Genomic DNA, 56,349 nt, shown 5'->3' on the forward strand with positions numbered 1-56,349 from the left:
TCGCTATCTGATCGACGCCAATCGCGACCCTTCCGGCGAGAGCCTTTATCCGGGGCAGAACACGACCGGCCTCGTGCCGCTGACGGACTTCGACAATCGCCCGATCTGGCGCGAGGGAGAGGGGCCGACTGCAAAGGATGTCGCCGAGCGGCTTGAAGCCTTTCACGCGCCCTATCATGCCGCGCTGGAGGCCGAGATCGCACGGGTGAAGGCGCTGCATGGCGTGGCGATCCTCTATGACTGCCATTCCATCCGCTCGCATTGCCCGTTCCTGTTCGAAGGGCAGCTTCCCGATTTCAACATCGGCACCAATCGCGGCAAGACCTGCGCAGCGGAAATCGAGCGGTTGACGGCGGAGATTTGTGCTGCGGCGGACGGCTATACGAGCGTGCTCAATGGACGTTTTGTCGGCGGCTGGACCACACGGCACTACGGCAAACCGGAACGCGGAGAACATGCGATCCAGATGGAACTGGCGCAGGCGACACATCTGACGAGCGAGGCCGTTCCGTTTGACTATGACGAAGAAAAGGCGGCGCGCCTGCGGCCGCATCTCAAAGCCATTCTGACGCGTCTTTCCGAGATCGCGCCATCCTTGAAGGGGAACTGAACCATGACCAATCCGCGTCACAACATTCGCGAGGTGAGGGCGCCGCGCGGGACGGAGCTGAACGCCAGGGGCTGGATGACGGAAGCGCCGCTCAGGATGCTGATGAACAATCTCGATCCCGACGTCGCCGAAAACCCGAACGAGCTGGTCGTTTATGGCGGCATTGGCCGGGCCGCGCGGACCTGGGACGATTTCGACCGCATTGCCGCGACGCTGAAGACGCTTGAGGAAGACGAGACGCTGCTTGTTCAGTCGGGCAAGCCGGTGGGCGTGTTCCGCACCCACAAGGATGCGCCGCGCGTTCTGATCGCCAATTCCAATCTGGTGCCGCACTGGGCCAACTGGGACCATTTCAACGAGCTCGATAAGAAGGGTCTGATGATGTACGGCCAGATGACGGCCGGCTCGTGGATCTATATTGGCTCGCAGGGCATCGTGCAGGGCACGTACGAGACCTTCGTGGAGGCTGGCCGGCAGCATTATGGCGGCGACCTTACGGGCAAGTGGATCCTGACTGCAGGGCTTGGCGGCATGGGTGGCGCGCAGCCGCTGGCGGCCGTGATGGCCGGCGCCTGCTGTCTCGCCATCGAGTGCGATGAGACGCGCATCGATTTCCGCATCCGCACCCGCTATGTGGACGAGAAGGCGACCACGCTGGACGAGGCGCTGGAGATGATCGACCGCTGGACGAAGGCGGGCGAGGCGAAATCCGTCGGCCTTGTGGGCAATGCGGCGGAGATCGTGCCCGAGCTGGTGCGGCGCGGCGTGAAGCCGGACATGGTGACGGACCAGACTTCTGCGCACGATCCGGTGAACGGCTATCTGCCCAAGGGCTGGACCGTGGCCGAGTGGCGCGAGAAGCGTGAAAGCGATCCGAAGGCCGTGGAGAAAGCGGCCCGTGCCTCGATGCGCGAGCATGTGGAGGCGATGGTCGAATTCTGGAACCAGGGCATTCCGACGCTCGACTATGGCAACAACATTCGCCAGGTGGCGCTGGAAGAGGGGCTTGAGAACGCCTTTGCCTTCCCCGGTTTCGTGCCGGCCTATATCCGCCCGCTGTTCTGCCGCGGTGTGGGGCCTTTCCGCTGGGCGGCGCTTTCGGGCGATCCGGAGGACATTTATCGCACGGACGAGAAGGTGAAGGAGCTTCTGCCCGACAATGAGCACCTGCATCGCTGGCTCGACATGGCGCGCGACCGCATCGCGTTCCAGGGTCTGCCGGCGCGCATCTGCTGGGTCGGTCTGGGTGACCGGCATCGCCTTGGCCTCGCCTTCAACGAAATGGTGGCGAAGGGCGAATTGAAGGCTCCGGTGGTGATCGGGCGCGATCATCTGGATTCGGGCTCGGTGGCGTCTCCCAACCGTGAGACCGAGGCCATGAAGGACGGTTCGGATGCCGTTTCCGACTGGCCGCTGCTCAACGCACTCCTGAACTGCGCTTCCGGCGCGACCTGGGTTTCGCTGCATCATGGCGGCGGCGTGGGCATGGGCTTCTCGCAGCATTCGGGCATGGTGATCTGTGCCGACGGCACGGAGGATGCAGCGCGCCGCCTCGAGCGGGTGCTGTGGAACGACCCGGCAACCGGCGTGATGCGCCATGCCGACGCGGGCTACGACATTGCGCTCGACTGGGCCAAGGAAAAAGGCTTGCGGCTGCCGGGGATTCTTGGAAACTAACAAAAACACCTCAGAGGGATTTTATCATGAAAAGGCGTCAATTTCTGAAAACCGCCGGCGTGGCCGGTGTGGCGACGGGCCTTGCGGCTCCGGCCATAGCACAGGACAAGATCACCTGGAAGATGGTGACGGCGTGGCCGAAGAACCTGCCCGGCCCGGGCGTGGCGGCGCAGATGCTCGCCGACCGGATTACGGCTTTGTCCGGCGGGCGGCTGGAAGTGAAGCTTTACGCCGCTGGCGAGCTTGTGCCGGGCAATGGCGTGTTCGATGCGGTGTCGGAGGGCACGGCCGAGCTTTATCACGCGGTTCCCTCCTACTGGGGTTCCAAGTCGCGCGGCATTCTCCTGTTCGGTTCGCAGCCTTTCGGTCTGCGCGCTGACGAGCAGCTTGGCTGGCTCGTGCATGGCGGCGGGCAGGCACTCTATGACGAGATGTATGGCCGCTTTGGGCTGAAGCCGTTCCTTTGCGGCAATTCCGGGCCGCAGTGGCAGGGCTGGTTCCGCAACGAGATCAACTCGGTCGACGATCTGAAGGGCCTGCGCTTCCGCACCACGGGTCTTGCCTCTGAAATGTGCGCGAAGCTCGGCATGGCCGTTCAGGCCATGGGCGGCGGCGACATGTTCCAGGGCCTGCAGTCCGGCACGATCGACGCCGGCGAGTTCATCGGTCCGTGGACGGATTCGGCGCTGGGCTTCTACCAGGTAGCCAAGAACTACTACTGGCCGGGTGTCGGCGAGCCGTCTTCGGCAGAGGAATGCGCGGTGAACAAGGCGGCCTATGAGGCGCTGCCGGAAGACCTGCAGCAGGCCGTCGCCTATGCCTGTGAATCGCTCTACAATCCGGTCTGGACCGAATACACGACCAAGCACGCCGCAGCGCTGAAGCAGCTTGTGGCCGAGCAGGACGTGCAGGTGAAAAAGCTGCCGGATGACGTGATCGTCGCCATGGGCAATGCCGCTGGCGAGGTGATCGCGGAGCTGCGCGAGGACGATGACGAGCTGGTCAAACGCATTGTCGAGAGCTTCCTCGAATACCGCGAAGGCATCGCCGAATACATGGTCTACGCAGATAACGGGCAGATGAACGCCCGCGCGATGGACTACAAATACGGCGGCTGACAACACGACCGGGCCGGGCTCGCGCTCGGCCCGTTTCTTTCGGGGAACGCTCGGCATGCTTGAGCTTGCGGACAAACTTGACCGGATCAACCGGGCAGTGGGCGCTGTTGTGCGCTGGCTGGCGCTGGCCATGGTGCTGGTGCAATTCGGCACGGTGGTGCTGCGCTATGTCTATGGCGTCAGCTTCATCTTCATGAACGAGACCGTTCTCTACCTGCATGCCACGCTCTTCATGCTGGCCGGAGGCTACACGCTTCTGGTCGACGGGCATGTGCGCGTGGACATTTTCTACGGGCTGTTCGGCCCGCGCGGAAAGGCGCGCATCGATATTTTCGGTGCGCTGTGTTTCCTGTTGCCCTCCATGTTCATGATCGCCTGGTTCTCCTGGCCTTCCGTGCGCAATTCCTGGGCAATCATGGAAGGAGCCATCTCGGTGGGCGGCATTCCCGCCTCCTTCCTGCTCAAATCGTTGATCCCCGCCTTCTGCGCGCTGCTCATCATCCAGGGCCTTGCCTGCATCCTGCGCGATATCGCGCGTCTTCGTGAAGAAGCCCCCGCCGCATGACCTTACCGCTCGACATTCTGATGTTTGCGGCGCTGATCGTCGCGATTCTGATCGGCTATCCCGTTTCCTTCATGCTGGCGGGCACGGCGGCGCTGTTCGCCTTTCTTGGCTGGATGACCGGCCAGTTCGATGTCGGGCTTCTCGGCGCGCTTGGGCAGCGGGTTTTCGGAACCCTCACCAATGAGGTTCTGATCGCCATTCCATTGTTCGTTTTCATGGGCGTGGTGCTGGAAAAAAGCCGCATCGCGGAAGAGCTTCTGGAGACGATGGGCCGTCTCTTCGGCGGCATTCGCGGCGGTCTCGGGGTTTCCGTCGTGCTGGTCGGTGCGCTTCTGGCGGCCTCGACCGGCATTGTGGGCGCAACCGTGGTGGCGATGGGCCTGATCGCGCTGCCGACCATGGTGCGCAATGGCTATGATCCGAAGCTCGCTTCCGGCGTCGTGTGTACATCCGGCACGCTTGGCCAGATCATTCCCCCTTCGACCCTTCTCATCATCCTGTCGGACGTGATGTCGAGCGCCTATCAGCAGGCGCAGTACGAGCAGGGCAAGTTCACCATCGAGACGATCTCAGTGGGGCAGGTCTTTGCCGCCGCCCTTCTGCCGGGCCTGACACTTGTTGCCGTCTATATCGCCTACCTCATGACGCGCGCGGCACTCAAACCGGAAACCGCGCCTGCTCTGGTGGAAGCCGGCGACCGGCCGAGCCGGCAGGAAGTGCAGCGCGCCGTCGTTCCGCCTGTTCTTTTAATTGTCGCCGTGCTGGGGTCCATCCTGGGGGGCATCGCCACACCGAGCGAGGCTGCCAGTGTGGGCGCTATCGGCGCGCTGCTTCTGGCCGGTGTCCGCGGCGAGGGCAATGGCCGCCTGATTGTGCTGGGTGCAGCCGCACTTGGCACTGCCGCCGTTCTGGCCGGGCTCTTTCCGGTGCGCCTGCAGCGTAGCGATGCGGGTGTGTTCGAGTGGGGCATGGCCGCGCTGACGACCGGGCTTCTGGCGCTCGGCGTCATTGCCATTGCGGTCTCCATCTACAGGGCACGCAGACGTGGCATTCTCACGCCCATCGTCACCTCCACCATGACGGTGACGGCGATGATCTTTGCAACGATCCTGACCGCCAGCATCTTCTCACTGGTGTTTCGCGGGCTTGGCGGTGACGCGCGCGTAGAGGAGATTCTTCATGCGATGCCAGGTGGCCCGCAGGGCGCGCTGATCTTCGTGATGGCGCTGATCTTCATTCTCGGCTTCTTCCTCGATTTCGTGGAGATCTCGGTGATCGTGCTGCCGCTGGTGGCGCCGATCCTGATCCTGATGGGGCATGATCCGCTGTGGCTCTCAATCCTGATCGCGATCAATCTGCAGACATCGTTCCTGACCCCGCCATTCGGATTTTCTCTGTTCTACCTGCGGGCGGCAGCGCCAAAGGAAATCACGACGGGACAGATTTATCGCGGCGTCATTCCATTCATCATTCTGCAGATCGTCGGAATGGGCGTGATCTGGCTGCTTCCGTCGATTTCGACATGGCTACCGGGAACCATCTTTTAGGATCTGATCGGCGAACGCTGGCTCAGCCACTGCCCAAGTGTTGATCCAGAACGCCCTGTCTGGACCACCGCAGCTTGACAAGGGGTGCCTGGATCATTGATGAGCCGGTAAAACAATTCTAAGGGAGCGCCCGCTCATGCTTAAGACGCCCTATCTCCTGTTTCTTGGTGATGCCCCTGACGCCCTGACTGCAAAGGTTGCCCAAGGGATCAAGGACTGGCGACCGGAGTTCTGTGTGGGCCAGCTGCGCCTCGATGGCTGCAAGGCTGATCTCGGCCTCAAGGACATGAGCATCGCCGAGGCGAAGGAAGCCGGCGCACAAACCCTCGTTGTGGGCGCTGCGAACCGTGGCGGCGTGATCGCGCAAAGCTGGGTGGCGACGCTTGTGGAAGCCGCTGAGGCCGGCATGGATATCGCTTCGGGTCTGCACAACCGCCTGACCGCTCTGCCTGCCCTGATGGCAGCCGCGGAAAAAGCGGGCACGCAGCTTTTCGATGTCCGCGTACCCCAGGAAGACTACCCCATTGCCGATGGCAAAAGGCGGACCGGCAAACGCTGTCTGGCGGTCGGAACGGATTGCTCCGTCGGCAAGATGTACACCGCGCTTGCCATGGAACGGGAAATGCGCGAGCGCGGCATGAAGGCCACGTTCCGCGCTACCGGCCAGACGGGTATTCTCATCACCGGCTCGGGCGTTCCGCTCGACGCCGTTGTGGCCGATTTCATGGCTGGTTCCATTGAGCACATCACCCCGGACAATGATGCAGATCACTGGGATCTGATCGAGGGGCAGGGCAGCCTTTTCCATCCATCGTTCTCTGGTGTCACGCTGGCGCTGATCCATGGCGGACAGGCCGATGCGCTGGTGCTTTGCCATGAGCCGACCCGCACCCATATGCGGGGGCTGCCGCACTATCAGCTACCCACACTGGAGGCTTTGCGCGACCTGGCACTGGAGACGGCCCGTGTGGTCAATCCGGACGTCAAGGTGGTGGGAGTCTCCGTAAACACTGCGGCGTTGAACGATGCGGAGGCGAAAGCCTGTCTCGAAGAGATCGAAGCTCGTATGGGCCTGCCGACGGCCGATCCGTTCCGCCAGGGGGCGGGCCGTCTCGTCGACGCGCTGGATTGATGCGGAAGCGGCATTTTCCGGTTCGTGGACAATGCCGCAAGAAGACCTCAACAACCTTGCCCTTCTCAGGCTGACATACCACTCTGCCCGGTGACAGTGGTGCGGGCAGATGGCAGCGAGGGCGAGGTTGAGATGACCGAGACAGCGACAAGGGACGAGGCACGCCTCTGGCAGACGTTTTCCGTTGTCGGGCTGTGCCTGGGAACACTGTTCTTCGCCGCCTCGCTGACACCGTCGCTTTTGCCACGTGCTTTTTTCGTTCAGGGCGTGCTCTCGGGCGCCTCGCTTGCCGTTGGCTACGGGCTCGGCGTGTTGCTTGTGTGGCTGTGGCGTTACCTGGAATTGCCGGAGCCACCGCAGGGGCCGCGATATTACGGCAAGCTCGGCATGGTGGCCGCATGCGCGGCCGTGGCAGTCCTCTTCCTCTGGAAGGCGGCCGAATGGCAGAACTCCATTCGCGCGCTGATGGATCTCGAACCGGTGGATACGGCCCATCCCAGCAAGGTTGGCGGTATCGCACTCGTTCTGTTTCTTCTGCTCGTTGCACTTGGGCGGGGCCTGAAACGCCTCTACGTGCTGGTTTCCGAAAGGCTCAAGAATTTCGTGCCGCGCCGGGTCGCTTACGTGCTCGGCGTTGTGCTGGTGGGGCTGATCGTGGCATCGCTGGTGGATCGTGTTCTGCTGCGCTATGCGCTGCGGGTTGCAGATTCAGCCTATGCGGAGCTGGATGCGCTGTTTGAAGACGGGATCGAACGGCCGAGCGGCGCCCTGAAAACCGGCAGCGCCGGGTCGCTCATCCCGTGGGAGACACTTGGGCGCACGGGGCGCAGTTTCGTCGCGGAAGGACCGGGCAGCGAGGAGATCGCGGCGTTCACCGGGCGAGAGGCGAAGGAGCCCATGCGGGTCTATGTGGGACTGCGATCCGCCGACACCGCCGACGCACGGGCCAGACTGGCGCTCGAGGAACTCAAGCGTATCGGCGCGTTCGACAGGAAGGTGATGGTCGTTGTGGCCCCCACCGGAACAGGGTGGGTGGATCCGGAGGCCAGCGTGACGCTGGAATATCTGCATGGCGGCGATACGGTGATGGTCGCGCAGCAATACTCCTATCTGACGAGCTGGCTGTCATTGCTGATCGAGCCGAGCTATGGCGCGGAGGCCGCGCATGCGCTTTTCCGCGAGGTCTATGGCCACTGGACAACACTGCCGGTGGAGACGCGGCCGGAGCTCTATCTCTATGGGCTCAGTCTCGGGACGCTCAGCTCAGAGCAGTCGACCGATCTTCTGAACATTCTGGGCGATCCGTTCCAGGGTGCGCTTTGGGCTGGCCCTCCCTTCAACAGCCGGCTCTGGAGCCGGTTCACGCGCGAGCGTAATCCCGGAACGTCAGCCTGGCTGCCGCGCTATGGCGACGGCTCGGTGGTGCGCTTTACCAGCCAGAAGAATGCACTCGACATTTCGGGTGCCCAGTGGGGACCGCTGCGGATTGTCTATCTGCAGTATGCCAGCGATCCCGTGGTGTTTTTCGATCCGCTTGCCTGGTACCGGCGACCGGCATGGCTGGTGGGCGAACGCGGGCCGGATGTCTCGCCGGAACTGCGCTGGTATCCGATCGTGACCTTCCTGCAACTGGCGCTCGACATGGCGCTGGCGACGACCGCACCCCTCGGATACGGCCACCTCTATGCGCCGGAACACTACATCGATGCCTGGATGGCCGTTACCGCGCCGGACGGGTGGTCGGATGCGAAGGTCGAGCGGCTCAAGCAGGCGCTTGCGAAGTAGCTGGCAAACGACTTTAGCCGATTGCCATGGTGACGGCGCGCCTGGCCATGGCGACGATGAGGCTCGCCCGGTAGTCGGCGCTTGCGTGGATATCCGTCATCAGACTGTCGGCGGGCACGGTGATGCCGTCGAGCGCCGCCGCACTGAAATCCGCGCTCAGCGCGCTTTCGAGTTCGGAGCACAGGAACACACCATCATCGCCAGCGCCGGTGACGGCGGCGCGAACGGCTTCGCCATCCCGCACGACGAAGACGCCGGTCATCGCGTAGCGCGAGGCGGGGTTGGGAAACTTGCCGTAGCCGGCTTTCTCCGGTGCTTCAAAGCGAATGGCGGTGATCAGCTCATCCTCGTCCAGCGCCGTTTCGAACAGGCCGGTGAAGAAATCCCGGGCAGCGATCTCGCGCTTGCTGGTGATGATGGTTGCAGACAGAGCCAGCATCGCCGCAGGATAGTCGGCTGCCGGATCATTGTTTGCGAGTGAGCCGCCAATCGTGCCCATATGGCGGACCTGCGGGTCGCCGATCAAAGCGGCGAGATGCGAGAGAGCGGGGCACACGCTTCTGATCTCGCTGCTTGCCGCAACCTTGGCGTGGGTGGTGCCGGCACCGATGGTCACTGTTTTGCCGGCAACAGAGATTGTCTGCAATTCGGCGACATGGCGCAGATCCACGAGGTCGGACGGAGCGGCAAGCCGGGTCTTCATGGCGGGAATCAGCGTTTGCCCGCCGGCCAGAAACTTTCCATCGTCTGCTGATTCGAGCAGGTCGAGTGCTTCTTTGACGGTTCCGGCGCGATGATAAGTGACGTCATACATGATCGATCTCCCCGGCTCAGGCGGCTCTGCTGGAGGCGGTGTTCATCGCTTCGGATGCGGCCATGATCGCTTTGACGATGTTGTGATAGCCGGTGCAGCGGCAGATATTGCCTTCAAGTTCCTCGCGCACGGTCTTTTCGTCGAGCCCTTCCGGGTGGCGGCGAATCATGTCTGTCGCAGCCATGATCATGCCGGGTGTGCAGAAGCCGCACTGGAGACCATGGTGCTCCCTGAACGCGGCCTGGACCGGGTGCAGTTCACCGCCATCGGACAGGCCCTCAATGGTGGTGATCGATGCGCCATCGGCCTGCACGGCGAGCATCGAACAGGATTTAACCGACTGACCGTCCATATGGATCGTGCAGGCGCCGCATTGCGACGTCTCGCATCCCACATGGGTCCCGGTCAGCCCCAGACTGTCGCGCAGAAACTGCACGAGCAGGGTCCTGCCTTCGACGGTGCCCGAAACCGTCTTTCCGTTCACCGTCATCGTCACGTCTGTCATGGGATACCTGCCTACTGGAATTTTCGGTGGCTAGATGCGCTGGTCGGCTGCCAACTTAGCGTATGCAGCCATTGTGTCCATGCCCTGTGACAATTCAAGCGCGGTGAAGCCGGCAGCGAATGGCTCGAAGGGTTTGTGGATGGTTCGGAAACCCGTTCTGGACAAGGAAAGCAAAGGCGTCCGAATAGGCTCTCCACGGCGAACTGGTCTGAACCTCAAAAATTGCACCGAAAGCGCGGCAATGAAAGATCATCTCCGAGGCTCTCGCATGCTGAGTGCCGAGTGAGATGAACACCGAAAGAAAAATTGCTGATCTATACATGGCATCCTCCTTAAATAAATTTGTTTGATATCCATTATTAATTCAATGATTTTTTATTTATGCTTGAAGTGTTATATATGTCTGGTCGGTGATGTGCTCCCTGCCGACCGTGGGAATTTCAAGCCAGACGCTTGATCTCGGAGGGAAATGGGGCTATCAGGCGGACCGCTCGCCGGGACGATTGGATTTGAGGATTGGAGTTCCTGTCCGATTGGCAGTGTTGCTCGACAATTTGGTTGCGAAAGCCTGCCGGGGCGGGTATGTGCACGGTGAAGTGCTTCGCGGCCCTGTCGAAAACGGGTCCGGCGGAGCGCGAAAAAGGGCCGCTTTAGCTCAGTTGGTAGAGCATCGCATTCGTAATGCGGAGGTCGTCAGTTCGAGTCTGACAAGCGGCACCATTCATTTTTCCCGAACCGGCTTTTCCACGATACCTGAAGACCCGTTATGCGCGTGTGCTCGCGGAGCAGAGTGACGGAGTTTCTCAATCCTGTTTCTCGCCTTCGAGACGGCGGCTCCAGTCTTCGACCCTGCCGGAGGCGAGGCGTCTTTGCGCATAGCGCCGCCATCCGTCCGGCAGTTTTGAAAGTGCAGCCATTTCTTCCAGTTCCCCGTGGTCGAGGGTTTTGACATAGAGGATCTGCCAGAGGCGTTTCAGCGGCCATTCCGGCAAAGGCCGTTCGATGCGCTCAAGCTGGTCCTCGGATGACACCATTCCTTCCTGGAGGACACGGTAATACCAGCCCGTGCGGCCGGTTTTCTGGACCTGATAGGCCATCGTGCCGACGCCGAAGCGGCTGTTGAGCTTCCAGCAGGGCTGGCGGCCCTGCGATACCTCGACGACGGCTTCGCCCAGCCGGAAGATGTCGCCAAGCGCGACGGTTTCCTCGTTCAGCCCGAAGGTGGACAGGTTTTCACCGAAGGCACCCGGAGATGCCAGCAAAGGATGATCGCCGATTTCACGCTTCCAGTCGGCATAATGGTCGCGAGGATAGTGGTGGACAGCCTTCTCCGGGCCGCCGTGCACCCTGGTGTCGGCCTGATGATCGCCGGTGAAGCCGCTTGCGCCCAGCCATAGCGGACCTTTTACGGCGCTTTTTTTGATGCCGCTGGGGACGTTTCGCTCTCCCAGGGGCGCGATATTGCCGGTCAGAATTGCCTCTAGAGGAAACTTCTCGATCTTGGTCACGGATGCCCCCTGTGAGACCTTTCGCTCGAATGTCCGCATCCCATACGGTGTTGCAAAGCGGGATTGAAGGTCCAGTTTGCGGAACCGGGTGGTCCGCCTTTGTGGACAAGCCGAGAGCGACCGAATCCTGCTGGAGACTGCGGAGACCGATGGGGCGTTGCCGGCCGAGCAGGGTTTTTGCTAGTCTTCACCCCCCGTTTTTCGACGGGTGGAATGAAGGGCGGGAATTGTGGTTGTAAAGGCATCGCACGCAGAAGATCGAAAAGCGGCTTCCGTTTCCCCGGCGCTGTCGAGGGGACTGCATCTTCTTTCCGTATTTGCCGACGCTCCTGTCTGGCTGAGCAATTCAGACATTGCCGGCCGCACCGATCTGCCCGCGGCAACAGTCGCACGGCTGACGAAATCGCTGACCCAGATGGGGTTTCTGCACTATAGCGGCAGTCGCCGGCGCTTCCGACTGGCGCCCGGGGTGGTGCGGCTTGGTTATGGTGCCAAAAGCGAGACGCAGGTGATTGAGGTCATACGTCCTCATCTCCAGAAAATCGCCGACCGTTTTGGGGTGCACGCGGCGCTGGCCGTTCTGGATGGCGTCGAGGCCCTGCATCTGGAAGTCTGCCATAGCAGTGCCACGCTCGTGACCCTTCGGCTTGAGGCAGGTTCGAGAGTTCCTCTGGCCGGCACTCCGATCGGCCATGCCCTGCTGGCTGCTCTGGAACCTGCCCGGCGCGAAAGCTGTCTGGGGAGCCTGGAGTGCCACCATGCAGCGGAATGGAATGTGCTTTCGCCGCAGATCGAGCGCGGGCTGGTCGAGATTGCAGGCAGTGGATTTACGCTGTCCCTCGGGGGCTGGCATCCTGATGTTCATGGTGTGGCGGTGCCGTTCAAGCCATCCGATCAAGCCGCTGCGATGTCTCTCGGCTGCGGTGTCCCAAAAGGGCAGCTGCCCCTGCCGCGCCTGAAGGAACTCGGTGGTGAACTCGTGAAGCTTTCAGCGCTTATCTCTTCCAGCCGCGAGAATTCGGTGCCGGTGCATTGACGTAACGGAGGCGCTGATGCCGCCCCCCGGCTTGGTGGTCGGTCAGGAGTCTTCCAGATATCGCACACCCAATGCCGCGCATTTGCGCTGAATGAGTTCCACGGCTGCAAGCAGATCCTTCATTGGACCTGCCGGCTCACGCGCAGCCTGGGTGGTGGTCGGAAGAACAAGTTCCAGTGCCAGAACGGCATTGTTGAGGTGCAAAGGTGCGGCCAGCAGAAGCAGATTTTTGTCTGGAAGCAGCAACCGGAAGCAGCCCGACGCCCGAAAGAAGCAGAAGCTTTCGTGAAGCGCCTCGGTCTCAACGGGACACTGGGATAGCTCGGATACTGATCTGTTCATGCTGGTCTGGCTGGTGAACAGAAGGGCGTGACCCGCCGCGGTCTGCGCGAGCGGATAGGCCGAGCCAACGTGACAGCAGGGGGAGCTTTCGCGATTCAACCCGTTGCAGACGACGAGAAAGAGAGATTCGCCGGCATCGTCCACAGCAAGCGTCGACGTGGCGTTGTACCGGTCGGCCAGCGCCTGAAGAACAGAGCGTGCGATTCCGGCGACAGGGGTTTCACTCAAGAATTTCTTCGAGAGCGCGCCGGCTGTGCGGCCCGGCTGGTAGCGCTCGGCAAATCTGGATGGCTCGACGAAACCATGAAGCTCCAGGGTTTTCAGAAGCCTGGTGGTGGTGTCGTGTCTCAACGAAAATCGTAAAGCCAGTTCATCGGAGGTCATCGGCCCTTCGTCTGACAGGAGCTGGACCAACCCGAGGCCGTTTCTTAGAGCGACTGTGCTGCTGTTTCCTTCGTCTGTCTGCTTTTTCACCGTGTGTTTTGCCTTGATGGACAGGCCCCCGACTGAATTTTTATGCTTATCGCGCCCGGCATATCAATATACAGGCACCGGTTCGTGCCGCGAAACGGGCCCTGATCGCAAAAATGTGATCGAATGATCAGCCTGAACCTCATCGGAATGCTTCTTGAACCCCGGCGTCAAAGGGGGCTATGGCAGCCATTGACTGAGAAAACGAGGGAGGAAAGCCGGTGGCAGGGGAAGTCTGGACACGTCTGGAGGGGGAACGCTGTGTGCTCGGTGAGGGGCCGACCTACGACAGGCATAGCGACACAGTCTGGTGGTTCGACATTCTGGAAAAGGCTCTCTTCGAGCACTGCTTCGCTGACGGCGTGACGCGCAGGCACATGCTGCCGGAGCTCTCTTCCGCGCTTGCCCGTGTCGATGACGACCGGCAATTGCTCGTGACGGAGAGCGGCCTTTACCTGCGCAATGTCGCGGATGGGAGCCTGAGCCTTCACCGCCCGCTGGAAGCGGACAATCCGCAGACCCGCTCCAATGATTCCCGGGTGCATCCCAGCGGGGCCTTCTGGATCGGCACGATGGGCAAGAATGCTGAAAAGGGCGCGGGATCGATCTACTGGTATCGCAGGGGCGAGGTGAGACGGCTCTATTCCGGTATCACCGTGACCAATGCGATCTGTTTTTCTCCCGATGGCAGCGTGGGATATTTCACGGACACGCCGACACTTCAGATCATGCAGGTTTCGCTTGACCCACAGACGGGACTGCCGGTTGGCGAGCCGTCACCATTTGCCGCGCCATCGCGCGACGGAGAACCCGATGGCGCGGTGGTCGATGCCGAGGGCAATCTCTGGGTGGCGCGATGGGGCGGCCATGGCGTGGAGGTCTATTCGCCGGGGGGCGTGCTGCTTCGCAAGATTGACCTGCCGGCGGCACTCATCACCTGTCCGGCCTTTGTCGGGCCGCGGGCGGACAGGCTCCTGGTGACATCGGCGTCTATTGGCGTGGACCCGGACAGTTCGGATGCTGCCTCTGCCGGCGGCGTGTTCGTCAGCGATCTTGGGGCGCCGGCGGGCAAGCTTGAGCCCGACGTTTTGATCGGCTGACGCTGCTGCCGGAGTTCAGTAGCCGCTGAGGTGCGGCAGCCAGGTGGATAGCGCCGGGATGAAGGTCAGGGCAAGCAAGACAACGAGATGCACGACCAGGAAGGGCGGCATCTCCCGTATCATCTCGCTAACGCGTATCTTGACCGCCGAAGACACGACAAAAAGCAGTGCGCCCACCGGCGGGGTGAGAAGCCCAAGCGTGAGGTTGACGATCACGACAATGGCGAAATGGATCGGGTCGATGCCCAGCGAATAGGCGATTGGCCCGAGGATCGGCACAAGGATCATGACACCGGGCAGCGGATCCATGAACAGGCCGAAGGCGAGCAGGAGCAGATTGACCGCGAGCAGGAACAGAACCGGACTCAGTTCCCAGGCGACGATTGTTGAAGCAATGGCCTGGGGGATGCCCTCGATAATGATGATCCAGGCGAATGCGCGCGCGGCAGCGAGGATCAGCAGAATGGCGACGGTGACCAGCGCTGATCGAAAGAGAATGTCCGGCAGGTCGCGGAGCCGTAACGAGCGGTAGATGAACATGCCGCACAGGAGCGCATAGAAAACCGCCACCACCGAGGCTTCGGTCGGCGTGAACAGCCCGCTGCGGATGCCCCCGATGATGAGCACGATGAGGAAGATTGCGGGCAGCGCCTGAAAGGTGGTGCGCATCATCTCGCGCAGGGACGGGCGCGGCGAACTGCTTCTGAAGCCACGCCTGCGGCAGACATACCAATTGGTCGCGGCCATGGAGAGCGAAATCAGGATGCCGGGAATGATGCCGGCCATGAACAGGGTGATCACGGAGACATTTTCATCCTGCATTGCGTAAAGGATCATGATGATCGATGGCGGTATGATGGGGCCGACAACCGAGGCAGACGCGGTCAGCGCGCTGGCATAGGATTTGTCGTATCCGTCCTTCTCCATCATGCGGATCATCATGGCGCCGGGTCCGGCGGCGTCGGCGAGGGCAGAGCCCGAGATGCCGGCGAACATGGTGGATGAGACCACATTGGCGTAGCCCAGCCCACCGCGGAAATGACCCACGAACTGTGAGGCGAAGCGCAGGAGAATCTGCGTCATGGCACCGCTCGACATCAGCTCCGCTGCCAGGATGAAGAACGGCACCGCCATGAGCGGGAAACTGTCGAGCCCGGAGAACATCTCCTTGACGATGACGATCTGCGGATAGGTGCTGCCCAGGCTGATTGCCGCCCAGACGGCGAGCGCCAGCGAGAAGGCCACCGGCATGCCGATGATCAGAAGGGCGAAGAAGGAAGCAAAGAGGATCAGCGCCACGGCCGTCTAGTCCCGGTTGGCTGCAATGTGGGTGTCGCCGCTCTCGGCAAGTGCGGCGGATGGCGTGTCGGTTTCCACTTCGGCAAACCGGTTTTCCATCACGAAGGAGCGGGCGACAAGAAGCAGATGCACGATGAGGAGGCCAAAGCCGATCGGCATGGCGGCATAGATGTAGCTGAAGGAAACGCGCGTTGCCGGCGTCAGCTGGAAGCGGGCGCGATCCATATAGTTCAGGCCCATCCAGATCATGATCGAGAAGAAGGCCAGAAGCAGACACAGGATCAGGACGCGTATGGCGCGCTGGCCATTTGGGCCGAGCATTTCCTGGAAATTGCCAACGGCGACATGGCCGCCGGTGCGCAGGGCGAGGCCGGCACCGATGAAGGTCATCCAGATCATCAGGTAGCGGGCGACTTCCTCTGACCAGGTGATCGAGAAATTCGTGAGATAGCGCAGCGATACATTGGCGAAAACAATCACCGCCATGGCGCCAAGCAGCAGCACCAGAGCCCATTTGTTGAGGGCTACGAAATATCGCTCAAATGTTTTCACTGATCCTCCCCGACCTGGATGCCGGGGGCATCGCAGCCTGTTGATCGCATCCTGTTTAGACCAACATGATGAAGCGTGGGAACCGGCCATTGCTCAAAAAAAGCAGAATACAAAACTCCGGACAGCCGCCGCGCGGACTGCTGTCCGGAGTTTCAGACACATAGACCTTATTCGGTCGCGATGATCTGATCGATCAGCGCCTTGTCGTACTGCTCATAGTATTTTTCATAAGCGGGCTGGACGGCCTGCTGGAAGGCGGCTTTCTGCTCGGCGGTCAGTTCGCCGACCTCCATGCCCTCTTCCTTGAGCTGCTTGACGCCGGAAGTTTCGACATTGTCGACATAGGCGCGCATGGCCTTGACGGCTTCTGTCGCCCCTTCCTCGAAGGCTTTCCTGTCTTCATCCGACATGCCGTCCCAGAGCTGGCGGGAAACGAGAAGCATGGCCGGCGAATAGACGTGGCCGGAGAGCGTCAGGTATTTCTGGACCTCGGAGAGCTTGGCCGAGGTGATAACGGAAAGCGGGTTTTCCTGACCGTCGATCGTGCCTTGCTGGAGCGACGAGATGACCTCGGGCCATGCCATCGGCGTGGGGGCTGCACCAAGCGTTTCGAACGCCGTGATGTGGATCGGGTTTTCCATCGTGCGCAGCTTGAGGCCGGCAACGTCATCGGGCTTGCCGATGGTGTTGCGGTTGTTGGTGATATGGCGGAAGCCCTGTTCGCCCCAGGCGAGTGCGACGAGGCCGACATCATCAAACTTTGCGAGGATGTTCTGGCCAATCTCGCCATCAAGCACATTGCGCGCGTGGGCGAGGTCACGGAACAGGAACGGGATGTCGAAAACACCGGTTTCGGGCACGAAGTTGCTGAGCGTGCCGGAGGAAACGATGGTGGCCTCGATCGTGCCGATCTGCAGCCCTTCGATCACCTCGCGCTCGCCACCGAGGCCGGAGGAGGGGAAGTGACGGAAGGTATAGCGCCCGTCAGTGTTCGCCTCGACCACTTCCTGCCATTTCTCGGCTGCCACGCCATAATGCGAGGTTGGCGCGAGCGCATAGCCGATCTTGATTTCCTGCTGGGCCTGCGCGGCCGATACGCCGGCAAAAATGCCAAGCGCGGTTACAAGTGCCGCTAACGGCCCCGTGTTTCTTGCGGAAAATTTCATGTCTCTCTCCCGTCGTGGAATTTCGTTGCGATTCAGGTCTCCCATTCACTGAAAGCGTCTGGCGCATCCAGCCTATTCAGTCAATGCGCCAGTGCTTGCAGGACCAGCGAGTTTTGCGAATTTGGCCAAAACGCCGTTGCGGTAGCGTGGTTCGGGCTGGCGCCAGTTGGCACGCCGACGTGCGAGTTCCTCGTCGTCGACGTTCAGTTGAAGCAGGCGGCGGCTGGCGTCGATGGTGATCGTGTCGCCTTCTTCGACAAGGGCAATGGTGCCGCCGTCGCAGGCTTCGGGGGTAACATGGCCGACGAGAAGACCCCAGGACCCGCCGGAAAAGCGACCGTCTGTGATAAGCCCCACCTTCTCGCCGAGCCCGCGCCCGATCAGGGCGGAACTGGGGGCAAGCATCTCCGGCATGCCGGGGCCGCCTTTCGGTCCGAGATAGCGCAAAACCATGACGTCTCCGGGGTGGATCCGGTCGGTCAGGATCGCATCCATGGCCGACTGCTCGTCTTCGAAGACGCGGGCGGGGCCGGTGATGCTGGCAGATTTGAGGCCGGTGATCTTGGCGACAGCACCGTCTTCAGCGAGGTTGCCTTTCAGAATCGCGAGGTGACCCTCAGCGTAAAGCGGTGCCTCAATGGGGCGAATGACATCCTGATCCGGTGGCGGAATTGCTGGTATGTCCTTCAGTTCTTCCTCAAGGCTCCGGCCGGTGATCGTCAGGCAATCGCCATTGAGAAGTCCGGCCTCGAGCAGGATTTTCAAAACCTGCGGTACGCCGCCAGCGCGATGAAGATCGACAGCCATGTAGCGGCCGGACGGTTTGAGATCGCAGAGGACCGGCACCCTGCGCCGGATGCGCTCGAAATCGTCAAGCGTCCATTCCACCTCCGCGGCGCGGCAGATGGCGAGATAGTGCAGGACAGCGTTTGTGGAGCCGCCCGTCGCCATCACGAGGGCGATGGCGTTCTCCACACTGCGGCGGGTGATGATGTCGCGGGGCCTGCGGCCTGCGCGCACGGCATCGAGCAGGACGTGGGCCGAGCGCGCAGCAGACTGGCGCTTTTCCTCATGGACGTTTGCCATGGTGGAGGAGCCGAGCAGGGACATGCCGAGCGCCTCGAAAGACGAGCTCATCGTGTTGGCGGTGTACATGCCGCCACAGGCACCGGTGCCGGGGATGGCGTTGCGTTCGATGGCGTCGAACTCTTCGCGGCTGATTTTACCGGCCCTGAGCGCGCCGACGGCTTCGAAGGCGGAAACGAGATTGATATCCTGGCCGTTTAACCTGCCGGGAAGGATGGTGCCGCCATAGACGTAGATCGCGGGGACATTGGCGCGGGCAATGCCGATCATGCCGCCAGGCTTGTTTTTGTCGCAGCCGCCGATGACGAGAACACCATCCATCCACTGGCCCTGAACGGTGGTTTCCACGCAGTCGGCGATGACTTCGCGTGAGACCAGGGAGTATTTCATGCCTTCGGTGCCCATGGCCATGCCATCGGAGATGGTCGGCACGCCGAAGGTCTGCGGGTTGCCGCCGGCTTCGCGTACGGCCTCGACGGCGGCATCGGCCAGGGGCTGGAGGCCCGCATTGCACGGCGTAATGGTGGAGTGTCCGTTGGCGATGCCGATCATCGGGCGGGAAAAGTCCTCCTCCCGATAACCGAGCGCATAGTACATGGCGCGGTTGGGTGAGCGCTCGATGCCCTGGGTAATGGTTCTCGATCGGTCGTTCGCTGCCATGCCTGTCTCCTGAGTGGCCTACACCGCTGAGAAGTCAGGCTAGGGAGTGTTTACTGATATGAGAAATATATTTATAATATCAAATTAATTTAATTTACATATGACGAGGCATGGATATTCGTCAAATCCGGCATTTCGTTGCCGTTGCCGAGGAACTGCATTTCGGTCGCGCGGCCGAGCGGCTGGGCATGACACAGCCACCGCTCAGCCAGAGCATACAGGCGCTGGAGGCCGATCTGGGCCTGACACTTTTCGAGCGGACACGGCGCAGCGTTACGCTGACGCCGGTCGGGCATGAGTGGCTGCCCCATGCGCGGCGGGTTCTGGAAGAGGCGACCGAACTGCCGCGGGTGGCGTGGCGGCTTTCGCGCGGTGAGATTGGCCGCGTGCGCCTCTCCTTCATCAGCTTCGTCAGCTACAGCTTTCTGCCGAAGCTCGTACGCCGCTTCAAGGAACGGTTTCCCGAGGTCGAGCTGGTGTTGAACGAAGCGACGAGCGATGTGCAGATCGCCGAACTGCTCGATGGTGCCCTCGATGCCGGCATCATCATCAGCCCACCGCGCGGCGCGTTGCACTCGCCTCTGCGGTATCGGCCGGTGGAATCGGACAGGCTGGTGGTGGCGGTGCCGGAGGAATGGGTGATTTCCGGACGTGTGGTACCGCGCGGCGGAAAGCTCGACTTCGACGCGCTGCGCGATCTGCCGGTTATCCTGTTTCCACGCCATAGCGCGCCGGTGCTGCACGATCTCGTCACGCGCTACTATGCCGAGCGTGACGCGGTGCCCGTTCCGGGACAGCAGGCCGTGCAGATGCAGACGATCATCAATCTCGTTTCCAGCGGGCTTGGCATCGCTTTCGTGCCGAGCACGATGCGACGGCTGATCCGACCGGGGGTCGCCTATTTCCGGCTTGCCGAACAGCAACCCGAAATCGAGATCGGGTTTGCGTGGCGTGGCGCCGGTGCGAGCGCTGCATTGCAGCACCTGGCCGGCATCATTGAGGAGATGTTTCCGGCGCAATGACTTGCAAAAGGCGGATTGTTCCTCAAAATCGCGCGGATGAACCAGAACGCCACCGACAGAAACGCCCAAGGCGACCGACCCCTGTGGCTTGTCGGTGTGTGGCTGGTGCTGGCTTTTCTAACGGTTGCGGCCGTCGTGGCAAACGAACGCTGGCAGCTGCTTTCGGAACTCGCGGCTGAAAGCAGGGCGCTGCACAGCGTTGCCTCGCAGCGTGCCGGCCAGCATGACGCGCACCTGACAGCGCTTTCGGCGGTAGCGGTTGCCGGCGGGGAAAGCCGCTTCGATCTCTTTCTGGAAGTGGCGGGGACGATCCATCGATTTTATCCCCGTATCGGGGCGATTGACCTTGTTCCCCTCAATGCAGGTGAGACGGGCGTGACCACACGTGACCGTGTCGATCCGGCTGTCGATGACATGGTCCGCGCGGCGGCGCTGGCGTCCGATGGTGCGCCGGTTTTGCGGCCGACACCTGGCGCGCCGGGCCGCTACCTGCTCGTCAAGCGGAGTCCGAATACGGCGGCTGCACGTTTTGGTCTGTCGCTGGACATCGATGCACAGGGACTGCTGGAATCCGACCGGGATTTCTGGCTGAAACCGTCGGTCAGCTTTTCCCTGTCGCTGCCGGACGGTACGCTTCTGGCGGGGGAGGAGATCGAAAGCGATCCGGCGTTTGCGCAGCGACTGGGGAGCGCTTCTCAGCCGCTTGTTCTCGAGGTCGCGATTCCGCAGACCCTGGCGGTGTTGATGCCGCCTGCGAAACTGGCGCCGGCGCTCATCATGATGTCGGCAGTGTTTCTGGCCGGCGTGGTCCTCTGGCAGCAATGGGCGCGGCGGCGTCAGGCAGAACAGGCAGCGCAGCTGAGCGCCCAGGAAACGCGGCTGGCGCATGCTTCCCGTGTCAACGCGCTGGGTGAAATGGCAAGCGGGATCACCCATGAACTCACACAGCCGCTCACCGCCATCTTAAGTCAGGCGCAGGCCGGAAAGCGGCTTCTGGGCAATGGTGACACGGGCGCCGTGGCGTCGGTGCTCGACGAACTGATCGCACAGGCGCGGCGGGGTGCGGACATTCTCGCCCATCTGCGTCAATGGATCAGGCCGGTGCGCGGCAACCCGTCTGCGGTGACGGATCTGAATGCGGCGATCAGCGGTGTGGAGGCGCTCCTACTACCAGAAGCGCGCAGGCGTGCCGTGGTTCTGAAACTGGTGCTAAGGAACGGGGCTCTCCCGGTGCGTGCCGATCAGACTGAACTGGAACAGGTAATTTTCAATCTCGTTCGAAATGCGTTTGAAGCTCTGGACAAAGCGCCGGGGACCCGGGGCGAGGTGATCGTTGAAAGCAGCAGGGAGGCGGGTCTGGCGGTTCTCGACCTGCGCGATAACGGCCCTGGCGTCGATCCTGCAATCCGTGCGCAGATATTCGAACCCTTCGTCACCGGCAAGGATCACGGCACGGGCCTGGGTCTTGCACTTTCACAGCGGCTGGTGGAGCGGATGGACGGCGATATCGAACTCAGGTCTTCGCGGAAGGGCGCCTGGTTTCGGGTTTGCCTGCCCCTTGTGGAGGGGCGTGCGAAGGTGGAGATTGCCGCATGAGCAGGCCTGTCTATCTGGTGGATGACGATGAGGCGGTGCGCCGGGCGCTGGTCCTGCTTCTGAACACGGTCGGTGTGGGGGTGAAAGCGTTTTCCGGCCCTGAGTCCTTCCTCGCCGCGCTAGAAAGGTTGTCGCCGGGCTGTCTTGTTCTCGATATCCGCATGCCTGTAATTTCGGGTCTGAAACTGCAGGAGCACCTGCTTGCGCTCGGTATCGACTGGCCGGTCGTTGTGATCAGCGGGCATGGTGACATCGAAGCCTGCCGCCGGGCTTTCCGCAACGGGGCGGTGGATTTTCTGAGCAAGCCGGTGGATGAGCAGGATCTGATCGATGCTATCCAGAAAGCCCAGGACATGCTGGCCAGCGCGGAGCGGGCGGCGGCTGAACGTGCCGAAACGGCGGTTCTGCTCGCAAGCCTGACAGCGCGAGAGGGCGAAATTCTGGAACTTATTGCCCGCGGCTTCACCACCAAGGAGATTGCAGGCTCTCTGGAATTGTCGCCGCGCACGGTGGAAAGCCATCGCGCGTCGCTGGGGGCGAAACTTGGAACGACATCGGCCGCCGAGATGACGCGGTTCTGGCTGCAGGCAGGACAGGCTCCGTAGAACTACGGATATCGGCGGCAAACCTACCGATGCGGTGCCACCGGGGGAATTGCTAGAGATCGGAACATCAAAAACCATGGAGTTTCCGATGATCCGATCGACTGTTCTTTCCGCTACGCTTCTGGCCGCAACCGCGGCATCGGCTCAGGATCTGCCGACCGCGCCCTACCTGCCGCTCGACATGGCGCAGAAGGCCGCCCAGAGCGCGCTCGAAGCCTGTGCCGCAGAAGGCTACGCGGTGAGCGTTGCCGTGGTGGAGCGCAGCGGTGCGACCAAGGTTCTCGTGAAAGCCGACAATTCCGGCCCGCACACGACCGGCAGCAGCATCGGCAAGGCCTTCACCTCCGCAAGCCTTGGCCGCGACACGGCTGGTCTTGCGAATTTCATCGGCGAGAACCCGCAGAATGACGGCCTGCGCGACATGGATTCCCGTCTGGTGATCCAGGCCGGCGGTCTGCCGGTGCGCATCGGCGGTGCGCTGGTGGCTGGCATCGGTGTCGGCGGCGCGCCCTCGGGCGACATTGACGCGACCTGCGCCCGCGCCGGTCTCGACGCCATCGGCGCCGAATAATAACCCATACGGGTTGAACAGAAGAGGCGCGGCCTTTCGGTCGCGCCTCTCTTCGTTTCTGCGGCCTGATTTATTGATGGAGCATCGGAATGATCCGAAAACCGGATTCCACTTTTCGGTCCGATGCTCTGGCCTATTTGGGCAGTCGCACGGTGAGCGCCGGATTGTGCGGGAAGAAGTTGTAGGGCTTCAGCGTGATGCCCTTCCACATGGTCGACATGACCGGCCAGTCCTCCATCTGCGGCACATGATGGAAGCCCATCGTGTACCAGGTCACGATGTCGGTGTTGTCGATGCTGCGGTCCTGCTTCACCCACTCGGCCAGCGTGTCCGACCCGTCGCTCTGGAAGGCGTATTCGCCACCGGCATAGCGTTCGTTTGCCGCATAGGGCGTGTTCCAGAACGTGTAGTCGATATAGGCGTTGCGCTTTGCGGGGGGATCGTTCTCCGTGTCCAGCGGGCTGTAGGCGACGCTGTTTTGCGGCAGGATCATGTAGCCCGGCGCATGGCCGACGCCGATTTTCCGGCCCATGTTCATGATGTGATACATGGCCGGCGTTGCCGGGTTCACGCGATAGCGCGCTTCCATCTCGGTCTTCGGCATTGTCGCCTCGGTCACCCACATCGAGCGGCGCGGCACGCCATCGGGCATGTCGCCTTTCACGAGGCCGGTGCGCATGAAGACATTGTCCTGACCGTCAATGTCGAAATCGAGCCGGAAGTTGAAGAAATGGTCGTGATTGGGCGCGACCAGATTGGGCACGATCAGTGTGCCGTAGCGGGTTTCCTGTTCGGCGGTTGCATCCTCCATGGAGGTGGAGGCAACACCCTTCACCGCATCGAGGCCGGTTGCGCCGACCATCACGCGGATGCGCCCGTTCTGCTCGAACACATAGTCGATGAGATAGTCGTAATTGCCCACCTGCGAGGCGGAACGCACGACCAGCTCGCTTGCGGGGCGGCCTTCTGCCGGCACGGACTGTTCCTCGCTCTGGGCGAAGATCTCGTAATGCCGCCAGACGGGATCGCCGATATTGCGCTCGAAGATGCATAACGCATCCGGGATTTCGATCGGGTTGCCCAGATCGTCATGCACGGTGGCGGGCAGGAAGCGCGCATAGGAAGGGCAGTCCACGCCCGCGCGCAGCGGGCTCAGGAAGATGCCGAAACCATATTCGCCGCTGTCCATATAGGTGCGCCAGTACCAGCCTTCGTCCGGGTCCATATAGGGCACGAAGACTTCCGACAGATGGGCCTGGTAGAGTACCGAGCGCCAGTCGTCGCGGTCATTGACCTCGATGTTGGACAGAACCACGCCGGGGCGCTTGTCGACGCGCCAGCGGAAGCGCCAGATGTCCCAGTTCACCATGCTGCCGTCGATGGTGAAGTTGGGATCGCCTTCCTGGCGCAGCGTGGCGGGATTGCTTTCGGGCCGCAGTGCGCCCGTGCGCGCCTCGACCTCTTCCTCCATGTAACCCCAGGCGTCCTGCGGCACCGGCACGACGCCATTGTCGATCACCTCGACCACGGATTTTCCGGCGAGATCGACCACGGCGTAAAGCCCCTCAATGGGCTTGGCGTAGAAGTTGGAGCCGGTCGGATTGACGTAGCAGGGCACCTTCATCAGACGCTGGCCGGCTTCCGCCTCCATGTCGAACGAGCCGGCCGTCAGCGGCAGGCAGAACACGTCGCCGGGCTCCAGATCGCGCTTTGCGAGGGCGGCGACGAAGTTTTCGTCGGAAAGCGCCAGATCCATGGCCCCGATGAATTCTTCCAGAAGCACCATGTGCTGGCCGCCAATGGCGCCGAAATCGCTGATCTCACCGGAAACGAGATCGACCTCGGCCTTGTAGGTCTCGTCGCCCGAGATGACATGGACGGTGGCGGCGCGGGGGCCTTCATCGCCCTCTTTCCAGGCCAGAACCTCGGCCTTTTCCGGTTCTTTCAGCTCGATCAGCGGAAAGCGGGCCTCGTCGGAAATCCGGTCATCGGATTTCATGATGGTGACGATTTCGGCGATCTCCTCTTTCGACAGGCCGTCCAGTGGGTGAGCCAGAGCGCCGCCGCATAAGACGGTCAGCGCCATGGCCGCGCAGGTGGCGGATAAGTGTCTTTTCATCGTGTCTCCTCCTCTTGAACCGTGCCGTTACATGATCAGGGTCTGGCCGATGGTGTTCTCCATCAGCCCCGCCTCGGCGAACTGTACGCCGACGCCGGATTGCTTGATGCCGCCAAAGGGGGCGTTGGGCTGGATCATGCCGTGCTTGTTGATCCATGCGGTGCCGCATTCGAGTTGCAGCGCCAGCGCCTTGGCGCGTTCGGTGTCCTGCGACCAGACGGAGCCGCCAAGCCCGTTCGGATTGTCGTTGGCCCGCGCAATCACGGCCTCCACATCCGTGTAGCGGATGACGGGCAGGACCGGGCCGAACTGCTCTTCATCGACGAGGCGCATGCCGTGCTCGGCATCGGCGACGATGGTGGCAGGGTAGAAATAGCCGGGTCCGCCGGAGGGTGCGCCGCCGGTGAGAATGCGCGCGCCTGAAGCTTTTGCCTCCTCGACCAGCTCTTTCACACGCTCGAACTGCATTGCGTTCTGCACCGGGCCGAGGGCGACGCCGTCCTGCCGCCCGTCACCCATGGGAATGGCGGCTGCGAGTGACGAGAGCGCATCGCAGACGGCGTCATAGATGCTGTCATGCACATAGAGCCGCTTGATGCAGGCGCAGGTCTGGCCGTTGTTGAGGAACGCGCCCCAGAAGAGCCCTTCGGCAACCGCCTGCGGGTCGACATCGGGCAGCACGATGGCTGCATCATTGCCGCCGAGTTCCAGCGTCAGGCGCTTCACCGTTTCGGCGGCCGAGGCCATGATCTTGCGGCCAGTGCCGGTGGAGCCGGTGAACACCATCTTGTCGATGCCGGGATGGGCGGACATGGCCGCGCCGATTTCATCTGCGCCACACACGATGTTGACCACGCCGGCCGGCAGCACCTGGTTGATGATTTCAACGAAGCGGATCGTGGCGAGCGGTGTGTTGGGCGAGGGCTTGATGACCACGCAATTGCCGGCGCGCACGGCGGGAATGATGTGCCAGGCGGCGATCAGCACCGGGAAGTTCCATGGCGTGATGGAGCCAACCACGCCAATTGGCTTGCGGTGAACCTCCACGCGGCCCTCATTGTTGTCCTGCAGGATGGAGACGGGCAGTTCGAGGCCTGCGGTGTGTCGGGTCCATGCGGCGGCGGCTCCGATTTCCCATTGCGAGCCGAAGCCGCCAATGGGCTTGCCCTGCTCGGCGGTTAGCAGCGGGGCAAGCCCGGGGATGCTCTGCTCGACGAGGTCTGCAATTTTCAGGCAGGCGGCCTTTCGGTCGGCATCGCTGGTGGCGGCCCAGCCGGGGAATGCATTGCGTGCGGCTTCTACGGCATCATCAAGGTCACCCGGCGTGCCGAGCGGCATATGGCCGACCAGTGCGCCATTGGCCGGATCGAGGACGGGAAACGTCTCTGCGCCCGGCGTCGCACGCCCGTTGATGATGTTGTGGAACGGATCGCTGGTTGCTTCCTTTGCCGTATCGGCCATTGTCTTCCTCCTCCCGATAGCGCCGCATTTCAGGCGGCATCAATCGGTCATAGTGGAGGCGCATTCGGCCAACGGTCTTGGACTATTGCGTCGGGTTCTTGGCCGATGACGTCGCTGCGTGAAGCCGGTATTCGCCGGGCGGGACCCTGAAACGCGCCCGGAACTGGCGGTTGAAATAGGACAGGTCGTTGAAACCCGCGTCAAAGGCGATGGTGGAAATGCGCTCCGAAGTGCCGGCACTCTTCTGGGCCATAAGACGGTTGCAGACATGATCGAGCCGTGTGGCGATAAGGCACTCGGACAGGGACAAGCCCGCAGCCTGGAACCGGCGCTGCAGGGCGCGCAGGCTGACCCCCATGGCCGATGCGACGCTGGCTGGTGTGCACGCGGCATCGCGGAAACGCTGGCGGATATAGGCACGCGCCTTGGTGACAAGCAGTTCATCGCTGGTTCGGGCGGAGGCCAGAGTGCCGGCTTCGAGACCGCAGAGATAGGCGCCCATCAGATTGAAGAAGGCTTCGCCGATGAAGTGTTGCTGCGCGGCGGCGGCGTCTTCTGAATTGACGAGGCGGTCGATGGTGGCGCGAAGGGCCATGCCGATCTCGGTGGAGCCCGGGATCGGGCAGCCGCCAAGGGCCGCGGTGCCAAAGCGGTGGGCAAACTCGGAGCGGTTCAGGTGGACGGAATATTGCAGGCTGCCGCTGTCGCCATAGAGAAAGCGCGACGGATAGGCCGAATCGATCATGATGAAGTCGCCGGGTGCCAGACGCACATCGGCATCGCCCTGCCGCATGACCGAATGTCCCGATTTCTGCAGAACCAGAAAGAGGTGCTCGGCGGAATCCTGCCGAATGCAGCGCCAGTCCCGGTTGATGCGCGCGGCGCTGTTGCGCACGACCGCCACGGCCAGCGCCTGGCGCTGTTTGAGGGTGATGAGGCCCCGCATGTCGCGCCCGCCATCCGGCGGCGACACCAGAAACTGCCCGCAAACATTGCGCACACCAGCCTGAAAGGCATCGAGCGGTGCCAGGCTGTTTGTTTCGTCAGACAGCATAAATTACCTCCCGCCCTCATCTGCTCTCCATGCGGATAAGGGCGGGGGAAGCGTAATCAGCTTTCAACAGCTCGGCAAGCCGGGTGTGTGTTCCGGTTTTCAGGAACTGGAGGCGCTCGCTTCCCGGCGTCCCGCCATCTGTCGCAAAAAGACCGGGAGAGCGATGATGGCGCCGGCCAGGGTGGCGTAGAGATCCGGTGCGACAAAGAGGATGGCGGAGAGCGCGAGCAGCAGCCGCTCATAGACGCGCAGCGGCGCAAACAGCCAGCTTGAGAAGGCTGCGGAGAGCATCCAGATGCCAAGCATTGCGCCGATGGTCGCAAGGAAGAACTCGTTCCAGGTGAAGCTGTCGGTGACGAGCAGCATGGAGGGCGAAAAAACGAAGACGAATGGCACCAGCGCCTTGCCCATGCCGAGCCGGAAGGCGGTGTTGCCGGCCTTGAAGGCGTTGGCTCCGGCGATGCCGGCCGCCGCATAGGCCGCCAGCGCCACCGGCGGGGTGATGTCTGCCAGAACGCCGAAATAGAACACGAAGAAGTGGGCCACGATCGGTTCGACGCCGAGCAGGTTGAGGATCGGGGCCGCGACGGCGATCATGATCAGATAGTTTGCCGTGGTGGGGATGCCGCAGCCCATCAGCACGCAGACAACTGCGGTCATGATCAGGGTGAAGAGCAGGGTGAGCGTGCTCACGCTGAAGAGCTCGAACGGCAGGAAGGCGAGGCTGTCTGCCACGCTCTGCGCCCAGCCGGCGGCAACGGATGTGACCATATAGGCGATCTTGAAGCCGACACCGGTGAGCGTGACAACGCCGATGATGACGCCGACGAGTGCCGCAGCAGCGGTGACCGAGAGCGAGTATTTCGCACCCACGACAAAACCCTCCCAGGTCTCGCGGATGCTTTCGGTGATGGCGGTCCTGATATCGTGGCGGATGAAATTCTGGATGACGAGGACCAGAAGACAGGCCGTGATGCCCCAGAAGGCAGCGAGATAAGGGGTCTTGCCGGACAGAAGGATGGCGACCAGAACGAAAAGCGGGAGCGTGGTGAGCCAGCCGGCCTTGAAGACGGTCCAGGCGACGGGAAGCTCGTCTTTCGTGAGGCCGCGCAGGCCACGGCGGCGCGCTTCCAGATGCACCTGCACGAGAACACCGAAGAAATGCATGAAGGCAGGCACGAGGGCAGCCGTCAGAATGGTGGTGAGCGGCACGCCCAGATATTCGATCATGAGAAAGGCGACCGCGCCCATGACCGGTGGGGTGATCTGACCGCCGGTGGAGCTTGCGGCTTCCACGGCGGCTGCGAAATGGCGCGGATAGCCGATGCGGATCATCGCCGGAATGGTGAGCGAGCCTGTTGTTACCGTGTTGGCAATGGACGAGCCGGAGATCGAACCGAGCATGGCGGAAGAGAGAACCGAGACCTTGGCCGGTCCGCCGGAATAGCGTCCGGCAAGGGCCGAGGCGAGGTCGATGAAAAGCTGGCCGAGGCCGATGCGTGTAGCGAGGACGCCGAACAGGACGAAATGGAACACGTAGGTCGAGATGACGCCGAGAGCGGTACCATAGATGCCCTGGCTGGTCAGATAGAGATGATTGACGATGTTGTCCCAGCTTGCGCCCGGATGGGCGAGAATGCCGGGCATCGACTGACCGAAATAGGCATAGCCGATGAACAGAAGGGCGATGACAGGCAGGGGCCAGCCCATGGCGCGGCGCGTTGCTTCCAGAAGCACGACAATCAGCACCGTGCCCATGAAAACATCGATGGGCAGCGGATCGCCGACACGGAAGGCCAGTTCGTTGAATATCCAGGGGACGTAGAGTGCTGACACCGCACCCGCGATGGCAAACACCCAGTCGAGAAGGGGCATGCCAAGCGGGGCAAGCAGCCCGCGGCGCGGCTCGCGCGGCTGATGCCACACGGCGAAGAAGACGAAGATCAGGGCAAGGGTGAAGGCCAGATGCAGGCCGCGATGCGTTGTCGCCTGCGGAATGCCGTAACCCGCCGTGTAGTAGTGATAGCAGGACAGGACGAACAGCGCGCCACCGGCGATCCAGCCAAGCAGCGGCGGCAGGGGCCGGAAGCGAATTTCTGAATCAAAACGCTCCTCGAGCGCCTTCATTTCTTCTTCGGTCAGCGCTTCCGCGCGCTCGGTTTCAGATGGGTGTGCCATCCTGCCTTGCCTCTCTGGAGATCACCTTGTTTCTTGGCCGAAAGCGACGGACCCGGCCTGCGGGCACAGGTCGGGTCCGGATTTCAGCGTTCATGTGGGTCGGGCGTTACTCGCCCAGGACACCCGCTTCACGATAGAACTTCTCGGCGCCCGGATGCAGCGGAATGCCAACGCCATCGAGCGCGGTGTCGAGCGTGATCTGGCGGCCCTTCAGGTGGCCGGCATCAAGAAGCTTGCGGGTGTTGTCGTTCCACAGCGCCTTGGTGATCTCGTAGATCAGTTCTTCTGGCTGGTCAGCGCTGGTGATCCACTGGGCGCCGACCGAAAGCGTGGTGACGTCCTGGTCGACGCCTTCATAGGTGCCGGCGGGAACGGTGTTGGCAGCGAAGAAGCCATGCTCGCCAGTCACCTTGTCCGCTTCGTCGCCGGCAATGGAGACGAGCGTGATTTTGTGCTGGCTGGCCAGCTCGGCAATGGCGCCGGCGGGGAAGCCGCCGACGAAGAAGAAGGCGTCCATGGCACCGTCGCGCATGCGCTCGGCGGCTTGGTCGGGTTTCAGGTAATGCGCTTCCACATCTTCCTCGGAAAGGCCGTATGCATTGAGGATGATGCGGGCGTCGACAAGCGTTCCGGAGCCCGGCTCATCGAGCGAGACGCGTTTGCCGGCGAGATCGTCCACGCTGTCGATGCCGCTTTCGGCGCTGGCGACGAGGTGGATTGTCTCGGGATAGAGATTGGCGATGGCGCGCAGCTTCTCAACCGGGTCACGGTCTTCCCAGATGCCGGTGCCGCTATGCGCCCAGGTGGCAACGTCCGACTGCGAAAAGCCGGATTCGAGCGAGCCGCCGGCGATGGCGTTCACATTGGCGACCGATCCATTGGCCGACAGCGCCGTGGCGATAAGGCCGGGCACGCCGCAGGATCCGCCTTCGTCACAGGCACGCGAGCCGGGAGGATTGGAAATGGCATTGGCGATGAGACCGCCAATCGGGTAATAAGTGCCGGCGGTGCCGCCGGTGCCTATGCGGAAAAACTGTGGCTGCTGGGCAAGCGCCACACCGCTTGCGGCCAGACCGCATAAAACCGCACCAATGATCGCAAAATGCCGTCTGTTCACGTGATCCTCCCGGAAAATAAAATATGTAACCTTGCGTGAGCTAGCATTCATAAAGCCGGCCATCAATCTTTGATAGCCCGCAAATGGAAGGGTGCATCACAATTATCCCGCGACTCAGCTATCGGGACGCGTTCAGGAAACGATCTGTCAGGAGACAATTTTGGCCAAGTGCATTCACACCATGATCCGCGTCGTCAATGAGGAGAAATCGGTCGCTTTCTACAAGACGGCTTTCGGCCTCGATGTCGCAGATCGTTTCGACTTTGAGGGCTTCACGCTCGTTTACCTGCGCAATGCCGAGGCCGATTTCGAGGTCGAGCTGACTGTCAATAAAGGACGGACGGAGCCTTACGACCCGGGCGACGGCTATGGTCATCTGGCGGTTGCGGTGGATGATCTCGATGCCGAGCATGCGCGGTTTAAGGCTGCCGGACTGGCGCCGCGCGATATCGTCGCCTTTGAGCGCGAGGGCACGTTGCTGGCTCGCTTTTTCTTCGTGCAGGACCCCGATGGATACAAGATCGAAGTGTTGCAGAAGCACGGGCGCTATCGCTGAGTAAGCAACCGATATATGGGCTGGAGGAGACATGCCGTCTGGCGTGGCTTCCAGCCCAAGACAGCAAAAAGGCCCGGGAAACCCGAGCCTCAAAGCTGATCTGTCGTAAGGAAAACTGGAGCGGGCGATGAGATTCGAACTCACGACCCCAACCTTGGCAAGGTTGTGCTCTACCCCTGAGCTACGCCCGCTCGGCTTGTCGCTTCCGACGGCGCGCTTATAGTCTGATCTCGCCGGAAAATGCAACAGGAAATCGACAGCCATAATGCGCTTTTTTCAAAACCGTATCCGACAATGGGCGCGGCGTGCCTGCACTGCCGCTTTCCGCTCCTGCGGGGCTTGCGTCTGCGGGGCCGGTACGGCTACGACCGTGCGGAAAGAACTTCGACTTCATGAGGCTAGGCGGTGCCGAAATCACCCGAAGCGCTGCTGGAATTTTTGGGAAAGCTGGGCATTGAGGCTGAAACCCATCGGCATCCGGCGCTATTCACAGTTTCCGATTCGCAGTCCCTTCGAGGTGAGATTCCCGGAGGGCACACGAAGAACCTCTTTCTCAAGGACAAGAAAGACAATTTCTTTCTTGTCACCGTCGATGAGGACGCGCAGGTCGACCTGAAGACGATCCACCACAAGATCGGGGCGGCGAGCCGTGTTTCGTTTGGCAAGCCGGACAAGCTCATGGAATATCTTGGCGTGGAGCCGGGGGCTGTCACTGTGTTCGGCGTCGTCAATGACGATCAACACAGGGTGACAGTGGTGCTCGACGCGGATTTGATGGACAATGACATCATCAACGCGCATCCGCTGACCAACGAGGCGACAACTTCGATCGGTCGCGATGATCTCATGCGTTTTCTTGAAGCGGTCGAGCATCAGCCGCTTGTCTTGAAAGTGACAGAGTGATCGCCAACATTTGTGGCGACGAAACATATTCTATCGGCTGACCGGCACACCCTGCAGGCCGCGCCGGACGGAAGCAGAGAAGGGGCCTTTATGACCAACGGCGACAATCCATACGGCAAGCCTGACAATTATGGTGCAGGGGCTGCACAGTATACCACCAAGGTCGATTTTGGTGGGGAGACGCCTGTTTCGGCTCCTGCGGCTCCGGCTGGTCAGGGCTTTTCACTTTCCGACTCGCCGCAGATGCCGGCCGCTGACCTGATCAAGGACACAACGACCGCCGGCTTTACGGCCGATGTCATTCAGGAATCGCGCAATCAGCCCGTGCTGGTCGATTTCTGGGCGCCCTGGTGCGGGCCATGCAAGCAGTTGACGCCGATTATCGAAAATGCGGTGCGCGCGGCTGGTGGCAAGGTGAAGCTCGTGAAGATGAACATTGACGAGCATCCCGCCATTGCCGGCCAGCTTGGTGTGCAGTCGATCCCTGCGGTCTTCGCCTTCAAGGACGGACAGCCGGTGGATGGCTTCATGGGCGCGTTGCCCGAAAGCCAGGTCAAGGCGTTTATCGACAAGCTGGTGGCCGGAGCCGGCGGCGACGAGATCGCGGGAGCGCTCGAAGCGGCGAAAGAAGCCGTTGCCAGTGGCGACCAGCAGATGGCTGCGCAAATCTATTCGGCTGTTCTTCAGCGCGAGCCTGAAAATGTCGATGCCATCGGAGGCCTGGCCGATCTGCTCTTCGAGGCGGGGCAGAAGGAACAGGCCGCGCAGGTGCTGGCGAAGGTGTCGGAGAAGCACCGGGATGCGGCTCCCATTGCAGCCGTGCAAGCCAAGATGGCGCTTGCCGAGCAGGTGGCCGATCTTGGCGACAGCGCGGCGCTGGAGCAGCGCCTGGCCGCAGACCCCAACGACCACCAGGCGCGTTTCGACCTGGCGCTTCTTCAGAATGCCAAGGGTGACCGTGCGGCGGCCGCCGAAAGCCTGCTGACCATTGTTCGCAAGGATCGCGAATGGAACGAAGACGGCGCGCGGGCGCAGCTTCTCAAATTCTTTGAGGCGTGGGGCGCTTCGGACCCGGCGACGCTGTCTGCGCGGCGCAAACTGTCGTCGCTGCTGTTCTCATAAGTCTTTCGATTATTTGCCTATTGAGAAGACTGCTCCAGATATCGGTAAAAGATCGGGAGACGTCATGTGAAGGCAGGCAATACCTCGTATCGCAGTGGCCGCGATATCGACAGTGTGATTCCCGTGTTTCCGTTGTCGGCGGCCCTGCTCTTGCCAGGTGGGCGATTACCGCTGAACATTTTTGAACCGCGTTATCTCGCGATGACGGATCATGCGCTGTCTGGGACGCGTTTGATCGGCATGGTGCAGCCGCGTCTCGACGGCGCGAAGAGGGCTGACGGAGAGCCTGAGCTCTGCGACGTGGGATGTGTCGGGCGACTGGGCTCTGTTTCCGAAACGGGCGACGGTCGCTATCTCATAACCCTGATCGGCATCTGCCGCTTCAGGGTGCTGGAAGAACTCAAGGTCAGGACCCCGTTCCGCCAGTGCCGTATCCTGCCATTCGAGGCAGACCTGCATGACAGCGCCGATGAGCAGCAGGTGGATCGTGGCGCCCTGTTGAAGGCGTTGCGCGCCTATCTGGATGCCAACAATCTGGAAGCGGACTGGGACAGTGTGCACCAGGCCGAAGATGCAAGTCTCGTCAATGCGCTGTCCATGATGGTGCCGTATGGTCCGGCCGAAAAGCAGGCATTGCTTGAAGCGCCCGATCTCAAAAGGCGCGCGGACACGCTGATCGCCATAACCGAGATCGTCTTGGCGCAGGGCGATGGCGAGACGGGGCACCGGCTCCAGTAGAGAGTGGGCCTGATGTGGAAACTGGAGCGTTTGTGATGCAGGATGATGACGAAGGCAGAAACGAGGCTGCGTTGGACCCCAAGCTTCTGGAACTTCTTGTCTGTCCGTTGACCAAGGGCGCGTTGCGCTGGGACGCGGAGAACAGCGAGCTGATCTCGAAGAGCGGGAAACTTGCGTATCCCGTCCGAGACGGGATTCCCATCATGCTGCCGTCCGAGGCGCGACCTCTCGAATAGAGCGGTTCACCGTTTCATGGAAACGATGAACCGCTCTATCTGATTTCCCCATCAGTGCTTTGAGGTCGTGCCCGGAGTTTTCTACTCGCGGAAGCTCTCGCGCGGTGTTGCCGCCTGCCGGCCGCGCGTGGCGCGCAGCGTGGGCAGGGCGAGCATTAGAAGCACGAATGCGCCGGTGGCGAGTTTCAGGTCGGGCGGGGGCATGCCTGCCGCCAGGCAAAGCGAGACAAGCTGGTAGTAGACCATCGCTCCGGCGAAGGGGGCGAGGAGCTGCCGCCACACGGTCGCCTTGCCGACGATGGCCTCGCCGATCATCAGGGCCGCAAGACCGTTGATGAGGATGCCGAGGCCCATATTCACATCGGCGAAGCCCTGTGACTGCACCATCAGTGCGCCGCTGAATGCCGAGAACGCGCCGGCAAGGCCGATACCGCCAATGGTTGCCGCCCAGACATTGATGCCCTGTGCTTCGGCCATCACCGGGTTGGCGCCAACGGCACGAACCGCCGTGCCCTTCTCCGTCGTGAAGAAGAAGTTGAGTGCCAGGAATATGGCGAGCGTGATGACGCCCACCGCGATGATCTTGGCGAGCGGGAAGCCCGGCTGTACGAACGGCACCCAGTCGAAGATGGTTTCCGTGCCGAACACGGAGAGGTTGGAACGGCCCATGATGCGCAGGTTCACACTGTAAAGCATGGTCATCACGAGAATGCCGGCCAGAAGCGTGTGGATGCGGAAGCGCAGATGGATAAAGGCGGTGCAGCAGCCGGCGACGAAGCCGGTGAGCAGTGCCAGTCCGATGGCCGAGAGCGGCCCGAGGCCGGAGGCGAGCGCCACGCCGCAGACGCAGCCGCCCAGCGGGAAGGCGCCCTCGCTGGTGAGATCGGGAAAGCTCAGCATGCGGAAGGGGATCATAATGCCTGCGACGACGAAGCCGAGGATCAGGCTTTGCGCGAGCGTTACCGGGATGAGTGCGACGAAGCTCGTCAGAGTGGTTTGCAGAAAATCGATCATCGGGGTCAACTCGCGAGCAACATGCTGTCGGTCTTGGTGGCGAAATGGCCGATCAGGTCGGGAACGGTCACATTGGCCTTTTCTTCCCCGCCGATTTCCAGATGCACACGGCCGGCATTGAGCATGATGACGCGGTGGCCGTAATCGACGGCATGCTGCATGTTGTGGGTGACCATGAGCGTGGTCAGCTTGAGCGCTTCCACGGCGCGCACGGTCGCTTCCATCACGATGTCTGCGGTGCGCGGATCGAGTGCTGCCGTGTGTTCATCGAGGAGAAGGAGATCGGGCGATCCGCCAACGGCCATGATGAGCGAGAGGGACTGGCGCTGCCCACCGGACAGAAGATCGACACGGGTGTTGAGACGGTCCTCAAGGCCGAGACCCAGAATGGTCAGGCGCTCGCGGTAGTCGGTCAATCGCTTTGCGTTGAGACCGTGGCGAAGGGTGCGCCTGGAGTTGCGTAATTCGGCAAGCAGCATGTTTTCGGCCACCGTCATGCTGGCGGCGGTGCCAAGCATGGGGTCCTGAAACACGCGTGCAATGCGCTTGGCGCGCTTGTGCACCGGCAAAGCGGTTATGTCGTCGCCATTGATGAGAATCTGGCCCGAATCGAGCGAGAGCGATCCGGAAATGGCGTTGAGCATGCTGCTCTTGCCCGCCCCGTTGGAGCCGATCACGACACCGAATTCGCCAGTTTTGAGGGTGAGGTCGAGCCCGTTGAGGGCGATCTTTTCGTCGGGTTGTCCCCGGTAGAACACTTTGCGTGCGGCACGAATTTCCAGCACCGGCGCCTCCTTGAAGTTGACGCGGCATCCATGGGACGCCGCGTCCTGATTTTTTGCCGTGTCAGTCGACGATGCAGTCGCAGTCGGCGAATTCTTCAGGAATATCGAGGCCGAAGGCAGCCATGGCCTTTTTCGAGATGCGCGGCGCGTGGTCCTCATAGGCCGGATTGACCGGCGGGATCGACTTGGGGTCCGTGCCGTCGAGAATCTGCAGCGCGATCTTGCCGGCATTGAGGCCGACCTGCTGGTAGTTCACGGCAAAGCTTGCCGGAACCACGCCGTCGGACACGGCGCCATCATCGGAGTTGATGATCGGGATGCCGGCCTGCCGCGCGGCAGCGGAAACGGCGGCAATGGCCGGCTGGAGCAGGTTGGAGGCGGGCGTATAGATCACGTCGGCTTTGCCGGCGAGCGACGCGATGCGCTGCTGAATGTCGTTCACATTGTCGACGCCCACGGGCACGACCTCGAAGCCGGCAGTCGGGGCGGCTTCCTGAACTTTCTCAAGCAGCGCCACGTCGTTGGCCTCGCCCGGATTGTAGGGTTGGCCGATGCGCTTTGCATCCGGAACGAGCTTCTTGGCAAACTCCATGACGGCGGCAACGTCCTGCAGGTCGGTGGCGCCGGTCATGCCTTCATCGCCGGCTTCCCAGGAAGGAACAAGCTTGGCGGCCACCGGATCGGTGACGGCGGAAAAGACGATCGGAATGCCGGAACCGGCAAGCGCTTTCTTGGCGATCTGGGAAACAGGCGTTGTGACCGTGTACATGAGGGCTGGACCCTCGGCCTGCAGCTTCGCAATCATCTGCGGGACGAGCGATGCATCGAAATTGGTGTGGCTCTCGGAATAGACGACATCCTTGCCTTCTTCGTAACCGCCGGCGGCAAGGGCGTCCTTGAAGCCCTGGATCGCCGTGTTGAGCTGCGGGTGCTCACCGAAGTTTGCAATGCCGATGCGAATCGGCTCGGCGCTGGCGGCGCCGAGGCCGAGAACCACCGCGCCAGCAGCCACAATGCCGCGCAGCGATAAGCGTGATTTTACAGTCATGTCATTCCTCCCAGTGGCCTCAAGGGCCTGCAAATCGGGAGCAGCCTGGCGGCTGCGTCCTCGTCCTACATAAAATCAGAGATTGCCCGGTTTCCCGCAGCACTCCTTGCCGGACGGCGCTCCGCATGTCACGCGCGGGTCCTCCCCATCCGTTTGAAAGGCCATCATATCGTCGGGGCAATGTCTGTCAAACACTATATATAATCGTTGAATGGACCATAAATTATATATACTTTTGTTCCCGAGGAGGAGCAGAATTTGCATCATATGGTGGTGGATGACGCGGAGCCGCTGACCAAGACGGAGGCGGCGTATCATCAGCTTCGGCGCGATATTCTCGCGACAAGGCTGATGCCGGGCGCGCCCTTGAGGATCGCGGCGCTGCGTGAAACCTATGGATTTGGCTGGACGCCATTGCGTGAAGCGCTCTCGCGGCTTGAGGCCGAGAGGCTCGTCACTGCTGAAAGCAATCGGGGATTTGCGGTTGCGCCCGTCTCGCGGGCAGAGCTGGAAGATCTCTCCAAGGCGCGACTTGCCGTTGAAACCACGCTTCTAGAAGAATCCATCCGCAAAGGTGGAGCCGACTGGGAGGGGGCTGTGGTTACGGCGCACTATCGCCTCTCGCGCTGCCAGATACCGGCGAAGGGGCTTTCCGACGATGCCCTGCACGACTGGGTGGAGAAGCATCAGGCTTTTCATGAGGCGCTGCTTTCCGCCGCCGACGCCACCTGGCTGAAGCATTTTTACGCCCAGATATGGGGTCAGTTGTGCCGGCATCACATCTTCCTGACCGTGACGCCGACGCTTCGTGCCGCCGCAGGCGCGGAGGAAGGGTATGAAGCGGCCATTGAGGCGCTCGATGCGGCCATGTCCCTTGACCAGCACACGCAACTCATGGAGCTTGCTCTGGACCGCAATCTGGAGGGGGCGCTGGCACTGATGAAAGAGCATGTGGGGCTGACCGTTGACGTTTTCACGCTTGCCGATCTGGATGGCATGAGCGCTTGAGCTGCCGGAACGCAGGCATGAGCGCAATCTGCAGGCGTGCCGTATCTGCGGGCGCAGCACTTTGCTTTTCTGGCAGTGCGGCGTGGGCCCATGCATCCGAGCGCGGCTATGTGCTGCTCCTGCCGACCGATTATTATCTCTTCGGTGGCATGCTTGCGGTTGCGCTGAGCTTTCTCGTTCTCGTCTTTCTTCCGGTTCAGGGTGTCGAACGGCTGCTGTCGCGCCGCATTTCGCTTCTTCCCATGCCTCTGGATGGCCGAGCCGTAACCAGCACCCTTTCCTTCCTCGCTCTGGCGGCCATTGTCTATGCGGGGTTTCAGGGTAGTCGTGATCCACTTTCCAACCCATTGCCGCTGGTGATCTGGACCCTGCTCTGGGTGGGTGTGACCGTCGCGCAGGGACTGCTCGGCAATCTCTGGGCATGGATCAACCCATGGTATGGACCGTGGCGGATGCTCGTGCGTGCCGGTTTGCCCGAAGGCGGAATCCGGCCTTTACCTGCGGTGCTGGGGCGCTGGCCGGCCTGCTTCACCCTGTTCGGCTTCGCATGGTTCGAACTGGTGTATCTGGCGCCCGCCGATCCCGAGCGACTGGCGGTGGCGGTCTCGCTCTACTGGGTTTTTACCTTCGCCGGCATGGTCCTGTTCGGCCATGAAAGCTGGCACACACGTGCGGAGTTCCTGTCGCTCTTTTTCGGAATGCTTGCGCGCCTTTCCCTGTTCGCCCTGAGCGGGGAGGGCAGGCGAAAGAGGCTGGCGCTCGGCCTGCCGGGCCACAAGCTTGGAGAGGCGGCGGCGCTGTCGCTTTCCGGTGTCGCCTTTCTGCTTCTGGCCTTGAGTTCGGTTTCCTTCGACGGGCTCAAACACACTTTTTTCTGGCTCGATCTCATCGGAATCAACCCGCTGGAATTCCCCGGTCGCTCGGCCGTGACCGGGGAGAGCTCGCTTGGGCTTGTCGTGATGTTCGGGCTTCTTTTCTCCTGTTTCATGGGCGCGGTCTGGCTTGGCTGCCGGCTGGCCGGAAAGCGGGGCGTGCGGAAGCTGGCGGGGCTTCTTGCGTGGTCGATCATTCCCATCGCGCTTGCCTATCACTTCTCGCACTATCTGGTTGGATTCACCATCAACAGCCAGTATGCGCTCGCGGCGCTCTCGGACCCGTTGATGCGTGGCTGGAACCTGTTTGGCACGGCAGGCATGCATGTTCAGGCGGGCGCAACGCTCGGAGCGCAATCGGCCTGGATTATCTGGAATGCGCAGGCCGTGGCGATCATCGGCGGGCATGTGCTGGCGGTGATTCTGGCGCATCTGATCGCCTATCGGCATTTTGGGTCGGCACGGCTCGCAACTGTCAGTCAGATCCCGCTTGCGATCCTGATGGTCGGCTACACGGTTTTTGGCCTCTGGCTGCTTTCCGCCCCCACCGCTGGCTAAAAACGCCGGATTGCTGGAATAAATTTTCTTGATGCGCGCTTTGGCGCGCCCGTGATTTCGGTTTGAAGGGGTTCGTGGTAACTCTTTGTTTCTTCGTGCCTTTATCCCCCATTTCCAATTTCGCTGCAGCGCAAAATGGCTTAAAACATCGCTGTGTTTCCCTTGGGGCATGTCCTGTTGCCAAGGGAATGGATTGGTGATTTAGTTTGTACACAAGTGATTTTTCCGACGCTGGAAAATGCTTCCAACCGTTGGAAATGCTCGGTCAAACGATCACAACAATGGGGAACCGGCATGAGTGAAAATCGCAAGTCTCTGATTAATTTTAACGGCGGTCTGACGCGCAGGTCCGCGCTCAAGGGGTTGGGAGCCGCGGCGGGTCTGGTGGCCGCACCCGGCTTCGTGCGCTATGGCCAGGCGCAGTCTTCCGAGCCCATCAAGATCGGTTTCCAGTGCCACCGCACGGGCATCGGCGCGGCCTATGGCCGTTGGTATGAGCGCGTGACGACGGCTGCCGCCAAGCGCATCAACGATGCCGGCGGCATCAATGGACGTCCGCTTGAAATCATCATTGAGGACGATGGCACCGACCCGAAGCGCGGTGCGGAAGTGGTCGAGAAATTCGCCAATCAGCACAAGGTCGACCTGGTCTATGGCACGCTGTTTTCCCATGTGGTCGTCGGCTCCGCACCGGCTGCGGGCGAACTGAAAATTCCCTACTACGTGGTGAGCGAGGGCTATCACGTGGCCTCGGGCAAGATGAACCGCTACTGCGTGCAGCCGGGCATCACCGATGTGAAGGCGCAGGCGCGCTCCATGGCGCCGTGGATTGCAGGCAATCTCGGCAAGAAAGTCACGCTGGTCTATCCCGACTACGCGTTCGGCCATGATCACCGCGATTTCTTCACCCCGGCCATCGAGGCGCAGGGCGGGCAGGTGGTGGCCAAGGTGCCGATCCCGCCGACCGAAACGTCGTTCACACGCTATTTCCCGCAGATCCCGCGCGACACGGATGTGATCTACCATGTGATGGTGGGGCCGGCCGTGCTGACCTTCGTCAAGGAGATGGGCGAGTTCTTCGGCTCTGGCGGGCCGCAGCTCTTCGGCTTCATCGATTCGCTCGAAGCCGTCGATATCTCAAGCCCGGGTCTGGAATTCCTCGAGGGCAGCCATTTCTGGGAAGGCATGCCGCGCTACGCACAGCCCGACCAGCCGGACTATGTGACGGCTTATCGTGAGGCCGTGGGCATCGACGAGAACGGCGCCAGCGTGAATGACGCCAAGGACGTTTCCACCGCAGCCCACATGTTCGGCTGCTGGGAGACCCTCAACATCATCAAGGCATCGATGGAAGCCTGCGATTACAAGGGGCCGGACGACCGCGCCGCGATGATCGAGGCCACCGAAGCGATGACCGAGATGGAGGCCGGGCCGGACCATCCGCAGGGCAAGAAGCTGTTCAACGGCAAGATCCACCAGGTCATTGGCGAACAGAGCATCAGCCAGGTGAAGGGCGGCAAGCTGGAAGTGGTGCACCGCACCTCCATCGAGGATGGGGCCTACGAGCCTGAGGCCGACTATACGGCAATGTCGTTCTGACATGTTGCAAGGGGCGGCGCTCGCCCCTCACCCTTCTCCCCGCATGCGGGGAGAAGGGGCGCCAGCGTTCTAGCCCTTGATCCGCAGGGGATGGAACGTCGGCAGCTCTCCTTCGGCTTCTCTCATGAAAGTGCGCTTGTGAATGGCCTTCGGTCCGTATTTTCTCCTCGCTACGCTTGAAGGGCTGGTGACGGCGGCTGTCCTGTCGCTGATTGCGCTCGGCCTTTCGCTCGTCTTCGGTGTCATGCGCGTAGTGAATGTCGCCCATGGCGAATTCTACATGCTGGGCGCGGTGCTTGCCTGGTGGGTTGCCTCGCTGTTCGGCGGGCACCCGGCAATCGGTTTCATGGTGGCGCTGGTGCTGAGCCCGCTCGTCGTCGCGACCATCGCCTTTGTTGCCGAGCGGCTGGTTTTGAGCCGGCTGAAGTATGAGCCGGAGGCAACCATCGTCGCCACGATTGGCCTGCTCTACATCATCCAGCAATTGGCACTGACATTCTACGGGCCCGAGGCGCGGCCGGTGGAGGCGCCGTTTCACTATCGCATGCAACTGCCATGGTTCGGCTATTCTGCCTACAAGCTGGCCGTGATCGGGTTTTCAATCATCATGATGCTGGCGACGTGGTTTGTGCTGACGCGTACGAAGATCGGCCTCGTCATGCGGGCTACCCAGTTCGACCGGGAGACAGCACAGGCCTTCGGCATTCCGGTCGGGCGCGTCTATGCCGGCGTGTTCGCGCTGGGGGCAGGACTGGCCGCTGTTGCCGCCGTTCTGATCGTGCCGATCCAGCAGGCGCATTATTTGATGGGTCACGATCCGCTGCTTCTGTCCTTCATCGTCGTGATCATCGGCGGGCTTGGATCGCTGCGCGGCACGGTTCTGGCGGCGGTGTTGATCGGTCTATCGGATGGCATCATCTCGATGTTCTTCTCGCCGACGCTCGCCAAGATGCTGGCGACGCTGGCCGTTGCCATGATCCTTGTGTTCCGCCCGCAGGGCCTGTTCGGAGCGGCGGCACGATGACCAGACTGACCCCTTCGACAAAATCCATTGCCTTGCACATCGGCGTGGTTGTGCTTCTACTGGCACTCAGCTTCCTCTTGCCGGAATATCATCGTGGCGTGTTCGCGCGTGTGCTGGTGCTCGCCGTCTTCGCTATGGGCTACAACCTTGCCTTCGGCTATACGGGCCTGCTCAGCCTTGGTCACGCGATGTTCTTCGCTGCCGGGCTCTATGGAGCCGGGCTGACCATCTATCATCTGGAATGGAGCGTGTGGCCGGCCTTTGGCGCCGGGCTCGCCGCCGGCGTGGTGGTGGCGCTTGTGGTCGGCTTTCTGGCGCTGCGCACCACGGGTGTCGCGTTCATGATCGTGACGCTGATGTTCGCGCAGGTCTTCTACCTGATGACCCTCTATTTCACGACCTATACGCGCGGCGAGGAGGGGCTTGTTCTGCCGCAGGAAACGCGGGTGCTGGGCTTTCCCGGCGGGATGCTTGATCTCTCGGATCCGTCGACGCGCTATCTCGTGGCACTTTCATTGTTCGCGATCGTTCTGGCTGCGATCCTGTTTCTGGTGCGCGCGCCCTATGGCCGGTCGCTGATCGCCATCCGCGAAAACGAAGAGCGCATGCGGATGCTGGGCTATGACGTTTTCGTCAACAAGCTGATGGCGGTTGTTCTTTCAGGCCTGTTCTGCGCCGCATCGGGTGCGGCCTATGCGGTGCTCTTCGGCTATGTCGGGTCAGGCTTTGCGGCAATCCAGTATTCCATCCTGCCGCTGCTGTGGGTGCTGGTCGGTGGGGCGGCGACGACGCTCGGGCCTCTGATCGGCACGCTGTTCATGTTCTATGTCATCGACACAGCGTCGAGCTACACGACGGCACATCTCATGGTGGTCGGTCTGGTCCTGATCGGCGTCATCCTGTTTTTCCCCAAAGGCATCATCGGTACGGTGCGTGAAAGGTGGTTGCCATGGCTGCCGTGAAGCCGCTTTTGGAAACACATGGGCTTGGCCGCTCTTTCGGTGGCCTGCGTGCGGTCGATGGCGTGGATTTCTCGCTGCCGGAAGGCGAGACGCACGCGATCATCGGGCCCAACGGGGCCGGCAAGACGACCTTTGTGAGCCTGATTTGTGGGCGTGTCGCGCCCACCGAGGGACGCGTCGTTTTCGACGGGCAGGACATTTCGCTGATGCCCGCCCACAGGCGGGTCCGTGCCGGCATTGCCTACACGTTTCAGATCACCAGCGTGTTTGCCAATCTGACGGCCTTCGACAATGTGGCGCTGGCGGTGCAGCGGCAATTGATCGACGATCATGAGAGGGGGCTTTCCTCTCGCGCCTTGACCGAGCATGGCATGGACGCGCTGCAGAAGGTCGGGCTTGGGGACTATGCCGACAAGGTGGCCGGCAATCTCTCCTATGGCCACCAGCGACTTCTCGAAGTGGCGATGGGGCTGGCGCTCCGGCCGCGTCTTCTCATCCTCGATGAGCCCACGCAGGGCCTCTCCGACAGCGAGATCGAGAATTTCATCGCGCTGGTGCGCCAGATCGGCGAGGAGGCGACGGTGCTTCTGATCGAGCACAATATGGATGTGGTCATGGCGCTCGCCGAACGCATCACGGTGATGGAGCAGGGGCGCATTCTCGCGCAGGGCGTACCTGCCGAAATCCGCGCCAACCAGGCCGTCCAGCAGGCCTATCTCGGAGGTTGAGATGACGGCTGCCCTGACAATGGAACATGTCGACAGCGCCTATGGCCATGTGCAGGTGCTGCGCGGCTTCGATCTGGAATTGCGGCAGGGCGAGGTGTTGTGCCTGCTTGGCCGCAATGGCGCGGGCAAGACGACCGCGCTGAAAACGATCATGGGACTGGTGCCGGCAACCGCCGGGCGCATCCTGCTTGGCGATGTGGAATTGAACAATCTTGCGCCGCACGAGGTGCCGAAGGCCGGTGTCGCCTATGTGCCGCAGGGGCGGCGGCTCTTTTCCGAGTTGACGGTGGGCGAGAACATCGAGATCGGCCTGATGACGCGCGGCAAGGGCGCTGCCACGCGCGACAGTGTGCTCGATCTCTTCCCTGTTTTGCGCGAGCGGCTGAAGCAGCGCTCCGGCACGCTTTCCGGCGGCGAGCAGCAGATGCTGGCCATGGCGCGGGCGCTGTGTCTTGAGCCGCAGGTGCTGTTGCTGGATGAGCCGACGGAAGGGCTGATGCCCTCCATGATCGCGCGCATCCGCGAGACGGTGGCCGGGCTGCGCGAGCGCGGGGTCTCCACCATTCTCGTGGAGCAGCGGGTGGATGCGGTGCTGCCGGTGGCGGACCGGGTCGCGTTCATCGAGAACGGTCGTAACCGCGAGACGGTGGATATTGAGCGGCTGCGGGAGGATCCCGAGATGGTGCACCGCTATGTGGGGGTGGGGTGACACGGGAACCGAAACGGAAGCGCCAAGCACCCTCGCCCTTCGACAAGCTCAGGATGAGGGTTACTTCAGCGCAGCTGCAGTTTCGGTGCAGCCGCGGTGGTGCTGATGACCGGGGGCTACGCTTCAACAGCCCTCATCCTGAGCTTGTCGAAGGGCGAGGGCGCCTGGCGCCTGCCCCGCGTCCATCAACTCAAACCAGCGTCACACCGGCCTCTTTCATCTTCGCGGTCATCGCAGCCAATGAGCCGCCGAGGTCGATGGCGCGGCAGCCTTCCATCATGACGGTGGCCTCAAAACCCTGCCGGCGTGCATCGATGGCAGAATAGGCAACGCAGAAATCCGTGGCGAGGCCAGCAAGCGTCACTTTGGTGATGCCGCGTTCGCGCAGATAGCCTGAGAGGCCGGTCGGCGTCTTGTGATCGTTCTCGAAAAAGGCCGAATAGCTGTCGATCGCGCTGCGAAAGCCCTTGCGGATGACAAGCTCCGCCTTGTCCCATGCCAGCCCTTCGTGGAACGCTGCGCCCTTCGTGCCTTGCACGCAGTGATCGGGCCAAAGCGTCTGCGTGCTATAGGGCATTTCGATCGTCTCGAACGGGGCCTTGCCCTGATGCGAGGAGGCGAAGCTGGAATGGCCGGCAGGGTGCCAGTCCTGGGTCAGCACCACATGATCAAAGCGCCCGATCAGCCCGTTGATGACCGGAACCACCGCGTCGCCGTCTTCAACGGCAAGCGCTCCTCCGGGGCAGAAATCATTCTGCACATCGATGACGATCAGTGCCTCGTCGGCCATGCCCTGTCTCCCTCACGCACGAAATCGCCGCGAAGGTGGACCGAATGTTCCCCTTTGACAAGCGTGCTGAGGAGCGTATCATTCGTATACAAACAAATTCGAGCCCCGCCGACAGAGCATGAAAAGGGGCCTGGGAACGACATCGCAATTGGGAAGGCAGGCTGCGCATGGACTATGCCAGACCGACCGAACTGGAGGAAGCGCTCGGGCTCTTATGCACGAAGCGCTGGACCATACTTGCCGGTGGCACGGACTTTTATCCCGCCCTCGGCGCGGGCCCGCTGAAGAGCGATGTGCTCGACATAAACGGATTATCTGCGTTGAGCGGTATTGAAGAGACCGAGACGCATTTCGTTATCGGGGCGCGGACGAGTTGGAGTGCGGTGATCGGTGCGACGCTGCCGCCTGCCTTCGACATGCTCAAACAGGCGGCCCGGGAGGTTGGCTCGGTGCAGATCCAGAACACGGGGACGGTTGCCGGAAACCTGTGCAACGCCTCGCCGGCGGCTGACGGCGTTCCGCCGCTTCTGGCTCTGGATGCGGAGGTGGAACTGCGATCTGCAAGGGGTGCGCGCTATCTGCCGCTCCCAGACTTCATCCTTGGCAATCGCAAGACCGCGCGGGCGGATGATGAACTTCTCACCGCTATCCGGGTGCCCAAGGCAGCAACGCGCGGTGCCTCCGGCTTCGTCAAGCTGGGCGCGCGGCGCTATCTGGTGATTTCCATTGCCATGGCCGCTGCTCGGGTTGTGCCTGACGGGGGGCGTGTCGCGAAAGCCGCCATCAGTGTCGGTTCATGCTCCGCCGTGGCGCAGCGCCTTTCGGGGTTGGAAACGCGGCTTGAAGGTGTCGAACGATCTGCGATGCGCCGGACGGTGATGGAATACGCGTTTTCGGAGCTTTCCCCCATCGATGATGTGCGAGGCACCGCCGCCTATCGGCGCGAGGCGGCGCGGGAGATCGTGATCCGCGCGCTGGAGCAGGCTTGGCAGGGTGCAGGGCGCAGCGAGGTGGCGGCATGAGCGGGAAAAGCCTGTCCGTATCACTGGAAGTCAATGGCAAGTCGATCGTGACCGAGGTCTCTCCGTTACAGCGGCTTTCGTCCGTATTGCGCGATGAGTTGGGGCTGACCGGCACCAAAGTCGGCTGTGACGCCGGCGATTGCGGGGCCTGTTCGGTGATGGTGGATGGCGCGGTGGTCTGTGCCTGCCTCGTGCCGGCCGCCGGCCTTTCGGGCAGAAAAGTGCGCACGGTGGAGGGGCTTTCAAATGGCAGCCTCTCGGCACTTCAGGAATCCTTTCTGCGCCACGGGGCGGCCCAGTGCGGGATTTGCACACCGGGCGTTCTGGTGAGCGCGGCGGCACTTCTGGAGCAGAACCCGACACCGTCTGAGACCGAGGTGCAGGATGCGCTGGGCGGGGTTCTGTGTCGCTGCACCGGCTATCGCAAGATCATCGAGGCGGTGATGAATACCAACCGCTCCGTGGGTGTCGATGCCAGCATGGTGGAGCAGGGTCATGCGGTTGGCGCCTCGCCGATCAGGCTCGATGGCGAGCGCAAGGTGAATGGAACGGAGATTTTCGGCGCGGATGAGCGACCTGCCGATGCGCTGTCGGTCGCGGTTGTGCGCTCTCCGCACTGGCACGCCGATTTCGAGATCGGCGACACGGAGGCGTTCATTGCGGCGCATCCGGGCGTCGTCGCGGTGTTCACGGCAGCCGATATTCCAGGCGAAAACCGGTTCGGCGTCATCCCGCCTTTCGCCGATCAACCGGCGCTGGCCGAGGGCTGCGCGCGGTTTCGCGGCGAGGCGGTGGCGCTGATTGCGGGCGAGCGCGTTGCAATCGAGGCACTCGATATGGATGCCTTCCCGATCCGCTGGCAGGAACTGCCCCATGCGCTGACGCCGGATGAGGCGCGGCAGAACGGCTTTGCAGATCTGCATGAGGGGCGGGCGGGCAATGAGCTGACGCGAGGGTTCGTGGAATGCGGCAACCCGGAAAGCGCGCTTTCCGAAGCCTTTGTCACAGTCTCTGGCAAGGTCGAGACGTCCTATGTGGAGCATGCCTATATCGAGCCGGAAGCGGGCTATGCGATGATGAATGGCGACATGCTGGTCATCAAGGCCTGCACGCAGGCGCCCTATATGGATCGCGACGACACGGCGAAGGTGCTCGGCCTGCCGCCGGAGAAGGTGCGCATCGTGCCGTTGGCGACGGGCGGCGGCTTTGGTTCCAAGCTTGACGTCTCCTTGCAGCCGCTGGTGGGGCTGGTGGCGCTCAAGACCGGGAGATCGGCAGCGATTGTCTATACGCGCGGCGATTCCATGCGCTCTACCACCAAACGGCATCCGGCAACAATGCGCGCTTCCATAGCCGCCGATGAGGCGGGGCGCGTGACCGGCATGGTGTTTGAGGGGGATTTCAACACCGGGGCCTATGCAAGCTGGGGGCCGACGGTGGCGAACCGCGTTCCGGTTCACGCTTCGGGGCCCTATCGCACGCCGAATTATCGCGCCACGGGGCGGGCTATCCACACCAATGGTCCGATTTCAGGCGCGTTTCGAGGGTTCGGTGTGCCGCAGGCGACGATCATGCAGGAAACGCTCTATGACCGGCTGGCGGAAAAGTTGGGACGCGACCGGCTGGAATTCCGCATCGAGAATGCGCTTTCCGATGGGGACAGGACCACTTGTGGGCAAGTACTTTCCGGCGTCGGCATCCGTGAGTGTCTCGAGGCGCTAAAGCCGCATTGGGCGCGGGCGCAGGCCGAGGCGGATGAGGCCAATGCACGAGAGGGCAGGGTGCGGCGCGGCATTGGTGTCGCGTCGTGCTGGTATGGCTGCGGCAACACCGCGCTGCCGAACCCTTCGACGATCCGTGTGGGGATCACGGCTTCCGATACGGTCATGCTGCATCAGGGCGCGGTGGATATCGGGCAGGGCTCCAACACGGTGGTGACGCAGATCTGCGCCGATGCGAGCGGCCTGCCGCTCTCGGCGTTCCAGCTTGTGGGCGGTGATACGGGTGTCACGCCGGATGCCGGGAAGACATCGGCCTCACGCCAGACCTATGTGACGGGCAAGGCTGCAGAGAAAGCGGGGCGTGCCCTGCGTGAGAAGATCCTGCGCTTTGCCAATGTGTCGGAGGGGGCGACTATCGCGCTCGAGGATGGCGCGCTGGTGATCAGCGAGGGGACGGAGCGCCGGCGCGTGGCGCTTTCCGATTTCACGGCCGACGCGCATGGCTATGTGTTTTCGGCGGAAGAGACCTACGATCCGCCCACGACGGCGCTGGACGAGAAGGGGCAGGGTGTTCCCTATGCGGTCTATGGTTATGGCGCGCAGCTAGTCGAGCTCGAGGTCGATACCGCGCTCGGCACAGTGCGGCTTCTGAAAATCACGGCGGCGCATGATGTGGGCCGTGCCATCAACCCGCTTCTCGTGGAAGGCCAGATCGAGGGTGGCATTGCCCAGGGCATTGGCCTTGCGCTGATGGAGGAATATGTGCCGGGGCGCACGGAAAACCTGCACGATTATCTGATCCCGACCATTGGCGATGTGCCGCCGATTGAAACCATTCTGGTGGAAGTACCGGATCCGGAAGGACCTTTTGGCGCCAAGGGGCTGGGCGAGCATGTGCTGATCCCCACCGCGCCGGCGATCCTCAATGCGATCCGCCATGCGGTGGGAGTAGAAGTTGCGAAAGTGCCGGCTACGCCGAGCCGCATTCTGGCGGCGATCCGGGCACGGGAGAACGGGTGATGAACGAGCTCACCGAGCGTTTTGAGGTCACGCCGCCGAAGAAGCCTTCGGACGAAAAGCTGCGCTGCGATGCCTGCCCGGTGATGTGCTATATCGCCGAGGGGCGCACGGGTGCGTGCGACCGCTATGGCAATTTCGGCGGGCGCATTACCCGATGTGATCCGGTGACGATCCTTGAACATGCCGCCGACGAGGGGGATGCGGTTGTTCCCTTTGAAGGGGAAGTGCCGTGGGATGGCGAATTGGTCAACACGAAGCGCCGCTTCGTGAGCGCGGTGGGCGCCGGCACCACCTATCCGGATTACAAGCCCGCCCCCTTCATCGTTTCGCAGGAGGTGGAGGGTGTCGATCTCGTCACGGTGGTGACGGAGGGCATCTTCTCCTATTGCGGCGTGAAGGTGAAGATCGATACGGACCGGCATCTGGGGCCCGAAGCCGCCACGGTGCGGGCGAATGGCGAAGCGGTCGGCCATGTCACCACCGCCGAATATGGCAGCCAGATGCTCTCGCTCGGCGGCGTGCATCACCTGACCGGCGGATCGAAGGCGGAGGGCCGTGTCACCTGCCAGGCGATGCTCGACCTGTGCAACAAGAAGCCGGTGGAGCTGACCATTGACGGGGGCGCGAGCGTCGTGGTGCAGGCCGGTGAGCCGCCGGTGATCGACGGAACGCGCGAAGAGCGCATGCGGGTGGGCTGCGGCTCGGCCACCATCGGCATGTTCGCCACCCAGTGGAAGGGGCTGGTGGATGAGGTCGTTGTGGTCGACGACCACATTACAGGTGTCGTCTCCGAACATCAGGCGGGCAAGGTGATTGGCTGGGAGGATACCGGCATCAAGATCATCGGCCGCCGTTCTACGCCGGGGCGTTATTTCAAGGTGTCTGACCCGGGGCTTGGCTGGGGCGGGACAACCATTGACGATCCACTCGATATTCTTGGTCCCTTCAACGAGAAGAAGGGCGCGCGGCCAGGCCTCTCCCTGCTGATGGTTTCCACCACGGGCGAGCAGTTCGCCTATTACGAGCTTGATGAGGCGCTTCAGCCGGTCAAGAAGCCATTCCCGGAGCGCTTGCGCAAATCGGTCGACCTGATCGAGCAGAATTGCGAGCCGGCGCTGTGCACCGTGCTTTTCATGGGAGGGGCGGGTGGCAGCCTGCGCGCCGGCGTGACGGAGAACCCGGTCAATCTGACGCGCTCCGTTCAGGGGCTCAAAACCTATGTCACGGTTGGTGGAGCGCCTGTCTATGTGTGGCCGGGTGGCGGCATCACCATCATGGTGGATGTGATGCGCACACCGGAGAACGCCTTTGGCTATGTGCCGACACCGGCGCTGGTGGCGCCCATAGAATTCACGCTCAGGCGGGAGGATTATGTGCGGCTCGGCGGCTATGCGGATGAAATCCGCAGCGTCGAGGACGTGCTGGAAAAGGGTGGCGAATATTTCAACCCGCGTGAGGCGCGGGGGGCTGTGGTTTCCAATCCCTGGCCACCGCTTCAGCAATTGCGCCGGGAACCGAAGCGATGAACGGTGCGACCGCCAGCTGGCTTGCCGATGGCCGGCGCCTGCATCTGAACCATGGGCCCATCGATCTGATCGTCGAGGCTTTTGGCGAGGAGCGGGAGCGGCTTTTGGCCTATCGGCAGGCCGTGGCGCGGTTTGAGACGATCCTTGAAGAGCTGGTGGCGGAACTGCCCGCACTGCGTAGCCCTGCCGGTGCGAGGGCCCGGCGCTTTTCCGGCTCCACCGCGCAGCGGATGGAGAAGGCCGTACATGCGCATGTGCCCGCTTTCGTCACGCCGATGGCGGCGGTGGCGGGCAGTGTGGCCGATGAAGTTCTTGCGGCACTTGTGAAAGACCGCGCGATAACGCGTGCCTATGTGAACAATGGCGGCGACATTGCCATCCATCTGGCGGATGGCGAGAGCCTGGACATTGCCATCGCCGGCACGGGCCATGGCCTGGCGGACAGGATTTCGTTGAGCACGGCCGATCCGGTTCGCGGCATTGCGACCAGTGGCTGGCGCGGCCGCAGTCATTCGCTCGGCATCGCCGATGCGGTGACGGTTCTTGCCAGCTCGGCTGCGGCAGCCGATGTGGCGGCGACGCTGATCGCCAATGACATAGATCTGCCGGGGCATCCGGCCGTGAAGCGTGTCCCGGCAAACGAGATTGATCCGGACAGCGATCTGCGCGGCCGTCTGGTGACGCAGGCGGTGGGCCCGCTTTCGGATGCTGATGTCGCGCACGCTCTTGAAAACGGGCTTTCCACCGCTTGGGCGATGCGGGAGCGCGGCCTCATTGAGGCGGTTGCCCTGTTCCTGCGTGGTGAAATACGCGAATGCGGCACCATTTCTCTGGAGAAGCTGGCATATACGGCCGTGCCGGCTGTTCCATCTTGTTCACATGCACAAAAAGGTCTTACCCATGCCTGAGTTCGCCCTGCGCAAGATCGCGCTTGTTACCGAAGAGATATTTCACGAAGGCGGGCCGGCTCCGTCCGCGCCGCGCCGACGAGCGGCAGCACTTGCGCTGGTCAAAAACCCCTTCGCCGGTGGATACGCGAAAGAGCTTGAAAGCGCGATGGAGGATTTGAAGCCGCTCGGTATCGACATGGCCGACCGGCTCATTGCCGCGCTCGGGGGGAATGTTTCCGCGATCGACGGTTTCGGCAAGGGCGCCATTGTCGGCACGGATGGGGAGCTTGAGCATGGCGCACTCTGGCATGTGCCGGGTGGCTATGCGATGCGCGAGCGGCTTGGTGATTCGAAAGCGATCGTGCCTTCTTCGAAAAAGGTCGGCGCGTTCGGTGCACGCATCGATATTCCGCTTGGGCACATCAATGCAGCCTATGTGCGCAGCCATTTCGATGCGATGGAAGTGGGGATGCCGGATGGTCCGCGCCCGGACGAGATCCTGTTTGTGCTTGCCATGGCCTGCGGACCGCGCATCCATGCGCGCATGGGTGGCTTGAAAGCCGAAGACGTGAAAGGGGAGGACGGTCTCAGATGACTGCGAAGCAGGGCAGACTCAGGGTTCTGGCCGGCGGCAAATCCGCCGATGCTTACGATCTGAGCGAGCAGGTTGGCTTCATCCTGCGCAAGGCCAACCAGCGCCATCTGGCGATCTTCGCGTCCCGTATCAGCGATCTTACGCCACCGCAGTTTGCAGCGCTTGCCAAGCTCTATGAGGTGGGCGCCACATCGCAGAACCAGCTTGGCCAACTGGTGGCGATGGATGCGGCGACGATCAAAGGGGTGATCGACAGGCTGAAGGCACGCGATCTTGTGATGCTTGAGCCCCATGGGCGCGACCGGCGGCGGCTTGTCGTGAGCCTGAGCGACGAGGGCAGGAGCCTGATTGAAACGCTGCTTCCGGAGGCGCTGGAGGTGAGCGAGGAAACGCTCGCTCCCCTCACGCCACGTGAGACGGCAACCTTCCTGCGCCTTCTGACAAAGCTGGCCGAGGGCTAAGCGCTATCGCTGGTTAAGGGCGGGCCCTGGCCGCAGCACGGCCAGAAGCGCGCCATAGGGCGCCAGCATGGCAAGGCCGATCAGGATCTTCACCACAAAATCGCCGAGCGCCAGCGAAAGCCAGAGCGGTGCTTCGATGCCTGTGCCGAACAGCGATACGGGGAAGGCAAGCGAACCGTCTTCGAGACCGAAGGCCGTGTCGAGAAAGGCGAAGCGGGCAGCAAAGGCCAGCGAGAAGAATAGCACCGTGTCGAGCACGGAGCCGATCAGCGTCGAGATCAGCGGTGCGCGCCACCAGGCGCTGCCGCGAAGCCGGTCGAACACGGCCACGTCAAGCAGTTGCGCAAAGAGAAACGCGGCGCCGGAGGCGATGGCAATGCGCGGGCTTGCGAGCCAGATCGAGAGCACCACGGCAAGCAGGAAGCCGGAGAGCACCACGCGTCGTGCGGCTGTGGGGCCGAAGCGGCGATTCGTCAGATCGTTGACGAGAAACGCTACCGGATAGGTGAACGCACCCCAGGTAAGCAGGTCGCCAAGGCCGAGATGCTGAAACGGATATTGAACGAGAAAATTGGAGGCGGTGACGATGAACGCCATGGCGGCCATGAATGGCCAGATCGCATAAAGACGATTCATTTTTTTATCCTGGGTGATGGAACCAGAAAGCCCGCCATCAGCGCATTGTCAGTCAGGCAGAAGCCCATTCACGAACTGCGCGGCCATGGCGGGCCGATGAATTTTATTTGCCGGGCCGCAGCCGTGCCGCGGCAGAGGCCTCAGGCCGCGGCCTGCTCAGCGATCTTCTTCTCGACCTGCTTCTTGAGCAGACGAGCGCGCTGGGAAAGCTCGTTGGCCTTCGCCTTGACGAGAAACGCGTCAAGACCGCCGCGGTGCTCCACCGTGCGCAGGGCATTGGCGGAAACGCGCAGGCGCACGTTCTGGCCGAGAGCCTCGGACTGAAGCGTCACATGGCACAGGTTGGGCAGAAAGCGACGACGCGTCTTGTTGTTCGCGTGGCTCACATTGTTGCCGGTCATTACGGCTTTGCCGGTCAGTTCGCAGGCGCGGGACATTTTTCAAACCTTCATCGTCTTGGCCCGTCCATACCCAACTGCGCACCTGAAACTGGCGGCGCACTGTCGGTTGTTGGCGGCCTTATGGAAAAAGTTGCCGTTCCATAGAGATATTTGGCGTGTGGGTCAAGCACCCTGCGACGCGGTTCGGACAATCTCCATGGCCCTTTTCCAAAGATTTGCCTTATTATTCTTCTTTAGGCAAGGGTAGGGACGCGCCGGCTTGCCGGCATGCTGGAGGGCACGGCACGTGATGCGGTGTGCAGTTACTCGATTTTCCCTCGCAATTGCCCTGCTGGCTTTGGCGGGAAGTGCCCGCGCGGAGAGCGAGACCCATCGCTTTCGCTACAGTGCGTCGCTGTTTGGCATTCCCATTGGAAAGGCGGACTTCACGAGCCGGCTCGAAGAGAACCGTTTCGAGGTGTCGGGCCGTTTTGCCAGCGCGGGTGTGGCCCGTCTCTTTGACAGGACAGATGGGACGGTGAGTTCCAAAGGCAGGCTTTCCGGGCGGTCCGTCGTGCCGTCTTCCTACGAGCTGGCCTATGTCAGCGGCAAGAAGCGGGAGACTACGTCAATCCGCTACAGCAGGGGGCAGGTTGCCGAAACGGTCATAACACCGAAGCCGAAGAAACGCGGCAAGGACTGGATCGTCGTGTCGAAAGAAGACCTTGCGGGTGCTCTCGATCCCCTGTCCGCGCTTCTTTCGCCGGCGCGAAACGCGGCGGATGTCTGCAAGCGCCGGTTCAGGGTTTTCGACGGTGAGATGCGGGCTGACATCGTGTTTTCGCCGGCTGCGAAGGGCGAACACATTGGCAGGGACCTTGTGACCTGCAAGGCGCGTTTCATTCCGGTGTCGGGTTATCGAAAGGGACGTTCCACAATCGCTTTCCTGCGAGACAGGGCTCGTATATTGGTTGCTTTCAAACCGCTTGGCACGCGTGGCCATCACACGCCCGTCCAGGCGCGGATCGGAACCAAGATTGGCACGGTCCATATTGAGGGCCGGCCGGTCGATTGAGGCGTTTCGCACGGGGAGGGGATATTGGCACGTGCCACGCTGATCGGGTTTACGGCTGTCATCATGTGGGCGCTTCTGGCGCTTTTCACCGCCGGTTCAGGGGCGGTCCCGCCCTTTCTTCTTTCCGCCCTTTCCTTTTCGGTGGCGACCCTGATCGGCCTTGGCATGCGGGTTGCAGCGCCGCCAGCCGGGCCAGCGGAGCCTGTGCCGCCCGTGGTCTGGCTCATCGGTATCGCCGGGCTCTTCGGGTACCACTTCTTCTACTTCACGGCGCTGCGCAACGCGCCGGCGGTGGAAGCAAGCCTGATTGCCTATCTCTGGCCTCTGCTGATCGTGCTGGGCTCCGCGCTGATGCCGGGAGAAAGGCTCGGCTGGCACCACATTGCGGGCGCGCTCCTGGGGCTCGCCGGAACGGCGCTGATCATCACCAAGGGTGGCGGGTTCAGTTTTGAAAGCCGCTATGCACTGGGTTACGCGGCGGCGGGAGCCTGTGCCCTGTTCTGGTCCGGCTATTCGCTTCTGTCGCGGCGGTTTCAGGCCGTGCCAACCAGCATTGTCACATGGTTCTGTGCGGCAACGGCGATCCTTTCAGCGCTTTGCCATGTTGGGCTGGAAGAGACCGTCTGGCCGGTCTCCACAGGTGAGTGGCTGAACGTGCTTGGCCTCGGTCTCATGCCGGTTGGGGCGGCGTTCTATGCCTGGGATTATGGGGTCAAGCGCGGCAACATCCAGGTTCTTGGCGCGGCAAGCTATGCCGCGCCGCTCCTCTCAACGCTGATCCTGATTGCCGCCGGTGCTGCCGAGCCGACAGCAAACATCATCGCCGCCTGCCTCCTGATCACCTTCGGTGCGGCACTTGCGGCGAAGAACATGATCCTGAAGCCGCGCAAGCAAGAGGCAGATGCGGCGTTGTAGGATCAGGAAATATCCTTGCGCTTTCTGATTTCGGCGAAGACGGCCTCGTCGCTCGCCTTTTCCATGCCGAGATTGCGGCGGATTACCGGGTCGTGCCAGCGCAGGAACGGGTTGGTGGCCATCTCCCTGCCGACGGTGGTCGGCAGTGTGGGCCTGCCTTCGCTGCGAAGACGGGAGATTTCCTTTGCACGCTCCCTGAGCGCCGAGTTGGTCGGGTCAACGGTCAGGGCGAAGCGGGCATTGGTTTCCGTATATTCATGGCCGCAATAGACGATCGTTTCCAGTGGGAGTGCGGCGAGCTTCTTCAGTGAAGCGAGCATGACGGGCGGTTTGCACTCGAAAAGGCGGCCACAGCCGAGCGCAAACAGCGTGTCGGCAGTGAACACGATGCCAGCTTCGGCGAAGTGATAACTCACATGCCCGGCCGTATGCCCCGGCGTCTCGATCACCGCCGCGCCCTGTTTTCCGACCGAAACCGTGTCGCCTTCGCTCACCGTGCGGTCTATGCCGGGAATGCGATCGGCTTCCGCCGCCGGACCAGTGATGGTGAGGCCAAAGCGCTCCTTGAGGGCGAGGTTCGCCTCCACATGGTCCGGATGATGATGGGTGGTGAGGATCATTGTCGGGCGCCAGCCAGTGCGCTCGACGGCGGACAGGATGGCGCGTTCTTCCGGCGCGTCGATCAGGGCTGTCTCGCCCGTTTCCGTGTCATGGACCAGAATGCCGAAATTGTCGCTCCGGCACATAAACTGCTCGATCT

Annotated in this window: 53 protein-coding genes and 2 tRNA genes (2 of these 55 only partly in view); 34 read left to right on the plus strand and 21 right to left on the minus strand. The window is 62.0% G+C overall.

Annotated features, from left to right (window positions below):
- The 7 genes from hutG to AC07E3_RS05850 all read left to right on the plus strand — a co-directional run.
- Nucleotides 1-610: the 3' portion of an N-formylglutamate deformylase gene (hutG, locus tag AC07E3_RS05820; RefSeq protein WP_478360581.1), read on the plus strand. Its footprint begins 194 nt before the window's first position; the window shows 610 of its 804 coding nt (coding positions 195-804); its start codon lies beyond the left edge, outside the window; its stop codon occupies nucleotides 608-610.
- A gap of 3 nt (nucleotides 611-613) precedes the next feature.
- Nucleotides 614-2,287 (plus strand): urocanate hydratase, encoded by a 1,674-nt coding sequence (gene hutU / locus AC07E3_RS05825; protein ID WP_336070298.1) that lies wholly within the window; start codon nucleotides 614-616, stop codon nucleotides 2,285-2,287.
- Between the two features lie 26 nt (nucleotides 2,288-2,313).
- Nucleotides 2,314-3,405: a TRAP transporter substrate-binding protein gene (locus tag AC07E3_RS05830; protein ID WP_478360582.1), complete on the plus strand. Its 1,092-nt coding sequence runs from the start codon at nucleotides 2,314-2,316 to the stop codon at nucleotides 3,403-3,405.
- Between the two features lie 55 nt (nucleotides 3,406-3,460).
- Complete coding sequence (locus AC07E3_RS05835; protein WP_336070302.1) at nucleotides 3,461-3,970, plus strand: TRAP transporter small permease subunit; 510 nt, start codon at nucleotides 3,461-3,463, stop codon at nucleotides 3,968-3,970.
- On the plus strand, nucleotides 3,967-5,517 hold the full coding sequence (locus tag AC07E3_RS05840; protein WP_336070304.1) for a TRAP transporter large permease: 1,551 nt from the start codon (nucleotides 3,967-3,969) through the stop codon (nucleotides 5,515-5,517). The genes AC07E3_RS05835 and AC07E3_RS05840 overlap by 4 nt, the downstream gene beginning before the upstream one ends.
- 136 nt (nucleotides 5,518-5,653) lie before the next feature.
- Nucleotides 5,654-6,649, plus strand: coding sequence for an N-acetyltransferase DgcN (gene dgcN / locus AC07E3_RS05845; protein WP_478360583.1), 996 nt, complete (start codon nucleotides 5,654-5,656; stop codon nucleotides 6,647-6,649).
- 132 nt (nucleotides 6,650-6,781) lie between these two features.
- Nucleotides 6,782-8,434 (plus strand): alpha/beta hydrolase, encoded by a 1,653-nt coding sequence (locus tag AC07E3_RS05850; RefSeq protein WP_478360584.1) that lies wholly within the window; start codon nucleotides 6,782-6,784, stop codon nucleotides 8,432-8,434.
- Nucleotides 8,435-8,447: 13 nt separating this feature from the next.
- Here AC07E3_RS05850 and AC07E3_RS05855 read toward each other — a convergent pair whose 3' ends face one another.
- Both AC07E3_RS05855 and AC07E3_RS05860 read right to left on the minus strand, forming a co-directional pair.
- Nucleotides 8,448-9,248, minus strand: a complete 801-nt coding sequence (locus AC07E3_RS05855; protein ID WP_336070308.1) for an FAD binding domain-containing protein — start codon at nucleotides 9,246-9,248, stop codon at nucleotides 8,448-8,450.
- Nucleotides 9,249-9,264: 16 nt separating this feature from the next.
- A complete protein-coding gene (locus AC07E3_RS05860) occupies nucleotides 9,265-9,753 on the minus strand; it encodes a (2Fe-2S)-binding protein (RefSeq protein WP_336070310.1) in 489 nt (162 codons plus the stop codon).
- Nucleotides 9,754-10,397: 644 nt separating this feature from the next.
- Here AC07E3_RS05860 and AC07E3_RS05865 point away from each other — a divergent pair.
- Nucleotides 10,398-10,473 (plus strand) — tRNA-Thr (locus tag AC07E3_RS05865).
- An 83-nt stretch (nucleotides 10,474-10,556) separates the two neighbouring features.
- On the opposite strand, the gene AC07E3_RS05870 is transcribed toward AC07E3_RS05865, so the two are convergent.
- Entirely contained in the window at nucleotides 10,557-11,261 is a 705-nt protein-coding gene (locus AC07E3_RS05870) for an MOSC domain-containing protein (protein WP_478360585.1), read from the minus strand.
- Between the two features lie 229 nt (nucleotides 11,262-11,490).
- On the opposite strand from AC07E3_RS05870, the gene AC07E3_RS05875 reads away from it, so the two are divergent.
- Nucleotides 11,491-12,297, plus strand: a complete 807-nt coding sequence (locus AC07E3_RS05875; protein ID WP_336070312.1) for an IclR family transcriptional regulator — start codon at nucleotides 11,491-11,493, stop codon at nucleotides 12,295-12,297.
- Between the two features lie 42 nt (nucleotides 12,298-12,339).
- Here AC07E3_RS05875 and AC07E3_RS05880 read toward each other — a convergent pair whose 3' ends face one another.
- Nucleotides 12,340-13,113: a MarR family transcriptional regulator gene (locus AC07E3_RS05880; RefSeq protein WP_478360586.1), complete on the minus strand. Its 774-nt coding sequence runs from the start codon at nucleotides 13,111-13,113 to the stop codon at nucleotides 12,340-12,342.
- Between the two features lie 218 nt (nucleotides 13,114-13,331).
- Between AC07E3_RS05880 and AC07E3_RS05885 the strand changes: the two genes are divergently transcribed.
- On the plus strand, nucleotides 13,332-14,210 hold the full coding sequence (locus AC07E3_RS05885) for an SMP-30/gluconolactonase/LRE family protein (RefSeq protein ID WP_478360587.1): 879 nt from the start codon (nucleotides 13,332-13,334) through the stop codon (nucleotides 14,208-14,210).
- Between the two features lie 15 nt (nucleotides 14,211-14,225).
- On the opposite strand, the gene AC07E3_RS05890 is transcribed toward AC07E3_RS05885, so the two are convergent.
- From AC07E3_RS05890 to ilvD, 4 genes are all read right to left on the minus strand, one after another.
- Nucleotides 14,226-15,509, minus strand: a complete 1,284-nt coding sequence (locus AC07E3_RS05890; RefSeq protein ID WP_478360588.1) for a TRAP transporter large permease — start codon at nucleotides 15,507-15,509, stop codon at nucleotides 14,226-14,228.
- A 6-nt stretch (nucleotides 15,510-15,515) separates the two neighbouring features.
- Nucleotides 15,516-16,061: a TRAP transporter small permease gene (locus AC07E3_RS05895; RefSeq protein ID WP_336070320.1), complete on the minus strand. Its 546-nt coding sequence runs from the start codon at nucleotides 16,059-16,061 to the stop codon at nucleotides 15,516-15,518.
- 167 nt (nucleotides 16,062-16,228) lie between these two features.
- The gene (locus AC07E3_RS05900) at nucleotides 16,229-17,227 is read right to left on the minus strand and encodes a TRAP transporter substrate-binding protein (protein ID WP_065818167.1); all 999 of its coding nucleotides are present in this window, start codon (nucleotides 17,225-17,227) and stop codon (nucleotides 16,229-16,231) included.
- 72 nt (nucleotides 17,228-17,299) lie between these two features.
- Nucleotides 17,300-18,973: a dihydroxy-acid dehydratase gene (gene ilvD / locus AC07E3_RS05905; RefSeq protein WP_336070322.1), complete on the minus strand. Its 1,674-nt coding sequence runs from the start codon at nucleotides 18,971-18,973 to the stop codon at nucleotides 17,300-17,302.
- A gap of 110 nt (nucleotides 18,974-19,083) precedes the next feature.
- Between ilvD and AC07E3_RS05910 the strand changes: the two genes are divergently transcribed.
- The 4 genes from AC07E3_RS05910 to AC07E3_RS05925 all read left to right on the plus strand — a co-directional run bounded on the left by AC07E3_RS05910 (nucleotide 19,084) and on the right by AC07E3_RS05925 (nucleotide 22,767).
- The gene (locus AC07E3_RS05910) at nucleotides 19,084-19,995 is read left to right on the plus strand and encodes a LysR family transcriptional regulator (RefSeq protein ID WP_478360589.1); all 912 of its coding nucleotides are present in this window, start codon (nucleotides 19,084-19,086) and stop codon (nucleotides 19,993-19,995) included.
- Between the two features lie 15 nt (nucleotides 19,996-20,010).
- Complete coding sequence (locus AC07E3_RS05915) at nucleotides 20,011-21,591, plus strand: sensor histidine kinase (protein WP_478360590.1); 1,581 nt, start codon at nucleotides 20,011-20,013, stop codon at nucleotides 21,589-21,591.
- On the plus strand, nucleotides 21,588-22,196 hold the full coding sequence (locus AC07E3_RS05920) for a response regulator transcription factor (protein ID WP_336070328.1): 609 nt from the start codon (nucleotides 21,588-21,590) through the stop codon (nucleotides 22,194-22,196). Before AC07E3_RS05915 ends, AC07E3_RS05920 begins: the two co-directional genes overlap by 4 nt.
- Before the next feature lie 88 nt (nucleotides 22,197-22,284).
- Entirely contained in the window at nucleotides 22,285-22,767 is a 483-nt protein-coding gene (locus AC07E3_RS05925) for a GlcG/HbpS family heme-binding protein (protein ID WP_336070330.1), read from the plus strand.
- Between the two features lie 133 nt (nucleotides 22,768-22,900).
- On the opposite strand, the gene AC07E3_RS05930 is transcribed toward AC07E3_RS05925, so the two are convergent.
- The 5 genes from AC07E3_RS05930 to AC07E3_RS05950 form a co-directional block, all read right to left on the minus strand.
- Nucleotides 22,901-24,886: a copper amine oxidase gene (locus AC07E3_RS05930; protein ID WP_478360591.1), complete on the minus strand. Its 1,986-nt coding sequence runs from the start codon at nucleotides 24,884-24,886 to the stop codon at nucleotides 22,901-22,903.
- 27 nt (nucleotides 24,887-24,913) lie between these two features.
- Nucleotides 24,914-26,347 carry an aldehyde dehydrogenase family protein gene (locus AC07E3_RS05935; protein WP_478360592.1) on the minus strand — a complete coding sequence of 478 codons (1,434 nt, stop codon included), beginning with the start codon at nucleotides 26,345-26,347 and terminating at the stop codon, nucleotides 24,914-24,916.
- A gap of 82 nt (nucleotides 26,348-26,429) precedes the next feature.
- A complete protein-coding gene (locus AC07E3_RS05940) occupies nucleotides 26,430-27,401 on the minus strand; it encodes a helix-turn-helix domain-containing protein (RefSeq protein WP_478360593.1) in 972 nt (323 codons plus the stop codon).
- A gap of 99 nt (nucleotides 27,402-27,500) precedes the next feature.
- Complete coding sequence (locus tag AC07E3_RS05945; protein WP_478360594.1) at nucleotides 27,501-29,579, minus strand: TRAP transporter permease; 2,079 nt, start codon at nucleotides 29,577-29,579, stop codon at nucleotides 27,501-27,503.
- A gap of 106 nt (nucleotides 29,580-29,685) precedes the next feature.
- The gene (locus AC07E3_RS05950) at nucleotides 29,686-30,696 is read right to left on the minus strand and encodes a TAXI family TRAP transporter solute-binding subunit (RefSeq protein WP_478360595.1); all 1,011 of its coding nucleotides are present in this window, start codon (nucleotides 30,694-30,696) and stop codon (nucleotides 29,686-29,688) included.
- 160 nt (nucleotides 30,697-30,856) lie between these two features.
- Here AC07E3_RS05950 and AC07E3_RS05955 point away from each other — a divergent pair, with 160 nt between their 5' ends.
- The gene (locus AC07E3_RS05955) at nucleotides 30,857-31,252 is read left to right on the plus strand and encodes a VOC family protein (RefSeq protein ID WP_223005347.1); all 396 of its coding nucleotides are present in this window, start codon (nucleotides 30,857-30,859) and stop codon (nucleotides 31,250-31,252) included.
- Between the two features lie 116 nt (nucleotides 31,253-31,368).
- Here AC07E3_RS05955 and AC07E3_RS05960 read toward each other — a convergent pair.
- Nucleotides 31,369-31,443 (minus strand) — tRNA-Gly (locus AC07E3_RS05960).
- A 214-nt stretch (nucleotides 31,444-31,657) separates the two neighbouring features.
- On the opposite strand from AC07E3_RS05960, the gene AC07E3_RS05965 reads away from it, so the two are divergent.
- The 4 genes from AC07E3_RS05965 (at nucleotide 31,658) to AC07E3_RS05980 (ending at nucleotide 34,251) form a co-directional block, all read left to right on the plus strand.
- Nucleotides 31,658-32,155: a prolyl-tRNA synthetase associated domain-containing protein gene (locus AC07E3_RS05965; protein ID WP_336070342.1), complete on the plus strand. Its 498-nt coding sequence runs from the start codon at nucleotides 31,658-31,660 to the stop codon at nucleotides 32,153-32,155.
- 90 nt (nucleotides 32,156-32,245) lie between these two features.
- Nucleotides 32,246-33,277, plus strand: a complete 1,032-nt coding sequence (trxA, locus tag AC07E3_RS05970; RefSeq protein WP_478360596.1) for a thioredoxin — start codon at nucleotides 32,246-32,248, stop codon at nucleotides 33,275-33,277.
- Nucleotides 33,278-33,343: 66 nt separating this feature from the next.
- Nucleotides 33,344-34,015 (plus strand): LON peptidase substrate-binding domain-containing protein, encoded by a 672-nt coding sequence (locus AC07E3_RS05975; protein ID WP_478360597.1) that lies wholly within the window; start codon nucleotides 33,344-33,346, stop codon nucleotides 34,013-34,015.
- A 35-nt stretch (nucleotides 34,016-34,050) separates the two neighbouring features.
- On the plus strand, nucleotides 34,051-34,251 hold the full coding sequence (locus AC07E3_RS05980) for a Trm112 family protein (RefSeq protein WP_478360598.1): 201 nt from the start codon (nucleotides 34,051-34,053) through the stop codon (nucleotides 34,249-34,251).
- Between the two features lie 81 nt (nucleotides 34,252-34,332).
- On the opposite strand, the gene AC07E3_RS05985 is transcribed toward AC07E3_RS05980, so the two are convergent.
- The 3 genes from AC07E3_RS05985 to AC07E3_RS05995 form a co-directional block, all read right to left on the minus strand.
- Complete coding sequence (locus tag AC07E3_RS05985) at nucleotides 34,333-35,262, minus strand: ABC transporter permease (protein ID WP_478360710.1); 930 nt, start codon at nucleotides 35,260-35,262, stop codon at nucleotides 34,333-34,335.
- 8 nt (nucleotides 35,263-35,270) lie between these two features.
- Nucleotides 35,271-36,050, minus strand: a complete 780-nt coding sequence (locus tag AC07E3_RS05990; protein WP_336070349.1) for an ABC transporter ATP-binding protein — start codon at nucleotides 36,048-36,050, stop codon at nucleotides 35,271-35,273.
- Nucleotides 36,051-36,111: 61 nt separating this feature from the next.
- Nucleotides 36,112-37,098 carry an ABC transporter substrate-binding protein gene (locus AC07E3_RS05995; RefSeq protein ID WP_223005343.1) on the minus strand — a complete coding sequence of 329 codons (987 nt, stop codon included), beginning with the start codon at nucleotides 37,096-37,098 and terminating at the stop codon, nucleotides 36,112-36,114.
- Nucleotides 37,099-37,365: 267 nt separating this feature from the next.
- On the opposite strand from AC07E3_RS05995, the gene AC07E3_RS06000 reads away from it, so the two are divergent.
- The 7 genes from AC07E3_RS06000 (at nucleotide 37,366) to AC07E3_RS06030 (ending at nucleotide 44,558) form a co-directional block, all read left to right on the plus strand.
- On the plus strand, nucleotides 37,366-38,106 hold the full coding sequence (locus AC07E3_RS06000; protein ID WP_336070483.1) for a GntR family transcriptional regulator: 741 nt from the start codon (nucleotides 37,366-37,368) through the stop codon (nucleotides 38,104-38,106).
- Between the two features lie 17 nt (nucleotides 38,107-38,123).
- Nucleotides 38,124-39,536, plus strand: coding sequence for a hypothetical protein (locus AC07E3_RS06005; RefSeq protein WP_478360600.1), 1,413 nt, complete (start codon nucleotides 38,124-38,126; stop codon nucleotides 39,534-39,536).
- Between the two features lie 294 nt (nucleotides 39,537-39,830).
- Complete coding sequence (locus AC07E3_RS06010; protein WP_478360602.1) at nucleotides 39,831-41,135, plus strand: ABC transporter substrate-binding protein; 1,305 nt, start codon at nucleotides 39,831-39,833, stop codon at nucleotides 41,133-41,135.
- A gap of 142 nt (nucleotides 41,136-41,277) precedes the next feature.
- Nucleotides 41,278-42,159 (plus strand): branched-chain amino acid ABC transporter permease, encoded by an 882-nt coding sequence (locus AC07E3_RS06015; RefSeq protein WP_478360604.1) that lies wholly within the window; start codon nucleotides 41,278-41,280, stop codon nucleotides 42,157-42,159.
- Nucleotides 42,156-43,121 (plus strand): branched-chain amino acid ABC transporter permease, encoded by a 966-nt coding sequence (locus tag AC07E3_RS06020; protein WP_478360606.1) that lies wholly within the window; start codon nucleotides 42,156-42,158, stop codon nucleotides 43,119-43,121. The genes AC07E3_RS06015 and AC07E3_RS06020 overlap by 4 nt, the downstream gene beginning before the upstream one ends.
- A complete protein-coding gene (locus tag AC07E3_RS06025; protein WP_478360608.1) occupies nucleotides 43,109-43,849 on the plus strand; it encodes an ABC transporter ATP-binding protein in 741 nt (246 codons plus the stop codon). Before AC07E3_RS06020 ends, AC07E3_RS06025 begins: the two co-directional genes overlap by 13 nt.
- A 1-nt stretch (nucleotide 43,850) precedes the next feature.
- Nucleotides 43,851-44,558, plus strand: a complete 708-nt coding sequence (locus tag AC07E3_RS06030; protein ID WP_478360610.1) for an ABC transporter ATP-binding protein — start codon at nucleotides 43,851-43,853, stop codon at nucleotides 44,556-44,558.
- Nucleotides 44,559-44,748: 190 nt separating this feature from the next.
- Here AC07E3_RS06030 and pncA read toward each other — a convergent pair whose 3' ends face one another.
- Nucleotides 44,749-45,348, minus strand: a complete 600-nt coding sequence (gene pncA, locus AC07E3_RS06035; protein WP_478360612.1) for a bifunctional nicotinamidase/pyrazinamidase — start codon at nucleotides 45,346-45,348, stop codon at nucleotides 44,749-44,751.
- A 167-nt stretch (nucleotides 45,349-45,515) separates the two neighbouring features.
- On the opposite strand from pncA, the gene AC07E3_RS06040 reads away from it, so the two are divergent.
- From AC07E3_RS06040 to AC07E3_RS06065, 6 genes are read left to right on the plus strand one after another with little or no spacing between them, the layout of a single operon-like run.
- Nucleotides 45,516-46,370 carry an FAD binding domain-containing protein gene (locus tag AC07E3_RS06040; RefSeq protein WP_478360614.1) on the plus strand — a complete coding sequence of 285 codons (855 nt, stop codon included), beginning with the start codon at nucleotides 45,516-45,518 and terminating at the stop codon, nucleotides 46,368-46,370.
- Nucleotides 46,367-49,111, plus strand: a complete 2,745-nt coding sequence (locus AC07E3_RS06045) for a molybdopterin-dependent oxidoreductase (protein ID WP_478360616.1) — start codon at nucleotides 46,367-46,369, stop codon at nucleotides 49,109-49,111. Before AC07E3_RS06040 ends, AC07E3_RS06045 begins: the two co-directional genes overlap by 4 nt.
- On the plus strand, nucleotides 49,111-50,637 hold the full coding sequence (locus tag AC07E3_RS06050; protein ID WP_478360619.1) for a 6-hydroxynicotinate reductase: 1,527 nt from the start codon (nucleotides 49,111-49,113) through the stop codon (nucleotides 50,635-50,637). The genes AC07E3_RS06045 and AC07E3_RS06050 overlap by 1 nt, the downstream gene beginning before the upstream one ends.
- Nucleotides 50,634-51,545 carry a UPF0280 family protein gene (locus tag AC07E3_RS06055; protein ID WP_478360621.1) on the plus strand — a complete coding sequence of 304 codons (912 nt, stop codon included), beginning with the start codon at nucleotides 50,634-50,636 and terminating at the stop codon, nucleotides 51,543-51,545. Before AC07E3_RS06050 ends, AC07E3_RS06055 begins: the two co-directional genes overlap by 4 nt.
- On the plus strand, nucleotides 51,538-52,122 hold the full coding sequence (locus tag AC07E3_RS06060) for an amino acid synthesis family protein (protein ID WP_478360623.1): 585 nt from the start codon (nucleotides 51,538-51,540) through the stop codon (nucleotides 52,120-52,122). Before AC07E3_RS06055 ends, AC07E3_RS06060 begins: the two co-directional genes overlap by 8 nt.
- A complete protein-coding gene (locus AC07E3_RS06065) occupies nucleotides 52,119-52,583 on the plus strand; it encodes a MarR family winged helix-turn-helix transcriptional regulator (RefSeq protein WP_478360625.1) in 465 nt (154 codons plus the stop codon). The genes AC07E3_RS06060 and AC07E3_RS06065 overlap by 4 nt, the downstream gene beginning before the upstream one ends.
- 3 nt (nucleotides 52,584-52,586) lie before the next feature.
- Here AC07E3_RS06065 and AC07E3_RS06070 read toward each other — a convergent pair whose 3' ends face one another.
- Nucleotides 52,587-53,219 carry a queuosine precursor transporter gene (locus AC07E3_RS06070; protein ID WP_336070370.1) on the minus strand — a complete coding sequence of 211 codons (633 nt, stop codon included), beginning with the start codon at nucleotides 53,217-53,219 and terminating at the stop codon, nucleotides 52,587-52,589.
- 140 nt (nucleotides 53,220-53,359) lie between these two features.
- Complete coding sequence (gene rpmB, locus AC07E3_RS06075) at nucleotides 53,360-53,656, minus strand: 50S ribosomal protein L28 (RefSeq protein ID WP_007010112.1); 297 nt, start codon at nucleotides 53,654-53,656, stop codon at nucleotides 53,360-53,362.
- 253 nt (nucleotides 53,657-53,909) lie between these two features.
- Between rpmB and AC07E3_RS06080 the strand changes: the two genes are divergently transcribed.
- Together AC07E3_RS06080 and yddG are read left to right on the plus strand one after the other, a co-directional pair.
- On the plus strand, nucleotides 53,910-54,674 hold the full coding sequence (locus AC07E3_RS06080; protein WP_459438530.1) for a DUF3108 domain-containing protein: 765 nt from the start codon (nucleotides 53,910-53,912) through the stop codon (nucleotides 54,672-54,674).
- Between the two features lie 24 nt (nucleotides 54,675-54,698).
- Nucleotides 54,699-55,589 (plus strand): aromatic amino acid exporter YddG, encoded by an 891-nt coding sequence (yddG, locus tag AC07E3_RS06085; RefSeq protein WP_478360627.1) that lies wholly within the window; start codon nucleotides 54,699-54,701, stop codon nucleotides 55,587-55,589.
- Between the two features lie 2 nt (nucleotides 55,590-55,591).
- On the opposite strand, the gene gloB is transcribed toward yddG, so the two are convergent.
- Nucleotides 55,592-56,349, minus strand: the 3' portion of a protein-coding gene (gene gloB, locus AC07E3_RS06090; RefSeq protein WP_478360629.1) for a hydroxyacylglutathione hydrolase. Its footprint extends 10 nt past the window's final position; the window shows 758 of its 768 coding nt (coding positions 11-768); its start codon lies beyond the right edge, outside the window; its stop codon occupies nucleotides 55,592-55,594.

Source organism: Nitratireductor lacus, from assembly GCF_056431025.1.

Excerpts from the sequence above, each read along its gene's own strand:
- hutU (WP_336070298.1), top strand. The coding sequence starts at position 614 with ATGACCAATCCGCGTCACAACATTCGCGAGGTGAGGGCGCCGCGCGGG.
- AC07E3_RS05830 (WP_478360582.1), top strand. The coding sequence starts at position 2,314 with ATGAAAAGGCGTCAATTTCTGAAAACCGCCGGCGTGGCCGGTGTGGCG.
- AC07E3_RS05835 (WP_336070302.1), top strand. The coding sequence starts at position 3,461 with ATGCTTGAGCTTGCGGACAAACTTGACCGGATCAACCGGGCAGTGGGC.
- AC07E3_RS05840 (WP_336070304.1), top strand. The coding sequence starts at position 3,967 with ATGACCTTACCGCTCGACATTCTGATGTTTGCGGCGCTGATCGTCGCG.
- dgcN (WP_478360583.1), top strand. The coding sequence starts at position 5,654 with ATGCTTAAGACGCCCTATCTCCTGTTTCTTGGTGATGCCCCTGACGCC.
- AC07E3_RS05850 (WP_478360584.1), top strand. The coding sequence starts at position 6,782 with ATGACCGAGACAGCGACAAGGGACGAGGCACGCCTCTGGCAGACGTTT.
- AC07E3_RS05855 (WP_336070308.1), bottom strand. The coding sequence starts at position 9,248 with ATGTATGACGTCACTTATCATCGCGCCGGAACCGTCAAAGAAGCACTC.
- AC07E3_RS05860 (WP_336070310.1), bottom strand. The coding sequence starts at position 9,753 with ATGACAGACGTGACGATGACGGTGAACGGAAAGACGGTTTCGGGCACC.
- AC07E3_RS05900 (WP_065818167.1), bottom strand. The coding sequence starts at position 17,227 with ATGAAATTTTCCGCAAGAAACACGGGGCCGTTAGCGGCACTTGTAACC.
- ilvD (WP_336070322.1), bottom strand. The coding sequence starts at position 18,973 with ATGGCAGCGAACGACCGATCGAGAACCATTACCCAGGGCATCGAGCGC.
- AC07E3_RS05910 (WP_478360589.1), top strand. The coding sequence starts at position 19,084 with ATGGATATTCGTCAAATCCGGCATTTCGTTGCCGTTGCCGAGGAACTG.
- AC07E3_RS05920 (WP_336070328.1), top strand. The coding sequence starts at position 21,588 with ATGAGCAGGCCTGTCTATCTGGTGGATGACGATGAGGCGGTGCGCCGG.
- AC07E3_RS05925 (WP_336070330.1), top strand. The coding sequence starts at position 22,285 with ATGATCCGATCGACTGTTCTTTCCGCTACGCTTCTGGCCGCAACCGCG.
- AC07E3_RS05930 (WP_478360591.1), bottom strand. The coding sequence starts at position 24,886 with ATGAAAAGACACTTATCCGCCACCTGCGCGGCCATGGCGCTGACCGTC.
- AC07E3_RS05935 (WP_478360592.1), bottom strand. The coding sequence starts at position 26,347 with ATGGCCGATACGGCAAAGGAAGCAACCAGCGATCCGTTCCACAACATC.
- AC07E3_RS05940 (WP_478360593.1), bottom strand. The coding sequence starts at position 27,401 with ATGCTGTCTGACGAAACAAACAGCCTGGCACCGCTCGATGCCTTTCAG.
- AC07E3_RS05945 (WP_478360594.1), bottom strand. The coding sequence starts at position 29,579 with ATGGCACACCCATCTGAAACCGAGCGCGCGGAAGCGCTGACCGAAGAA.
- trxA (WP_478360596.1), top strand. The coding sequence starts at position 32,246 with ATGACCAACGGCGACAATCCATACGGCAAGCCTGACAATTATGGTGCA.
- AC07E3_RS05980 (WP_478360598.1), top strand. The coding sequence starts at position 34,051 with ATGCAGGATGATGACGAAGGCAGAAACGAGGCTGCGTTGGACCCCAAG.
- AC07E3_RS05995 (WP_223005343.1), bottom strand. The coding sequence starts at position 37,098 with ATGACTGTAAAATCACGCTTATCGCTGCGCGGCATTGTGGCTGCTGGC.
- AC07E3_RS06000 (WP_336070483.1), top strand. The coding sequence starts at position 37,366 with ATGGTGGTGGATGACGCGGAGCCGCTGACCAAGACGGAGGCGGCGTAT.
- AC07E3_RS06005 (WP_478360600.1), top strand. The coding sequence starts at position 38,124 with ATGAGCGCAATCTGCAGGCGTGCCGTATCTGCGGGCGCAGCACTTTGC.
- AC07E3_RS06010 (WP_478360602.1), top strand. The coding sequence starts at position 39,831 with ATGAGTGAAAATCGCAAGTCTCTGATTAATTTTAACGGCGGTCTGACG.
- AC07E3_RS06015 (WP_478360604.1), top strand. The coding sequence starts at position 41,278 with ATGGCCTTCGGTCCGTATTTTCTCCTCGCTACGCTTGAAGGGCTGGTG.
- AC07E3_RS06020 (WP_478360606.1), top strand. The coding sequence starts at position 42,156 with ATGACCAGACTGACCCCTTCGACAAAATCCATTGCCTTGCACATCGGC.
- AC07E3_RS06025 (WP_478360608.1), top strand. The coding sequence starts at position 43,109 with ATGGCTGCCGTGAAGCCGCTTTTGGAAACACATGGGCTTGGCCGCTCT.
- AC07E3_RS06030 (WP_478360610.1), top strand. The coding sequence starts at position 43,851 with ATGACGGCTGCCCTGACAATGGAACATGTCGACAGCGCCTATGGCCAT.
- pncA (WP_478360612.1), bottom strand. The coding sequence starts at position 45,348 with ATGGCCGACGAGGCACTGATCGTCATCGATGTGCAGAATGATTTCTGC.
- AC07E3_RS06040 (WP_478360614.1), top strand. The coding sequence starts at position 45,516 with ATGGACTATGCCAGACCGACCGAACTGGAGGAAGCGCTCGGGCTCTTA.
- AC07E3_RS06045 (WP_478360616.1), top strand. The coding sequence starts at position 46,367 with ATGAGCGGGAAAAGCCTGTCCGTATCACTGGAAGTCAATGGCAAGTCG.
- AC07E3_RS06050 (WP_478360619.1), top strand. The coding sequence starts at position 49,111 with ATGAACGAGCTCACCGAGCGTTTTGAGGTCACGCCGCCGAAGAAGCCT.
- AC07E3_RS06055 (WP_478360621.1), top strand. The coding sequence starts at position 50,634 with ATGAACGGTGCGACCGCCAGCTGGCTTGCCGATGGCCGGCGCCTGCAT.
- AC07E3_RS06060 (WP_478360623.1), top strand. The coding sequence starts at position 51,538 with ATGCCTGAGTTCGCCCTGCGCAAGATCGCGCTTGTTACCGAAGAGATA.
- AC07E3_RS06065 (WP_478360625.1), top strand. The coding sequence starts at position 52,119 with ATGACTGCGAAGCAGGGCAGACTCAGGGTTCTGGCCGGCGGCAAATCC.
- AC07E3_RS06070 (WP_336070370.1), bottom strand. The coding sequence starts at position 53,219 with ATGAATCGTCTTTATGCGATCTGGCCATTCATGGCCGCCATGGCGTTC.
- rpmB (WP_007010112.1), bottom strand. The coding sequence starts at position 53,656 with ATGTCCCGCGCCTGCGAACTGACCGGCAAAGCCGTAATGACCGGCAAC.
- AC07E3_RS06080 (WP_459438530.1), top strand. The coding sequence starts at position 53,910 with ATGCGGTGTGCAGTTACTCGATTTTCCCTCGCAATTGCCCTGCTGGCT.